General features: G+C 41.3%; 39 protein-coding genes (2 of these 39 running past the window's edge). 21 read left to right on the plus strand and 18 right to left on the minus strand.

Going from position 1 to position 57,671, the window contains the following annotated elements:
* Both H6G14_RS03870 and H6G14_RS03875 read left to right on the plus strand, forming a co-directional pair.
* Positions 1–36 carry the 3' portion of a hypothetical protein gene (locus H6G14_RS03870; RefSeq protein WP_190565822.1) on the plus strand. It extends 567 nt beyond the left edge of the window, so 36 of the gene's 603 nt are visible here — the last part of the coding sequence; the start codon falls outside the window, past its left edge; its stop codon occupies positions 34–36.
* Positions 37–311: 275 nt separating this feature from the next.
* On the plus strand, positions 312–1,076 hold the full coding sequence (locus H6G14_RS03875; protein WP_190565823.1) for an armadillo-type fold-containing protein: 765 nt from the start codon (positions 312–314) through the stop codon (positions 1,074–1,076).
* A 146-nt stretch (positions 1,077–1,222) separates the two neighbouring features.
* Here H6G14_RS03875 and ftsE read toward each other — a convergent pair whose 3' ends face one another.
* Entirely contained in the window at positions 1,223–1,969 is a 747-nt protein-coding gene (ftsE, locus tag H6G14_RS03880) for a cell division ATP-binding protein FtsE (RefSeq protein ID WP_190565824.1), read from the minus strand.
* 208 nt (positions 1,970–2,177) lie between these two features.
* A complete protein-coding gene (locus tag H6G14_RS03885; protein WP_190565825.1) occupies positions 2,178–2,930 on the minus strand; it encodes a WecB/TagA/CpsF family glycosyltransferase in 753 nt (250 codons plus the stop codon).
* An 815-nt stretch (positions 2,931–3,745) separates the two neighbouring features.
* Between H6G14_RS03885 and H6G14_RS03890 the strand changes: the two genes are divergently transcribed.
* From H6G14_RS03890 to H6G14_RS03905, 4 genes are all read left to right on the plus strand, one after another.
* The gene (locus H6G14_RS03890; RefSeq protein WP_190565826.1) at positions 3,746–4,465 is read left to right on the plus strand and encodes a response regulator transcription factor; all 720 of its coding nucleotides are present in this window, start codon (positions 3,746–3,748) and stop codon (positions 4,463–4,465) included.
* Positions 4,466–4,634: 169 nt separating this feature from the next.
* Complete coding sequence (locus tag H6G14_RS03895) at positions 4,635–6,308, plus strand: SpoIIE family protein phosphatase (protein WP_190565827.1); 1,674 nt, start codon at positions 4,635–4,637, stop codon at positions 6,306–6,308.
* Between the two features lie 3 nt (positions 6,309–6,311).
* Positions 6,312–6,740, plus strand: coding sequence for an ATP-binding protein (locus tag H6G14_RS03900; protein WP_190565828.1), 429 nt, complete (start codon positions 6,312–6,314; stop codon positions 6,738–6,740).
* 299 nt (positions 6,741–7,039) lie between these two features.
* Positions 7,040–8,209, plus strand: a complete 1,170-nt coding sequence (locus tag H6G14_RS03905) for a homocysteine biosynthesis protein (protein ID WP_190565829.1) — start codon at positions 7,040–7,042, stop codon at positions 8,207–8,209.
* 129 nt (positions 8,210–8,338) lie between these two features.
* Here H6G14_RS03905 and H6G14_RS03910 read toward each other — a convergent pair whose 3' ends face one another.
* Positions 8,339–9,334: a hypothetical protein gene (locus H6G14_RS03910; RefSeq protein ID WP_190565830.1), complete on the minus strand. Its 996-nt coding sequence runs from the start codon at positions 9,332–9,334 to the stop codon at positions 8,339–8,341.
* Between the two features lie 378 nt (positions 9,335–9,712).
* Between H6G14_RS03910 and H6G14_RS03915 the strand changes: the two genes are divergently transcribed.
* Complete coding sequence (locus H6G14_RS03915) at positions 9,713–10,606, plus strand: tetratricopeptide repeat protein (protein WP_190565831.1); 894 nt, start codon at positions 9,713–9,715, stop codon at positions 10,604–10,606.
* A gap of 64 nt (positions 10,607–10,670) precedes the next feature.
* Here the strand turns inward: H6G14_RS03915 and H6G14_RS03920 are convergent, their stop codons facing one another.
* On the minus strand, positions 10,671–11,300 hold the full coding sequence (locus tag H6G14_RS03920; protein ID WP_010995867.1) for a TMEM165/GDT1 family protein: 630 nt from the start codon (positions 11,298–11,300) through the stop codon (positions 10,671–10,673).
* A gap of 282 nt (positions 11,301–11,582) precedes the next feature.
* Between H6G14_RS03920 and H6G14_RS03925 the strand changes: the two genes are divergently transcribed.
* The 7 genes from H6G14_RS03925 to H6G14_RS03955 all read left to right on the plus strand — a co-directional run bounded on the left by H6G14_RS03925 (position 11,583) and on the right by H6G14_RS03955 (position 27,960).
* Positions 11,583–12,491: a ribonuclease D gene (locus tag H6G14_RS03925; RefSeq protein ID WP_190565832.1), complete on the plus strand. Its 909-nt coding sequence runs from the start codon at positions 11,583–11,585 to the stop codon at positions 12,489–12,491.
* Positions 12,492–13,016: 525 nt separating this feature from the next.
* On the plus strand, positions 13,017–18,320 hold the full coding sequence (locus H6G14_RS03930; protein ID WP_190565833.1) for an SdrD B-like domain-containing protein: 5,304 nt from the start codon (positions 13,017–13,019) through the stop codon (positions 18,318–18,320).
* 360 nt (positions 18,321–18,680) lie between these two features.
* Positions 18,681–23,030, plus strand: a complete 4,350-nt coding sequence (locus H6G14_RS03935; RefSeq protein WP_190565834.1) for a non-ribosomal peptide synthetase — start codon at positions 18,681–18,683, stop codon at positions 23,028–23,030.
* Positions 23,031–23,200: 170 nt separating this feature from the next.
* Positions 23,201–24,658 (plus strand): D-alanyl-D-alanine carboxypeptidase/D-alanyl-D-alanine endopeptidase, encoded by a 1,458-nt coding sequence (gene dacB / locus H6G14_RS03940; protein ID WP_190565835.1) that lies wholly within the window; start codon positions 23,201–23,203, stop codon positions 24,656–24,658.
* A gap of 357 nt (positions 24,659–25,015) precedes the next feature.
* Complete coding sequence (locus H6G14_RS03945; protein WP_190565836.1) at positions 25,016–25,246, plus strand: hypothetical protein; 231 nt, start codon at positions 25,016–25,018, stop codon at positions 25,244–25,246.
* A gap of 712 nt (positions 25,247–25,958) precedes the next feature.
* The gene (locus H6G14_RS03950) at positions 25,959–27,242 is read left to right on the plus strand and encodes a glycosyltransferase family 4 protein (RefSeq protein WP_190565837.1); all 1,284 of its coding nucleotides are present in this window, start codon (positions 25,959–25,961) and stop codon (positions 27,240–27,242) included.
* Between the two features lie 31 nt (positions 27,243–27,273).
* The gene (locus tag H6G14_RS03955) at positions 27,274–27,960 is read left to right on the plus strand and encodes a polysaccharide deacetylase family protein (protein ID WP_190565921.1); all 687 of its coding nucleotides are present in this window, start codon (positions 27,274–27,276) and stop codon (positions 27,958–27,960) included.
* A 93-nt stretch (positions 27,961–28,053) separates the two neighbouring features.
* Here the strand turns inward: H6G14_RS03955 and H6G14_RS03960 are convergent, their stop codons facing one another.
* The 3 genes from H6G14_RS03960 to H6G14_RS03970 form a co-directional block, all read right to left on the minus strand.
* On the minus strand, positions 28,054–28,401 hold the full coding sequence (locus H6G14_RS03960; protein ID WP_190565838.1) for a helix-turn-helix domain-containing protein: 348 nt from the start codon (positions 28,399–28,401) through the stop codon (positions 28,054–28,056).
* A gap of 530 nt (positions 28,402–28,931) precedes the next feature.
* The gene (locus H6G14_RS03965) at positions 28,932–29,381 is read right to left on the minus strand and encodes a hypothetical protein (protein WP_190565839.1); all 450 of its coding nucleotides are present in this window, start codon (positions 29,379–29,381) and stop codon (positions 28,932–28,934) included.
* 748 nt (positions 29,382–30,129) lie between these two features.
* Positions 30,130–31,533, minus strand: coding sequence for a proton extrusion protein PcxA (locus H6G14_RS03970; RefSeq protein ID WP_190565840.1), 1,404 nt, complete (start codon positions 31,531–31,533; stop codon positions 30,130–30,132).
* Between the two features lie 87 nt (positions 31,534–31,620).
* On the opposite strand from H6G14_RS03970, the gene H6G14_RS03975 reads away from it, so the two are divergent.
* From H6G14_RS03975 to H6G14_RS03990, 3 genes are all read left to right on the plus strand, one after another.
* Entirely contained in the window at positions 31,621–33,864 is a 2,244-nt protein-coding gene (locus H6G14_RS03975) for a recombinase family protein (RefSeq protein ID WP_190565841.1), read from the plus strand.
* 86 nt (positions 33,865–33,950) lie between these two features.
* Positions 33,951–34,619: a peptide-methionine (S)-S-oxide reductase MsrA gene (gene msrA, locus H6G14_RS03980; RefSeq protein WP_190565842.1), complete on the plus strand. Its 669-nt coding sequence runs from the start codon at positions 33,951–33,953 to the stop codon at positions 34,617–34,619.
* A 753-nt stretch (positions 34,620–35,372) separates the two neighbouring features.
* Positions 35,373–36,215, plus strand: a complete 843-nt coding sequence (locus H6G14_RS03990; protein WP_190565844.1) for a tetratricopeptide repeat protein — start codon at positions 35,373–35,375, stop codon at positions 36,213–36,215.
* Between the two features lie 209 nt (positions 36,216–36,424).
* On the opposite strand, the gene H6G14_RS03995 is transcribed toward H6G14_RS03990, so the two are convergent.
* Positions 36,425–38,101 (minus strand): VC_2705 family sodium/solute symporter, encoded by a 1,677-nt coding sequence (locus H6G14_RS03995; protein ID WP_190565845.1) that lies wholly within the window; start codon positions 38,099–38,101, stop codon positions 36,425–36,427.
* A 9-nt stretch (positions 38,102–38,110) separates the two neighbouring features.
* Positions 38,111–38,365 carry a DUF4212 domain-containing protein gene (locus tag H6G14_RS04000; RefSeq protein WP_011318021.1) on the minus strand — a complete coding sequence of 85 codons (255 nt, stop codon included), beginning with the start codon at positions 38,363–38,365 and terminating at the stop codon, positions 38,111–38,113.
* 480 nt (positions 38,366–38,845) lie between these two features.
* Here H6G14_RS04000 and H6G14_RS04005 point away from each other — a divergent pair, with 480 nt between their 5' ends.
* The gene (locus H6G14_RS04005; RefSeq protein WP_190565846.1) at positions 38,846–39,964 is read left to right on the plus strand and encodes a sensor histidine kinase; all 1,119 of its coding nucleotides are present in this window, start codon (positions 38,846–38,848) and stop codon (positions 39,962–39,964) included.
* 78 nt (positions 39,965–40,042) lie between these two features.
* Here the strand turns inward: H6G14_RS04005 and H6G14_RS04010 are convergent, their stop codons facing one another.
* The 4 genes from H6G14_RS04010 to H6G14_RS04025 form a co-directional block, all read right to left on the minus strand.
* Positions 40,043–41,044, minus strand: a complete 1,002-nt coding sequence (locus tag H6G14_RS04010; protein ID WP_190565847.1) for an aspartate carbamoyltransferase catalytic subunit — start codon at positions 41,042–41,044, stop codon at positions 40,043–40,045.
* Between the two features lie 101 nt (positions 41,045–41,145).
* On the minus strand, positions 41,146–42,498 hold the full coding sequence (gene mgtE, locus H6G14_RS04015; RefSeq protein ID WP_190565848.1) for a magnesium transporter: 1,353 nt from the start codon (positions 42,496–42,498) through the stop codon (positions 41,146–41,148).
* Between the two features lie 624 nt (positions 42,499–43,122).
* Entirely contained in the window at positions 43,123–44,301 is a 1,179-nt protein-coding gene (locus H6G14_RS04020; protein WP_190565849.1) for a phosphoserine transaminase, read from the minus strand.
* Between the two features lie 180 nt (positions 44,302–44,481).
* The gene (locus H6G14_RS04025; protein ID WP_190565850.1) at positions 44,482–45,384 is read right to left on the minus strand and encodes a metallophosphoesterase family protein; all 903 of its coding nucleotides are present in this window, start codon (positions 45,382–45,384) and stop codon (positions 44,482–44,484) included.
* A 132-nt stretch (positions 45,385–45,516) separates the two neighbouring features.
* Between H6G14_RS04025 and H6G14_RS04030 the strand changes: the two genes are divergently transcribed.
* Positions 45,517–46,425: a hypothetical protein gene (locus H6G14_RS04030; protein WP_190565851.1), complete on the plus strand. Its 909-nt coding sequence runs from the start codon at positions 45,517–45,519 to the stop codon at positions 46,423–46,425.
* Between the two features lie 100 nt (positions 46,426–46,525).
* Here H6G14_RS04030 and H6G14_RS04035 read toward each other — a convergent pair whose 3' ends face one another.
* Positions 46,526–48,556 carry a GAF domain-containing sensor histidine kinase gene (locus tag H6G14_RS04035; protein ID WP_011318014.1) on the minus strand — a complete coding sequence of 677 codons (2,031 nt, stop codon included), beginning with the start codon at positions 48,554–48,556 and terminating at the stop codon, positions 46,526–46,528.
* Between the two features lie 85 nt (positions 48,557–48,641).
* Here H6G14_RS04035 and cobN point away from each other — a divergent pair, with 85 nt between their 5' ends.
* Positions 48,642–52,538 carry a cobaltochelatase subunit CobN gene (gene cobN / locus H6G14_RS04040; protein WP_190565852.1) on the plus strand — a complete coding sequence of 1,299 codons (3,897 nt, stop codon included), beginning with the start codon at positions 48,642–48,644 and terminating at the stop codon, positions 52,536–52,538.
* 18 nt (positions 52,539–52,556) lie between these two features.
* On the plus strand, positions 52,557–53,795 hold the full coding sequence (locus H6G14_RS04045; protein WP_190565853.1) for a peptidoglycan-binding domain-containing protein: 1,239 nt from the start codon (positions 52,557–52,559) through the stop codon (positions 53,793–53,795).
* Between the two features lie 129 nt (positions 53,796–53,924).
* Here H6G14_RS04045 and H6G14_RS04050 read toward each other — a convergent pair whose 3' ends face one another.
* From H6G14_RS04050 to lipA, 4 genes are all read right to left on the minus strand, one after another.
* Positions 53,925–54,380: a Fur family transcriptional regulator gene (locus H6G14_RS04050; protein WP_190565854.1), complete on the minus strand. Its 456-nt coding sequence runs from the start codon at positions 54,378–54,380 to the stop codon at positions 53,925–53,927.
* A gap of 542 nt (positions 54,381–54,922) precedes the next feature.
* Complete coding sequence (sigC, locus tag H6G14_RS04055; RefSeq protein ID WP_190565855.1) at positions 54,923–56,173, minus strand: RNA polymerase sigma factor SigC; 1,251 nt, start codon at positions 56,171–56,173, stop codon at positions 54,923–54,925.
* 522 nt (positions 56,174–56,695) lie between these two features.
* The gene (locus H6G14_RS04060) at positions 56,696–57,619 is read right to left on the minus strand and encodes an NAD(P)H-dependent glycerol-3-phosphate dehydrogenase (protein ID WP_190565856.1); all 924 of its coding nucleotides are present in this window, start codon (positions 57,617–57,619) and stop codon (positions 56,696–56,698) included.
* A gap of 47 nt (positions 57,620–57,666) precedes the next feature.
* On the minus strand, positions 57,667–57,671 hold the 3' portion of the coding sequence (gene lipA, locus H6G14_RS04065; RefSeq protein WP_190565857.1) for a lipoyl synthase. Its footprint extends 886 nt past the window's final position; only the last 5 of its 891 coding nucleotides appear in the window; its start codon lies beyond the right edge, outside the window; the stop codon is at positions 57,667–57,669.

Genomic DNA, 57,671 nt, shown 5'->3' on the forward strand with positions numbered 1-57,671 from the left:
CAATTCACCTTGAGCGAATTTCGTTTCTCCGTTTAAAAACAACCAAGAGCAATTTTAGTAGCAAAATCGCTTGATCCACTTCAACCCAGGTATTCTTATAGAGTATTATTGATTGTCGATTTACAGTATTTGGTATTGGGAAAGCACGAATGCTTAGTATGGCAAGACTGTGAGCTGATAAAACGTTAGAAGTCCTGAGTGACTAGTGAAAATTCAGCCTCACTACTAGTAAACAGCCTAAGTCATCCTGTCCTTATACCAAGCACAACTTATACATTAGACAATCTTGTAATGTTAGGTAGGTAAACACTGTGGTAAAGGCTTTGTCTTCTTGGCAGCAATTAATCAACCAGATGCCCAACTGGCCGCTTCCAGAGCTTAAGACTAAAGCCACCAAGCGGCGGACTTTTCAGCATCTCTCAGAGCCAAGCGGTCTTCTAGGCTTGCTGATAATTATTGTGGCGATGCTGCTATGGAACTGGAAACTACTATTGGCTCTGCTGGTTGGTATTGGCGTAATGTTATTAGTCTACTCAATGCAAAAATGGGACTGGCAATTACGTTGGGTAGAAATTCAAAGGTTTTTTAGTGGCCCAAATCGGCGATTAGTCATAGCTGTAGGTGGTGGTGGGCTAAGTACTATCAGTACTTATATGGCCGCGTCAATTTTGGCTGACTCTCCTAGTCCTTGGATAGCTACTGGGGCGATCGCTCAAGGATTAGGGACATTGTTAACTATAATTTTACTTATATGGCAGCTTGTCAAATCTTATGCAGGTAAAGAAGAACAAAACTTTGAGCAGCTGTTCCTCAATCTTACAGAAACAGACTCCCTAAAGCGGTTGGTTACTTTACGCCGATTAACTAAAATCATCACCACTCAACAAATTGATTCGGAACTGCAACGAGAGATTAGCCAATGCTTGCAACTGCTACTGGCTCGTGAAGAAGAGCCAATAGTTAGAGAGGCGGCTTTGGATAGCTGGCAAGCCCTAGAGCAATCACAACCATTACAATCTAGTCCTTTGCCAACTCTGATACCTTTATCCAAAATTAAAGCAAGAGTTTCTCATTAGACGTTGTCAGCTATTCTGTTTTTAAGTTGCACAATCCATCATGATAGCTGTTAACTGTCAACGGTCAACAGTTAACAGCCCTTATTAATAGTTATGCAATCGAGACGCGCATTAGCTTATACAACTTCTCTTCTATTGACAACTGACTATTTACGATACAATTTACCATCCCGAACCTGAACTATAGGCCGATTACACCGACGTACCAATTGCTCATCGTGAGTAGTAACAATCACAGTTGCCCCAAAAGCATTTAACTTTTGTAGAATCTGCATCACTTGCCAAGAGTTATCAGGGTCGAGATTGCCTGTAGGTTCATCAGCTAATATTAAGGGCGGTGTTCCCACTATCGCCCGTGCAATACTTACCCGTTGTTGTTCTCCTCCAGAAAGTTGATCAGGAAAACAGTCAGCCTTAGAAAGCAAACCCACTAATTTGAGTGTAGGTTCTAAACGCCTGTGAATTTCCTTGCGGGTGTAACCTTGAGCTTGCAAGACAAAAGTGACATTTTCTGCCACTGTTCGCTGGGGAATTAGTTTGTAGTCCTGAAAAACAATGCCAATACGTCGGCGTAATAATGATAAGCGATCGCCCCGTAGATTTGTAACACTATAGTCATTAACAATCACCTCTCCTTGGGTGGGTAACTCCTCGCCATACAAAAGTTTTAGCAGAGTTGACTTCCCTGAACCACTAGGCCCTGTAATAAATAAAAATTCTTTCTTTTTGATTTCTAAATTAATATCCAGCAAAGCATGGCAACCATTACCATAGGTTTTGGTCACCCCGTTTAACTGCACCATATTATCGGTACTAGCACTTTCCTCTTGGGTTGGACTTGCTTTTTCATAAATAGCCTGTTCGGCAGTGACTGGATTCGTTAATAGGGGCATTACTCAATTTTCCTTAGGCAATAGGCAACTAACTGTTCAGTGTAATTTTCATTCTTTCCCGCCTAGCTCGGCAGATTTACCCTTTTCTGAACAGTATTAACTTAAAAATAAGGATTCCCAAATCATGCCTGGGAATCCCAAAACCGAAACTCAAAATTTTTGTAATCTTCAAAATGGCGTAAATACTATCATTTAGGTTAGATAAGTACTAAATCGCACCCTTCATAGTCAAACGGTAAACAAAAGCTTTCACGGCAAACTGAGGCAGAGCCAACATTCGCCGCCAACGCCAAGGCTCTTTATATAAACGATATAGCCATTCCAAATTATTATTAGCCAACCAAGCGGGGGCGCGATCTTTGCTTCCCGACCAAATATCAAAACTACCACCAACACCAATCCAAATGGCTTGAGGACACAAATGACGATTTTGGGCAATCCATAATTCTTGTCGTGGAACACCCAAACCAACCAAAATTACCTGTGGTTGTAATTGGGCAAGAGTTTGTTGTAGTTGTTGTTCTTCTTGTGCAGAATGGTAGCCGGAGTGAGTACCTACTATATTCAAGCTAGGTATTTTTTGCTGCCAATCATTCGCCGCTTGTGCCGTTACTCCTGGCGCTCCTCCATAGAAGAATACAGTTTTATCTGCTTGCTCTTGACCGATTGCTTTTAACAGAGTTTCCGCCAGTTCAATTCCCGGACAGCGCTGGACTTTTTGCCAACAAAGCCACCGCAAATACATCACCACTCCTGCACCATCAGGAATTACTAATTCAGCATTCTGAATTATGTTGTTCAATGATGTATTTTGCTGCGCCTGCATTGTCATTTCCGCATTGAGTGTCACTACATGAGCGCCTTTCCCGTATCGCAGGCATTCCAGTAACCAACTCGGATAGTCACTCATTACATGAACTGGAATTCCCAGTACTGAAAACACTTTAGATGATGGAAACATAGCCCTTTAGCCTCACACCAGATTCTCTCGACGATAGTTTATCAAATTTTTTAATAGGTTGCCTCTAGGCTGACAGGGGGGTAAATTTATCCAAATAAGCCTTCTAAGACAACCCCAGATGCAAAATAAAACCCTAATTTTGCTTATTTTGGATAATAAAAACAGCTTATACTGCTTAAGTAAGCTTTTATCAGTGATTTTTGACAAATCGCTAAAAAAATTAACTTGGTTCTTTATGATTGATGAAAAAACTACATAAGATAGTTAACAAACAGAACAGGCTAGTTTCCGTGAAGATATCTGAAAGACGAAAATTTTTTGCTGTAATCAACAATTCCAGAGCTAGCTGAGGTGTATTTATACTCTTGATAGGATTTACGCATGAAAACGAAAGGTCAAGGGTTTGGAGAAGGGTATAGGGGTATGAATCAATTCAAAAGACCTTTCGGGAAGCTAAAGCTACAAAATTCAAAATAAATGCTTGAAACCCTTACACCCTTACACCCTTACACCCGGTCTCAAAAGAAAATCTGGGTGCGTAAGTCCTGCTTGAGCCTGACACCTGCCAAAATAGAAAGCAGAATTAAATGCGTCGATTTAGACAGAGTGCTTATATTTGAGATATAGCTATCCGATTTGATGATTTAAGTGTAAGGTTTTCATGAGAGCGTGTATTAGTCATACACCCATGCACAAGACTACATGACGAGAAATTCTATATTTATTGTTGGGTAACTGCTGAAAACTGTATCTATGAAAAATTTCCGATAAATACGATTTTGAAGTTAAGCTAGCGTGACGGGTAGAAATTGACTATGAATAAAATTCGGATTGCGCTGATTGAGGATCATGATCTCACCCGTGTGGGTATTCGGACAGCACTGCTACAAAAAGAAGAAATTGAAGTTGTAGGAGAAGCTGCCAATGCAACAGAAGGACTAAATATGTTAAAAAAGGTACAACCAGATATTGCGATCGTTGATATCGGTTTGCCAGATAAAGACGGAATTGAGCTAACAAAGGAATTAAAATCAATCAGTAACGGCGCAGACTTACCAACAAAAGTATTGATTTTAACCTTGCGTGATAACAAAGAAGCAGTTTTGGCAGCTTTCGCAGCTGGGGCTGATTCTTACTGTATGAAAGATATTAGGTTTGATAATCTACTGGAAGCAGTCAGGGTAACTTATAATGGCAACGCTTGGATTGATCCAGCGATCGCCAGAATTGTACTACAACAAGCACAACAACAGTCTCCAAAACCAGTAACCACCATAACAGAAGCGAAAAATTCTTTCACAAACTCAGAAACCGAAGATAACTCAGAGACTATCGACTCCTATACCCTGACGGAAAGAGAATTAGAAGTATTACAGCTAATTGTCGAAGGCTGTAGTAACGCGGTCATCGCTGAACGCCTTTACATCACAGTCGGCACTGTAAAAACCCACGTTCGCAATATTCTCAATAAACTCTGCGCTGATGACCGCACCCAAGCTGCTGTCCGCGCCTTACGCTCTGGATTAGTGGGTTAAATTTACTAGCGATTTAAAGATTTACCAATAACTCTAAGAGTAAAGTTATACTTGTCTGGAAAGTAAGCTTCTAATCAAAGATTACTTCTGAAAACGCCTTTTAACGACTCAGTGAGATAACAGTTGCCATATCTCGCTAATTTTTAGTATCCGAAAAAGCAAGTCAAATATGACGGAAACTAAGGTAGAAAAACTGAAGCTCATGGTAGTAGACGATGAGCCAGATAACTTAGATTTACTCTACCGTACTTTTAGGCGAGACTTTCACGTATATAAAGCTAATCATGCCCGGAAAGCTTTGGAAATTCTGGCTCAAGAAGGCGAAATGGCTGTAATTATTTCAGATCAAAGAATGCCTGAAATGAACGGTACCGAATTGCTCAGCCTGACAGTAGAAAAATTTCCCGACACCATTCGGATTTTACTTACTGGTTTTACAGATGTGGAAGATTTGGTAGAAGCCATTAACTCTGGTCAAGTTTTCAAATACATCACCAAACCGTGGAACCCTGAACGGCTAAAGAATTTAGTTGAGCAAGCTACTGATACATATCGGTTGGTCAAAAAGCGCACTCATGAATTGCGTCGGTCTTTGCGGCGAGAATCTTTATTTAACGCCGTCACCACAGCAATTCGAGAGTCATTGGATTATGAGAGTATGCTGCAAAAAATCGCAGCTACCATTGGGCAAACCTTTGAAGCTACTTGTTGTTTACTCAAACCAGTAGAAAACAATCGCCTCACTGCAAATCAGTTTTATTATCAAAATCCAGCATACAACTTACCCGATAGCGCCTTTGATCCCACTACTTTAATTGCCCAAGTACTCGAAACCGGTGATTATCAAATTGCCCAAGATATATACAATGATAATCCCTGTAACTATTTGGTTGTCCCCCTATCTTACCAACAGCACTTGTTAGCTGTCTTGGCTCTTTACCAATGGGGACGAGAGCATCCTTGGCAAGACGAAGACATTCAATTAATTACGGGTGTGGCTGAACAAGCAGCTTTAGCTGTTTCCCAAGCAAAACTCTACCAACGCCTGCAAGAAAAACAACAGCAAATTAGTGCTGAGTTAGAAGTGGCGCGGCAAATTCAAAATAATTTACTACGCCAAACCCTACCAGAAATAAAAAGCGCAAAATTACAAGCTTGCTGCTATCCTGCCAGAGAAGTAGGAGGCGATTTTTTTGAAATCTTTGTCCACCCCACCAAAGGTGATGTGTGGTTAGCCGTTGGCGATGTTTCCGGTAAAGGCGTACCTGCTGCTTTATTTATGGCTAGTGCAATTTCTGTATTAAGACGGGAATTAGCCCAAGAAATCCCAGCCGAACCCAATGTAGTTATACACAATCTCAATCATGCCTTGTGTGATGACTTAATTAGTAACAATTGCTTTATTACTTTTGTGCTAGCTCGTTATACACCTACCACTAGAGAGTTAGTCTATGCAAATGCTGGACACATTTATCCCCTGGTTTGGTCAAATCAAATCGCCCCAGAAAAACCTAACTATCTTACAGTGAGAGGCATACCATTAGGCATTTTACCGAAATGGCAGGCTAAGTCGGGTAGTTTAATTCTGGCACCCGGAGATACATTGCTGTTAGCCAGCGATGGTATCACGGAAGCGATGGTATCAAATACTTTGTTAGAAGCAGTAAAACCCGTGGGTGGCGTTCAGCCAGCAACTCATTCTATGCTGAATCAAGATGGTCTGTGGCAACTCCTACAACAAGAGCCTCAACCACTATCCCTCAACCATTTACTCTCACGTATTCAGGCAGATAATCACGTTCAAGAAGACGATCAAACTATACTCTCTCTGGAGGTTTTGTAAGTTATGAAAAGTGAGCTTCATGTACCAAGCGACTTGAACTATTTAAACATAGTGGAACACTGGTTATTGGGATGCTTGAAAATCCAGTTCGGAGAATCTGTTGATTGGTCAAGACAGTCTAGTCGCTTACGTTTGGCTTTAGTAGAAGCCTACTCTAACGTTGTACGCCATGCCCACAAAGAGCAACCAAATTTGCCTGTCTTACTACGCTTGGAATTTAAAGAACGAGATATTGCTTTGGAAATTTGGGACTACGGCACAGGTTTTGATATGTCTACCTACTTCCCACCCAATCCTGATGATAGGCAAGAAGGCGGCTACGGTTGGCTAATTATGAATCGCTTAATGGATAAAGTAGAATATCAGTTGCAAGTTGATGGGGCTAATTGTCTCAAGTTAGAAGCTACTATACCGGAATTAGCTAATAATTAATGCTGGTTTGGTAATTTAAAAATCTGATTTGTAAATTAACTTATTCACTGGGATTTATCAACCCATATTGCAGGCTACACCAACGACAACCAGATAGGAGTTCTATATTTAAATTTGGCTAAATTAAATATTTATGCCGAATTCTATTTCTTAGCATTAATACTAATATTGGTAAATCTATAACTGGCTGGTGTACATTTCTGATTGAGGTGATTGAATTATGTTTGCTAAGCTGATTCAATCAGTAACCTGGCAGGCATACTGCATCATAATTGAAATGTCTATCCGCTACATTTAAAATGCGAACTATTGCGGAAATTAACGAGAAAATCGACCGTAAAACGGCGATAGTCCTGACGGTTGAGGAATTAAAAGCAAGAGTTTTAGAAGTTGGTGTGAGTAAAGTTGCTCAAGAAGTTGACGTAGTTACTACTGGCACTTTTGAACCGATGGAATCAACTGGCGCTATTCTCAATCTCGGACACACTGACCCACCAATCAAAATTCGCCGTTGCTGGTTAGATGGCGTTCCAGCATACAGTGGTTTTGGGGCTGTTGATTTATACCTGGGTGCTAGCTGTGCTGTAGACGTGATGGATGGCGAAGAAGTCCGAGAACGTGGCGGCGGTCATGTGATCGAAGATTTAATTGCAGGTAAACCCATACACGTCAGGGCGCAAGGACAGGTAACTGATTGTTATCCGAGAGCGAGTTTTGAAACAACAATTACCCGCGACACGATAAATCAGTTTTATTTATTCAATCCGCGTAATCTCTATCAAAATTTTATCGTAGGCGTGAATGGAGGCGATCGCCCACTTCATACTTATCTCGGCCCCTTACAACCACGTTTAGGTAATGCTGTTTACTCCAACCCTGGGGCAATTTCTCCCCTATTCAATGACCCAAACTTACAACTCGTTGGTATTGGCACAAGAATTTTCTTAGGTGGTGGCATCGGTTATGTGGCTTGGGAAGGGACTCAACACTTTCCCTTACAAAAGCGTTTAGCTAATCAAACGCCCATTGGCCCGGCTGCAACTTTAGCTTTAATTGGTGATGCCAAACAAATGGATGCTCGTTGGGTGCGGGGTTGTTATTTCAAAAGTTATGGCCCTTCGCTGATGTTGGGCGTAGGTGTCCCACTGCCGGTGTTAAATGAAGAGGTTGTAGAACACTGTGCAGTTCAAGACCAAGATTTAGTCGCGCCAATAGTAGACTTTTCCATTCCTCGGCGCGTTCGTCCCACATTTGGTTTGGTGAGTTACGCCCAACTTAAGTCTGGGCGTATCACCATCGAGGGCAAAACCGTGAGAGCTGCTCCCTTGGCGAGTATGTTTCTAGCTCGACAGGTAGCCTTAGAGTTAAAACAGTGGATTGAGGCAGGTAGTTTCACTCTCACAGAACCAGTAGCCCCGATTCCCAAAGAACGTTCGTTTCTGCCTCAAGACCGTTGGACGGATTTTTAGGGATTGGAGATTGGGGACTGGGGATTGGGGACTGGGGACTGGAGACTGGGGACTGGGTGAAAATTTTGAAGTAAATTCTCCCCCTGCCTCCCCTGCTCCCCTGCCCCCCTACTCCCCTACCCCCTTGCCCTACTCCGTCGGCTTGGGCTTCTTCACCGGCTTGGGAACCGGTGCTTTCGGTTGGGGTTTGGAAACCGCAGAAGTTTCGCCGCCGACTTTCTTGACTGGGCGGGGCGTTTCTCCTGGTCTTCTGGGGGGGAATGGTTTTCTGAAACCACCACGGGGGCCACCACCGCCGCCGCCTTTAAACGGTGGCCTGCGTTTTTTGGGCAAGTCGGCGATCGCTTCTGCCGTTTGTACTACCAGAACGTCACCTTCTCGCTTGGCTTGGAAGTCCCAAAACTTCCCTACAGCTTTGGTGGTTAACACACCACGCAGTTTCAACTTGAAATATTTGGGCTTATCAGTTGGTTTACGTGGAGCCTGTTTAATTTTGACAACTAAGCTTTTAGCATCGAAAGACTGATAAACTACTTCACCACGGACAGAAAAACCGCCATCAGGAATATTGGATGAAGGCGCTGGGGCTTTCGTAGCTGCTTCTGGTTCTTCGGGTATGGTTTCTTGTGAAAGCGCATCTTGCTCATCTTCTTCTGTCGAATGTTTAGCCAGATTTTCTGGTTCCCAAACGCCGACGATTTGGATATGCAGAGTGTCGTTTTCTTGCCTTGTGCGGGGATAAACTACCCACAAATGGTCTTGTTCTAGGTCTAGATGATTTTTGACTAGGCTCATAATCCGACCCAGGAGGACGGCGTTGAGTTCTACGCCATCTGTAGTCAGTAAGATACCTTGCGTAAATTGTTCATCGCTGGCACGGTAACGACCCCGGACTAAACCAATGGCTCTGTATTGCATTGGTTCACTGGGAGGTGGAATTGGTTGCTGGCGATCGGCTAAGTTCTCATCTGTGGCATTCTCACTAGTGTTGAGTGACGAATTTTCAGGCTTAGAGGACTGGGGTGCTGCTATATGAATATTAGCGGCCGCCTCTATTTTAGTTTGAGGCTGATCTGAGGCAAAAGAGTTGGAAGATTCAGGCGAAGGCATCAGGTCGGAAGTCATAAAAACTCCTTGCGGCGGAGACACATCCCAATTATGGGATTTTACTAAAGCATCGAGAAAGAGCGCTTGTGTGGCTGATGAAAGTATATTGGCTTTTCACAAAATCACACGAAAACGCTCTATATAATTTTAAAGACGCTAGACTCGTCATTCTACTCTAAATCTGTAATTTAGCGCCTTTACACTAGTTTCGGAAGCATATCACAGCTTCTATTCTGATGGCTCCTCCTAAAGTCATCACTTACTTTAGCAGTGCTAACTTGTGGTTTGTTATAAAATTCACAGGTATTTGACGGTATTCCGCAAACTTTGGAAATTTTTAACTTTCTAATTTGTGTCGATAATAATGTGATTATAGATATGGAGGGCATTTAAATCGTGTCTCAACCGCGCAATCGGTGGATAGTTCAACTCATCTTGGCGCTGGCAGTTCTAGCTTTTGTGGGTGTTTCAGTTGTTCCCATTATTGGAGCGCTGAATGATAATACGTCACCCTCAAACCAGAATAGTGCTAGTAACCAAGGCAGCTCACTCGCTTCTAATCAACAATCCAAATTGGCAGACGAAGTACGTGGATATGAACTGGTTTTACAACGGGAACCAGAAAATCAAACTGCATTGAAGGGTTTATTACAAGCGCGGCTGCAACTTTTAGCTTTAAAACAAGGTAATGTCCAGAGCGTGATAGAGCCTCTGGAAAAGCTAGCCAAGCTTAATCCTAATCAATCAGAGTATGGAGTGCTATTAGCTCAAGCCAAACAACAAATTGGTGACAAGGAAGGGGCGGCTACAGCTTATCGCTCAATTTTGGATACCAAACCCGGTGATTTAAAGGCTTTGCAAGGGATGGTAGTTCTCTTGTTAGATCAGCAACGTCCAGAAGCGGCTGTCGGTTTGTTGCAAGATACTCTTACTAATGCTGCCCAAGCCAATACCATCCAGCCGGGGAGTGTGGATGTAGTGGCTGTACAGGTGCTACTGGGTAATGTTCATGCGGCTCAGAAACGTTATCCTCAAGCGATTTCGGCATTTGACCAAGCAATTGAGAAAGATACAAAGGATTTTCGTCCAGTTTTGGCAAAGGCCATGCTGTTGAAGCAACAAGGAAAAGCAACCGAGGCTAAACCTTTGTTTGATAGTGCTTTAGCTTTAGCGCCGGCTCAATACAAAGATGAAATTAATAAAGCCGCAACTGCATCTCCTGCATCTCCTGCACCTGCTGCACCTGCTGCACCTCCCGTTCCCACTCCTGAAAGTACTCCGAAGCCATAAAACTCTAACCCCCAATTTCAGGGGGTTATTGATGAGTAGGATAAGAATTTTGAATGTTGAATTGTTACACTCCTTCAATAGCGGCGACAATACCAAAAATCAAAAATAAGCATCCGCCAGCAAAGGTGAGTTGACGTTCAGAAATTTTCCCGGCAATCATTTTGCCTCCAATGACAGCGATCGCCGCACAAATGGCATGACCTAAAATGGCTCCTATGGTGACACCTATGATGTTATTTCCGGCGGCTAAGGCTATGGTGGCAATTTGGGTGCGATCGCCCCACTCGGCCATAAAGGTCAAGACAAAGGCTTCTAATATAATTGATAAGGGCGTTTTTTGTTTTGGTAGTTGCAAATCTGCTTTTTCTACGGCTGCTTTGGCCTCCTCCATCTCTTCCATCACTTCAGCTTTATCCGCCGCCGCCGACATCTTACTAGCGTCATATAACAGTTTCAGACCAAAGGCAATAAATAAGGTTATTTCAGCGTAATAAATATACACTGGTGGCAATAGAGATGCAGCTTTGCCAAATAACACCGAGAGTATTGTCATTGCGGCTAAAGCGCCCACTACTCCTGTAAAAACCCATCGTCGGGAATGGTGCATTGCCAAGATCATGGCGATGAAAAAAGTTTTATCGCCTAGTTCTGAAACTGTAATTAGTAATAAACCTGCGGTAAAAGCTGTTAGCACTCTCTCAAGCTCCTGAAAAACGTTTACCGATGTGAAGCTTGATGAATGCCAAAAGACCCCACCAAGCACACATCTTGAATGTGAACTTAGTGAAGGTCTCGCTTCCAAATATTTTCTAGTTGTCATCTGAACCAGGCTCATCGCCAGTATGTTGATCCAGATGTACTGGCTTTTGCCAGCAGCTACTCCCCTTCTTATCAGAATAAGATTGTATAGCGATCCAATGTGAATTGTAAATATATATTTTAGCTGTTGAGTGCAAATATCAGGACATATCCACCAATGCCATACTTAACTGATGCCAGGGAAATTCGTGCCATAGTCGCTGGATATACTCAAGCTACTACCTTATGGATAGATACCGAGGTCGCTGACTATAAAAGTCGTAGCCCTCGATTATCGCTGATTCAGGTATTAGATGATCCTAACGATATGAGTGGCGATCGCGTTTATCTTTTGGATGTACTTGATCAGCCTGATTTAGTAGCTGATTTTGTTGAGAAAATTATGGTAAATTCAAATATTGAAAAAGTGTTTCATAATGCCAATTTTGATGTTAAACTTCTGGGCAATAAGCAAGCTAAAAATATTACTTGCACTTTAGAAATTGCTAAAAAAATACCTTATCATCTCTTACCAGTACAAAATTATCAACTGCAAAATTTAGCTACATTATTATGTAATTTTAACAATATTGATAAACAGGAACAGAGTAGCGATTGGGGAAGGCGACCTCTCAGCGAAGAACAAATAGAATATGCTTATTTAGATTGTATTTATCTCGCTCAAATCCATCGGCGTTTATTAAACTTGCAAATAGAAAGTAACCCTGATCCAACGACAGTAGACATAACAGTTGTCAACTCACGTTTTGCCCAAATCGAAGAACAATGGAAACTTTTAAATTCTGAATATGAGCATCTACAAGAGCAATTAAAAAAAGCTATGCAGTCTCAAAATATATCGGAAACATCTACTTACAAGCTCACAAGCTATCAACGTAAAGTTGTGAAGGTACAGTTTTCCGAATTATCCAATTTAGTACAAAATCAAGGTATTAGTTTAAATTTCCCAGTTACATTAACTGAGAAACTACAAAAAGATTTAGGGGAAAATCTCGAACAACTATCTGTAGATATTGATGAAAACACTTATTTACGGCTAACCCAGAAAAATCAGCATGATTCGTAGTTATTAATAGCCTAAAAATTAGAGTATTTTTGAGCAGTATAGCCTTGCTTACACTAGTAAGATGCAAACAACAATAATTTAGGACTTACCCATGAAAACGAAAAATCAAAAGTTTAGACAAGGGTGTAGGAGTATAAATTTTTAAGAGCCTTACACCCAGTCTCAACAGACAACCTGGATGGGTAAGACCTGTTCATATCATATTTAGTCTGAACCTGATCCAAACTTGGTTATATTTATCAATTCTTAATTTAATTTTTTGAGTATTTTAACTGATTGACAAAACTTACTGTGCTTTTAATTCTCACGAACGCTACCGAAATACACTATTTTTTGAGAAATTACAAAATTTTTTGGTGTAAATGACATTCCTTATTTATGTTGTTTTGATTAAAAAATTCTTTAAAGGGACAAAATTTTAGAAATTACTGAGATGATCTCCTAAAGATATTTGTTCCCTATATAGATTTTTATTTTGGCTTGACTCGCTTAGGTTCGCTGAATCCAATTTTGCGGAGCCTTTTGATGTCTTTAACTGATGACCTATTGCAAGCTTTAAAGTTAACATTACCGGACAATAACGTAAACATCGTAGTTGTTTATCCTGGTTCTGGTGGTGATAGTCCAAGCTACGTGGATCTGACAATTTCCAACGGTAATTTCCTCAATGGACTGTATGACAGTTATTGCATTGATGTGAATCAAGGTATAAATCCAGGGCAAACTTACCAAGCTCAACTGTATTCTAGCTATAATGACCCTTTGCCAACAGGGATAATTGATAAACCTGAAAACCTAGATGAAGTTAACTGGTTAATTAACCAGAAATTCTTAGGTCAGCAAGCTCCAGATAGTCTCGGTGCTTATACCTCTGGTGATATGCAGGTAGCCATATGGACTCTGCTTGAGGACGCAATTCCTTCCAGTGCATTAAATACAGTAGGCGCATACGATCTAAGTCGAGTTAGTGAGCTGGTTGAAGCAGCGCGTCAAAATGGTGCAGGCTTTGTACCAGGCCTTAGCCAAGATGGCACACCTCAAGATATCGCAATTATTGTTGTTCCTGTTGACCAAACAGGAAGTAACATCGCACAAAGTACGATTAATATCCTCAAGACAGCCGCTTTGGGTGATTTTGTTTGGGAAGACCTAAATGCTAATGGCGTTCAGGATACCAATGAAGCGGGTGTAGAAGGTGTTACTGTTACCCTCACTGGTGGCGGCAAAGATGGTGTAATTGGTACAGCAGATGACACTACTGTCACCACAACCACCGATGCCAATGGTTCTTATCTATTTCCACTTCTTTTGCCTGGTGTAGAGTACAAAGTTACCTTTAGCAATCTACCAACAGGTTTTGTCTTTACACAGTCCAATCAAGGTAATGATACAACCGATTCTGATGCTGACCCACTCACCGGTCAGGCACAAATCATCGAGCTGAATCCAAATGAGTTCAATCGCACTATTGATGCCGGTATCTATAGAACAGCCGGTTTAGGAGACTTCGTATTCAACGATGTCAACAACAACGGTATTCAGGATACAGGAGAAGTTGGTGTTAGTGGAGTTGTAGTCGAACTCATAAAAAATGGGAGTGTCATCGCCACAACCACAACAAATAGCAGTGGTGGCTACCAATTCAGTGGCTTAATCCCAGGAGATTACCAAGTCAAATTCACAGCCCCCGCAGGTTATGTATTCTCCACAGCCAACCAAGGCAACAGTGACGCAGTAGATAGTGATGCCGACCCCAGCACAGGTGTAACCCAAACAGTCACCCTAACATCAGGAGAATTCAACGGCACATTGGATGCAGGCTTAGTAGCCCTAGCCAGCTTAGGGAATTTCGTCTTTGAAGACAAAAATGCCAACGGCATTCAAGATTCAGGGGAAACAGGTATTGGCAATGCCACAGTTAACCTCTTAGATGCAGCCGAGAATTTCATCGCCACAACCACTACCAACAGTAGCGGACTATACTCATTCACAAACCTGCAACCAGGAGACTACAAAGTCCAATTTGTACAACCCAGTGGCTTCAACGGTATCAGTCCCAAGAATATAGGTAGCAATGATGCCATTGATAGTGATGGATTAATCTCCGATATAGTCAACTTGTCACCAGGAGAAAATGACACCACAGTTGATGCTGGGTTCTACAAAACCGCTTCATTAGGAGACTTCGTATTCAACGATGCCAACAACAACGGTATTCAGGATACAGGAGAAGTTGGTGTTAGTGGAGTTGTAGTCGAACTCATAAAAAATGGGAGTGTCATCGCCACAACCACAACAAATAGCAGTGGTGGCTATCAATTCAGTGGCTTAATCCCAGGAGATTACCAAGTTAAATTCACAGCCCCCACAGGCTACATCTTCTCCACCGCCAACCAAGGCAGCAACGACGAATTAGACAGTGATGCCAACCCCAGCACAGGTGTAACCCAAACAGTCACCCTAACATCAGGAGAATTCAACGGCACATTGGATGCAGGCTTAGTAGCCCTAGCCAGCTTAGGGAATTTCGTCTTTGAAGACAAAAATGCCAACGGCATTCAAGATTCAGGGGAAACAGGTATTGGCAATGCCACAGTTAACCTCTTAGATGCAGCCGAGAATTTCATCGCCACAACCACTACCAACAGTAGCGGACTATACTCATTCACAAACCTGCAACCAGGAGACTACAAAGTCCAATTTGTACAACCCAATGGCTTCAACGGTATCAGTCCCAAGAATATAGGTAGCAATGATGCCATTGATAGTGATGGATTAATCTCCGATATAGTCAACTTGTCGCCAGGAGAAAATGACACCACAGTTGATGCTGGGTTCTACAAAACCGCTTCATTAGGAGACTTCGTATTCAACGATGCCAACAACAACGGTATTCAGGATACAGGAGAAGTTGGCGTAGCAGGCGTAACCGTTACCCTTACTGGTGGCGGCGCAGACGGCATTATCAATGGTGTTGGTGATACTACCGTTACCACCACTACTAATGCCAGTGGCAATTACAATTTTTCTGGACTCACACCAGGTCAACAATATCAAGTTGGATTCTCTGGTTTACCAGCAGGATTTCAGTTTACTCAAGCTAATGTGGGCGCTAATGATGCTGTAGATTCTGATGCTATTCCCAGCACTGGCAAAACTCAGATTGTTACCCTTGTCTCTGGTGAAAATAATCTCACGTTGGATGCAGGCATATATCAAAATGCTGGTGACTTATCAATCACGAAAACAGATGGTTTAACAAATGTCACTCCAGGACAGCAGATAACCTATACCATAGTGGCGCGAAATAATGGTCTGATTACTGCTACCAACGCCCTGGTGAGCGATATCATCCCTAGCAACTTAACCAACGTCACTTGGACAAGCGTAGCCAGTGGAGGTGCAACAGACAACCAAGCCAGTGGTACAGGGAACATCAATGATCACGTCACCCTGACAGGGGGTAGCAGCATTACCTACACAGTCACAGGGACGGTAGTTAGTAATGCAGCATCCACAGGTAGTTCCACCAGATTTGACTTTGATGGCAGTAGCCCGTTAGATGGAACAGATGGCAATACTCGGACATTCACAAAAGACGGAATTACCATAACAGCTAGAGCCTTTAGCCGTGTCGATGGCACAAATGGTGCTTGGAATGCGGCTTATCTGGGTAGCTATGGTGGTGGATTGGGTGTCACCGACAGTAGCGAAGGAAATGGCGGTAACAACACTCATGTGGTTGATAACGTTGGCGGAAGGGATAACTACGTCTTATTCCAGTTCTCCGAAGCAGTGGTGTTGGATCAGGCTTATCTGCAATATGTCATCAACGATAGTGATATCTCCGTCTGGATTGGCAACTTTAGCAGTCCCCTGACGACTTTAAGTGACTCAACTCTCAACAGTTTTGGGTTCCGTGAAGTTAACGAGACTACTAGCAGTAGCGATCGCTGGGCTGATGTGAATGCAGGCAAGTATGTGGGTAACACCATTGTCATTGCGGCTTTAGATACAGATACCAGTCCTGAAGATAATTTCAAGATTCGCCATCTGGATGTTCTCAAAGCCATTCCCGCTTCTTTGGTCAATACTGCTACGATTACTGCTCCCACTGGCTTCACTGATACTAACCCCAGCAATAACAGTGCTACTGATACCAACACTATCGTTGATCCATCTGGTGATTTATCAATCACGAAAACAGATGGTTTAACAAATGTCACTCCAGGACAGCAGATAACCTATACCATAGTGGCGCGAAATAATGGTCTGATTACTGCTACCAACGCCCTGGTGAGCGATATCATCCCCAGCAACTTAACCAACGTCACTTGGACAAGCGTAGCCAGTGGAGGTGCAACAGACAACCAAGTCAGTGGTACAGGGAACATCAATGATCACGTCACCCTGACAGGGGGTAGCAGCATTACCTACACAGTCACAGGGACGGTAGTTAGTAATGCAGCATCCACAGGTAGTTCCACCAGATTTGACTTTGATGGCAGTAGCCCGTTAGATGGAACAGATGGCAATACTCGGACATTCACAAAAGACGGAATTACCATAACAGCTAGAGCCTTTAGCCGTGTCGATGGCACAAATGGTGCTTGGAATGCGGCTTATCTGGGTAGCTATGGTGGTGGATTGGGTGTCACCGACAGTAGCGAAGGAAATGGCGGTAACAACACTCATGTGGTTGATAACGTTGGCGGAAGGGATAACTACGTCTTATTCCAGTTCTCCGAAGCAGTGGTGTTGGATCAGGCTTATCTGCAATATGTCATCAACGATAGTGATATCTCCGTCTGGATTGGCAACTTTAGCAGTCCCCTGACGACTTTAAGTGACTCAACTCTCAACAGTTTTGGGTTCCGTGAAGTTAACGAGACTACTAGCAGTAGCGATCGCTGGGCTGATGTGAATGCAGGCAAGTATGTGGGTAACACCATTGTCATTGCGGCTTTAGATACAGATATCAGTCCTGAAGATAATTTCAAGATTCGCCATCTGGATGTTCTCAAAGCCATTCCCGCTTCTTTGGTCAATACTGCTACGATTACTGCTCCCACTGGCTTCACTGATACTAACCCCAGCAATAACAGTGCTACTGATACCAACACTATCGTTGCTGCACCCGGTGTGCGTACCCCAGACTTCTGGGCAGATACTGAGTGGCAAAAGTTCTGGGATGGTGATCAAGGTAACGAGCCAAAACAAAAAACACTGGCTAGCGACCTTCTGTTCGCTCCTTATACCAACTCTGCCCAACCTGGAAAAGTTCTTGATCCGGTGACTGGACAGTATAGTGCAGGGTTACTCATCGGTGATTTCAACCGCAACGGTATAACTGATACAGGAGAAGACACCCTCTTCTATACTCTCAACCAAGCACGGCAGATTGTTAGTTCCTCGGCACATCCCAACACAGATAAGCGTTATGATCTCGGTCGCTCTTTAGTGGCTAGTTGGTTAAATTATGTCGCAGGGAACCCCATTGACACCGCTAATGCAACTGATAAGGATGCTCGATACTATATCAAAGAAGGTATCAATTGGTTGCAAGCTTTAACTCCAGATGAAAATGGTGATAAGAAAGGTGATGGAGCCATTCATCAAATGACTGGTAGCACTGTCAGTAGCCCAGGGTTTAATGATACTTGGTGGAATTCTGGTATTTCCAGCGCATCGAGTTTACCAAATGCCTATAAATCCAACACTAATGTTTCCTATGGGCTAGATGCTGGTACCACCATTAATAGTAACCTGGAGCATTACAACAACGGTTTGGGGCTTGCAGATCATGTTTTCTCTGGAGGAAACGCATAACAGCCTAGAAAACATCATTGTGATTAATTATTTTGATGACAGTGTTTTTGTTTTCTTCAGTCTGTAATCGTTCTTGCCACTAATTAACAGAATTTATCTGAGCGCATTTGATAAAAATGTAGCTTAGATCAATTCTCTATGAAGTTGCGCCAAATAAATGATGTAGAGACGTTGTATGCAACGTCTCTACAGTACTACGCCAGGCAAGCTACATCAAGAAAAGGTATTAGATCAATTCTTGACAACATTTTTAAATTCAGAAAGACTTTGATCTGCTAAGTTAATGAATATACGTATTTATATAAGCTTGATAATACTTTTCAAGTAGCACTTAATTTAAAATTAAATCTGTGTCGAAAAATGACTATTTCCACCTCATCAGCTCAAATTATAGAATCTAAATTATTAGAAGAATGGACAAAGACTAAAACAGATTATCATAGAAACTCCACAATCCATGAATTGTTTAGAATACAAGTATTAAAAACACCTGAATCTGTTGCAATTGAGTATAAAAACCAGAAAATCACCTATCAAGAACTTGAAGATCAATCAAATCAACTTGCCTATTACTTACGGCATATTGGAGTAACAAAAGAAACTTTAGTCGCTTTATATTTAGAACGCTCTCCCGATGTAATTATCGCTATTTTAGCTATTCTGAAAGCAGGTGGAGCTTATTTGCCATTAGATGTTTCCGCTCCTTTAGAACGATTGGAAACTATCATAAAGGATGCCGAAGCGTTCATTTTAATTACTCAAACATCTCAGTTAAATCGCCTGGAAAAAATTACAGATAATCTTCAAACTATCTGTATTGATGACCAAAGTAATTTAACAGATTTTTCTGATGATATTTCTCTGTGTAGTGAAGTCAATGCTCGCAATTTAGCCTATGTTATGTACACATCAGGCTCAACAGGTAAACCCAAGGGTGTTTGCGTAGAACATCGTGGTGTTGTACGACTAGTAAAAAATACGAACTATGCGAATTTTAGTTGCAACGAAGTTATTTTACAACTTGCGTCGATTGCCTTTGATGCAGCAACATTTGAGATTTGGGCTGCTTTATTAAACGGCGGAAAATTGGTATTGATGCCAATTAAAACACCTTCTTTGCAAGAAATTGGCATGGCAATTAAACAATACCATGTTACTACCTTATGGTTAACGTCCGGATTATTTAATTTAATGGTAGAGGAGCAAATAGAACATCTAAAATCCTTGCGACAACTTTTAGCAGGTGGTGATGTTTTATCAATGTATCATGTCAAAAAAATCATAGAAGAATTACCAAATTGTCAATTAATCAATGGCTATGGGCCCACAGAAAATACAACCTTTACCTGTTGCCATAAAATTACTGTTGATGACCTAACAAAAGATTCGATTCCTATTGGTCGTCCCATTGCCAATACCCAAGTATATATACTTGACGATGTTTTACAATTAGTTCCTATTGGGATTGCAGGTGAACTCTATATTGGAGGTGATGGGTTAGCACGGGGTTATTTAAATCAACCGGATTTAACCGCAGAAAAATTCATTCAAAATCCTTTTAGCGATGATCCAGACAGTCGTCTTTATAAAACAGGCGATCGCGCTCGTTGGCTAAATGATGGCACAATAGAGTTTTTGGGACGAATTGATTTTCAAGTAAAAATCAGAGGCTTCCGGGTAGAATTGGGTGAAATTGAGGCAATATTAGCACAGCACCCATCAGTGCGATCGGCGGTTGTACTCGCCCAGGAATATCACCCAGGAGACAAGCGATTAGTAGCATACTTTACTAAAAAAGATAATACTGACACGGTAGCCCCTGGTGAATTACGCCATTTTCTCCAACAGAAATTGCCCAATTATATGATTCCATCGGCTTTTATCCGCTTGGAGCAGTTACCCCTCAATGCTAATGGTAAGGTAGACAGAAAAGCCCTACCGACTGTAGAGAAAATCTGCATAGACACAGATAGCAATTTTGTTTCCCCCCGTACCCCAACGGAGGAAAGACTAGCTAGCATTTGGGCAGATGTTTTAGGGGTAAAAGTAGGAATCTATCAGCCATTCTTAGAAGTAGGTGGACACTCTCTTCATTCCACTCAGATTGTTTCCCGTGTGCGAGACTGCTTTGGAGTTGATTTGCCTGTTTCCGCAGTCCTAGAAGCATCCACAATAGCTGAGTTGAGTCGATGGATTGAATCGCCACGTCAGCAACAACAGCCTAAACAGAGTGTTTCACTATTACAACCCATTTCACACAAAAATAACCTACCTCTATCGGTATATCAAGAACGATTGTGGGTGTCAGAACAAAAATCTGGTTTCAAACCAATTTACAACTTACCAATGGCGTTCCAACTGAAAGGAATTCTGCACATTGCGAGTTTGGAACAGGCCATCAACACAATTATTCAACGACACGAGTCCCTGCGAACTACATTTCCCATTGTGGAAGGGCTACCTGTTCAAAATATTGCTGAAGAATTAATTATTACCATTCCCATTCAGCAGGTAGAAAACGATGGGAAAACGGAGATACAACAGTTAGTAGATGCAGAAGCCACACAACAATTTGACTTGACGCAAGAACCACCAATTCGCGCTCGATTACTGCGGTTAACAGAGAAAAATCATATACTGGTGATCACGATACATCACATTGTTGCTGATGGTTGGTCATTAGCAATCTTTAACCAGGAGTTATCAGCTCTCTATGCAGCTTATACTCAACAATCGCCTTGTCCTCTAGCCCCACCATCATTTCAGTACAGTGATTTTAGCCTTTGGCATCGGCAATGGTTTCAACAGCCGGAGATATATACACCTTTAGTAAACTACTGGAGTCATAAACTAGCCGATGCGCCTCCTTTACTGCAATTGCCAAGCGATCGCCCCCGCCCTCCATTACAATCTTTTCAAGGACGTATCCAATCATTTCACCTTAACTTAGAGCTAACGCAGCAACTAAAAAACCTCAGCCAACAATCTGGATCTACGCTGTTCATGACACTGTTAGCAAGTTTTGTCATCTTACTGCATTCCTACAGTAGTCAAAAGGACATGGTAATAGGTTCCGCAGTTGCAAACCGCAACCATACCGAAATGGAACCTGTCATCGGCTGCTTCTCTAACATTATGCCGCTTCGCATCAGCCTGGGAGGGAATCCGTCTTTTCTCAATTTACTCCAGCACGTACGCCAAACTACTCTAGAAGCCTATACCTATCAAGACTTTCCCGTAGAACAATTGCTACCTGCGATAAAATCAACCAGAGACTTAAGTTACTCTCCCTGGTATCAGGTGATATTTAATCTACTGAATGTACCCATGAGCAATCTAGAGTTAACTGGACTGAACATAGAGTCGCTACCAATTGAGAAAAATACTGCCCTATTTGATTTGTCTCTGTTAATGTGGGAAACAACCGCAGGCTTATCAGGAATCTTTGAATACAATACGGATCTGTTCGATGAACGCACAATTGAACAGTTAATCCAAAACTTTCTGACTTTGTTACGGGAACTTTTAGCCAATCCAAATCAGAGTATCTTATCACTACCGATGCTGATGAAGGATGAACAATATTGGCAGCAACATAAAAATCAACTAATTCACCATATCCTACCAAAGATAAACTCACAAGTACAAATCTCTAAAGCGACAGATTTTCTACCCCAAGATGAGCTAGAACAGCAACTAATTACAATTTGGGAAAAAGTTTTAGGTGTTTCATCTATAGGTGTTAATGACAATTTCTTTAATTTGGGAGGACATTCTTTATTAGCATTACGCCTATTTGCCCAAATTGAGAAAACTTTGGGCAAAAAACTGCCCCTAGCAACTCTTTTTCAAGTACCAACAATTAAAGAACTTGCTCAGGTAATTCGACACACAGAAAATTTAGAATCTTCATTTCCTCTAAATTTCTACCAATTTGATCCAGAAGATTATCGCAAACTTATGGCTATTAATGCTGGCCGTCAGGGAGAAAAACCTAGACCTGAGTCCTTAATTGTCAGTCTTAATCACCAAGGTAATAAACGGCCATTTTTCTTCTGTGCTAATGGTTTAGATGAAGTGTTACCACTCTCACAATACCTTGGGCAAGAACAACCAATTTACTTTATGGAATCAGGTTTATGTGTATTCCAACATAAAGCTACAAAAGAAAATATCCAAGCACTTGCGGCTTATCATCTGAATGACATACTCACCTTGCAACCAGAAGGAGATTATATTTTGGGGGGTTTTTCTTTTGGTTGTTTAGTGGTTTACGAAATTGCCAAACAACTTGAACATCTGGGTAAAAAGGTTGCTATCCTCACAATAGTAGATTTTCCTGGTTATGATCCTATTTTCCAGTACTATTTAGCTAACATATTTCCCATTTTTCCCAAGATAAGACGGTTTTTGCAACAGCCTTATAAAATTTTATCTACAACAAATAAAAACAACCCCTCTCCCAAAAATAAGAATTTGCAGCCTCGAATCATACCAGGCTACTCTGGCAAGATTCACCTTTTTTTAGCTAGCGATCGCTGTCTGTCTTACAAGTCATTACGTTTTCTTTTTCCTCTTTTTGGCTGGAATAAGCAAGTAGTAGAGAGGGTTTACCGAATGCCGGGTGATCACGTAAGTTTGATCAAAGAACCTAATGTGAAGGAGCTAGCAGATAGACTCACTCTTTTGTTTAAAGATATAAATCCTTAACTAGGACTTTAGTGGCAACTAAGGTGGCGATCGCAGCAGTAGTTAATGACATAAACTCAATAAAGGCGCAATTATACTGATTTTCCACGGTTTAACAATAATGCTTTCCCGCGCCTACTGGTTCAACTCATAAGCAAGTTATCATCATCAAGTAGTTTTAAACACTCTGTATGGCCGGAAAAATCTCTCTTGGCTTGATGGCATTATTGATTAGTGTTCAAGTTAGTATTACCCAGCAACTAGTTAAAGCCCAAACTCCAACTGCACCCACCACAAAATCTATTTGTCCTGCGGAACTGGGAACAGCCATAGATACAATAGTCAATCGTCCGCTATTCAATCGAGTGCGCTGGGGCATCTTAGTCAAACCTCTGTCATCTGTGCAGACTCTTTACAGCCGAGACGCTCAGAAATATTTTACTCCCGCCTCTAATGCAAAATTACTCACAACAGCTGCTGCATTACAACAACTAGGCGCAGATTTTCGCATTCGTACCTCAATTTATCAAAATGCCAACGGTAACTTCACTATTGTGGGTCGAGGTGACCCTAGCCTCAGCGATACTCAACTGCAAGCATTGGCACAACAACTAAAACAGAAGGGTATCACCCAAATTAGACAGTTAATTGCTGATGATACTTATGTTCAAGGGGATATTGTTAACTCGACTTGGCAATGGGAAGATGTGCAATCAGATTATGGTGCGCCAGTTAATAGCTTTATTCTCAATCAAAATGTTTTTGGCTTAAAACTGACACCCCAAACCGTTGGTAAAACCCCACAACTATCATGGAATGATGCCAATGAAGCCAGACAATGGTTAGTTATAAATAAATCTGTCACAGTGGTAGCAAACCAACCAAGCTATATTGACGTTACCCGTGATTTAACAGGAAAAGTCCTGCGAATTCAAGGACAAGTAGCAGCTAATTCCAGACCGTATTTAGTAGAGTTACCTGTAGTTGATCCTAATTATTATTTTTTGCGACGCTTACGTACTATCTTCACAACAGCAAAAATTAATTTGGGAACAACATTAGTTGCTAGTAGTGCTAATAATCAACAAGAAGTAGCTGCCGTACAGTCGCCATCTCTATCACAATTACTATTTGAAACTAATCAAAATAGTAATAATCTTTATGCCGAGGCATTGTTAAGAGCATTGGCTTTCAAACAACCTAGAGTGCAAAATAAAAGTACTGCTAATATTGGCTTAGATGTAATTAAAGCAACCTTAAATAAATTGGGAGTTGACCCAACAGGTTATGTTTTGCTAGATGCTTCTGGTTTATCACGCCGTAATCTAGTCACTCCTGAAGCTTTAGTACAAACCTTGCAAGGAATAGCCAAAACACCAGCCGCTAATGTATATCGTGCTTCCTTACCTATAGCTGGGAAAAGCGGTACTTTGAGCAACCGTCTTCGTAATACTCCGGCTGAAGGTATCGTACAAGCTAAAACTGGTACATTGAGCGGCGCAATCTCTTTATCTGGATACGTCAATAGCTCTCAATATGAGCCTTTAGCGTTTAGTATTATGGTGAATCAATCTGAGCAGCCTGCAAGTACTTTGCGCCAAGCAATTGATGAAATAGTTGTGTTACTGGCACAACTAAGGCGTTGTTAATTTGACCTTTTTTGAATTAGGACTTACGCATAAAAACGAAAGATCAAGAGTTTGGAGAAGGGTATAAGGATGTAGGGGTATAAATATTTGAAACACTTACACCCGTCCTCAACAGAAAACCTGTGTGCGTAAGTCCTATGAATTTGAGCGTAGTTTGCTAGGGTGCGTCAGTATAAGTAATTTCCGAGTATAGTTTAGATTTAGTCACACTGAGGCATTTTTATCACTATTCTTTCATTTAGATTTACATCTAATCAGTAAATATTTGTAATATTTAAGATTTTCTTTAGATTTTATAATTTAATATTCTTTTTAGATTGTTAATAGCACTTATATGTAGTACAGGGAGTGATTGCGATGAAGGTCTGCCCCGTAAACTCAAAAACACTACGTCAAATTTGGTCTTTGGTTGAACAAACCCAGTCCAGCACTCTTCTTCGACTCAGTGATACAGATTTGGTCAAGCAGTTGTTGAAACAGATCAATAGTCAACAAGCCCTCAGTATTGAAGAAATCAATTCCGTAAACAGTTACCTATCGTCTAGAACAAATTTAATCCGCGATTTGGCTACCGCAAGACTGGCATAGCCAAATTCAGGAATTGCTCCAATCGGTGGTGATAAATAAATAAGTGGCAAACCTAATTTAATCTAATGCGTGTCTAAATTGCATAACTACTAATAAGGGCTGTTAACTGTCAAAGTTGAACAGCCCTCACGATGGATTGTGCAACTTAGAAAGCAGAAAAGGTTATTTACTGAAAATAATGCACAAATAAATAGGTAAATATTTCGCTTATTTCATATTTCTTAGGCTTAAAAGCACTGTAAATTTGTCAAATTCTCAAACTTTTTACACAAAAGTCTATTTGTATAAAGGAAATGCCCACCAATAATGTATATTTAGGAGACTTTAAGATTTAAGTGAAATTTCGTGAAAAATTTAAAGATTTGATAAACCATCAGTAAAAACCCTCAAAAAACTGAGCTATAAAGCTACAATACGAGTTAGGTAATAAAAAGCAACAATTACAACATAAGATAAATTTATACCTACAGCGTTTTCGCGATAAATGATACGTAATATGTATTTTAAAATCAAATAATCAAAAATGATGTTTACAAACATATATTCTTATGATTTTTATCCTAAATAACTAGAAAATCTCAACTTTATTTTTAAATATAAAAGGTAGATATCTATTAAAAATATACAAAATATATATTGTTACTCAAGTTAAGTGTTTCAACTATATCGAAAATAAATTACATTACACATTAGAAAAAATTACTAGTAAACCATGCACATCCTCATCTACTCCTACAATTATTATCCAGAGCCAATCGGTATTGCACCTTTGATGACTGAACTGGCAGAGGGTTTGGTAGAGAGAGGGCATCAGGTGCGAGTGATTACAGGAATGCCTAATTATCCACAACGGGAAATTTACGATGGATACAAAGGCAAGTGGTATGTTACAGAACACAAGAATGGCGTAACTATCCAGCGTAGTTATTTACGAATTAAGTCTAAACCTAAATTAATAGATAGATTATTACTAGAGTTAAGTTTTATATTTACTAGCTTGCCACAAGCTTTTAATGGCGAAAGACCAGACTTAATTTTATTAACTGTACCGCCACTTCTAGTTTCACTGCCAGCAACTCTGCTTGGATTGTTTTATAAGTGTCCCGTCGTGTTAAATGTGCAGGATATTTTACCAGAAGCAGCTGTGCGCGTCGGATTGATGACTAATAAATTAATGATTCGTTTTTGCGAAATTATAGAAAAATTTGCTTATAAAAATGCCACAAAGATTAGCGTTATCGCCGACGGCTTTCGTGAGAATTTAATAAATAAAGGAGTAAGTGCTAAAAAAATTCTTTGTATTCCTAATTGGGTAAATGTTAATTTTGTCCGTCCCTTAGCTAAGAATAATTCTTGGAGAACAGTCCATCAATTAGATGGCAAATTTGTTGTGATGTACTCTGGTAACATCGCGCTAACTCAAGGTTTAGAGACAGTAATAGCCGCAGCTACTTATTTACGTCACATTCCAGATATTAGTTTCGTCATTATTGGGGAATCGACGGCTTTATCTAGATTACAGAAATATTGTCTATCTTGTGGAGCAGATAATGTTTTACTTTTACCCTTGCAACCAAGGGAACAGCTACCGCAAATGTTGGCAACGGCTGATGTTAACTTAATTGTGCAGAAAAGCAACGTGATTGCTTTTAATATGCCTTCTAAGATCCCACTTGCATTAGCTTCTGGTCGTCCAATTATTGGTTCAGTTCCTGCAACGGGTACAGCAGCCAAGGTGATTAAAGAAAGTGGTGGTGGTGTGATTGTGGAACCAGAATCACCGGAAGCGTTAGCAGCAGCAGTATTGGATATATATAATAATTCGACATTAGCGACAAAGTTAGGCAATCAAGGTAGACGATTCGCAGAAGAAAATTTCTCCTTTGAGCAAGCAATTGAGCAATATGAGGAGTTATTTTTTGAGTTATTGGGAAAGACGAGACCGAAAATTACTCGTTTAGCATCATCTCAGCCGAAAAAATCTGTTAAGATTTAACCTCCATAGCTGAGGTGAGGAAATGGTAAAAATTCAGCTAGCTCCAATTTTCCCTATTATTCATCGGATTCTGCAACCAGCTTTTCCTGGCTGTCTTTGGAGTGGCGATCGCCATCGTCGAGCGATCGCGTTGACTTTTGATGATGGCCCCCATCCCCAATACACCCCGCAAGTCTTAGCAGTCTTAGATCACTACAACATCACTGCTAGCTTTTTTTGGTTAGGTGCTTGTGTTAACCGTTCCCCAAGTATTGCTCAAGCAATATGCGATCGTGGTCATTGGATAGGCTTACACGGTTACGATCATCGCTCTTTCCCCATGCTATCGCCTATCGAACTCCAACAAAGTTTAGAGAAAACCCAAGCAGCCATCTATAATGCTTGTAACCTCTCACCAGAAAAAGTGCGCGACGTTAGACCTCCTAATGGGTTGTTCACACCCAAAACCTTAAATCTCTTACAGGAATGGAAATATCGTCCAGTGATGTGGAGTGTTGTCCCAGAAGACTGGGTAAGGCCTGGCGTTACACAAGTAATACAGCGAGTTATTAACCAAGTACAAAACGGTTCACTAATTGTTCTACACGATGGTGCTTGTGGTGGACAAGATGTAGCTGCAACCATTCAAATCCTGATTCCGCAACTCCTACAACAAGGCTACCAATTTATTACAGTTGACGCTCTATGGCAACAATCAATTCCTTTGGTGAATTCTTAATTAGACTTCCCATAAATAATTACAGATAAATAATTACCAATTACTAAGCATTATGCCAGTAATTGGTCGGAGGTGATAATTTAAATTTGACAGCTAGAAACTGACTTCAGGCGCTTTTGGCTGTTGAGAAAACCCAGCATCAGAATTATTAGCAAAAGTAGCCTCTTCAGTTCCTAACAGATGATGAATGTCGCTTAAAGAAGTTGGTTTATTCACAGATGTCTCTGTTGTTTCATCTTTATACTCTATTAGGTCTTCTACTTGACAATTCAAAGCTTTACAAAACCTAATAATTCTTTCAATGTGGTCTGTTCCAGTCCGTCCACTTTCCCAGTTTTGAATAGTGCTTTCAGTCACACCAACAAGACGGGACAGTTCCAACTGAGTTAGTCCTGCTTTTTCCCGCAACAAAGCGATTCTTGGTTTTGGCTTTTGTTTCACAGCTACAGCACTTTAATCTTACCTATAGTGCTAGATCCTAGCACCAAAGAAAACCCGCGCTATCAAATTACAAAAAAAAATTTAGTCTTGTCTCTTCTTGACTGAATAAGATTTCGTTAACATATCTTAAGCTAAATTTTAATTTAACTATGAATCTTAGCTGATATTCAAAAGTTGTAGAAGAAAAATTTCATTAATTATTACCTATTCTTATATAAACATCCGCATCCGATTTGATTATTGTTGGTGTAGCCTGCGCTAGTGGAGAAAAATCTCAGTATCTGTAGGGTAGCGTTGCCCAAAACCACTGACTCTAAGCAGAGGAAGCCTTTTGGCAGTTCCTCATAGCATAAAACCACAAAATTAAACTGCCTTACCAACCCAGTGATTTGTTTACCTATATTTAAAAAACCAATTATAAATCCTGTAGCAATAACTATCAAAAATTACAGAATTTTTGTTTAAATTAGTTTCGATATAAAGATTTTAAAATCATGGTAGTACTATTTTCGGTCTAGATTTGTGATAAATCAACTATGTATAGTCGCTTGTAATTGACTTTCTAAATTGATGCGTAACCACAAGTCAGCAAACGACCATACACATAATGGACAAGCAGCGATAGTAAAATCTTCTGGTTTATTAGTAACGATCGCATTTAATTGGTAATGGTTGACGCAGGCCAATTCTACAGCAGATTCAAAATCTCTGAGAGGCGAAAAACGCGCTTTTTGCAGCAAATTCTGATCAAGAGGACAAATTTGAATTTGCTCTTGTAACCAATCAACTATGATCTCAGGAATCTGGCTATTGTTTAAACAGTAAGTATAAGCAGAAACTTTTTGCAACCCAACATCCGTTAAGTATAATCGAATAGATGGATGTAAATTGTCTAATAACGTTCTGACATCTTTAGCAAGTTCAGTGCGATTCATAACGGCATCTAATATTAAATCGCTATCAAATAAAATTTTGAACATTTTTCACCTCACATAAAAAATCAGTAATTAAATGCCAAAATTCAGTGGAATAGATGATTTGGCGTTACGGTTGCTTAGGTTTTATCCATAAACTAGTTTTGCTGTCAGTCAGGAACACAAAAGCCTACTAGTTTTAGCAAGGTATAAGCTTCAAGTCCTTGTTATGTAAGACTTACGCACACAGGTTGTCTGTTGAGACCGGGTGTAAGGGTTTCAAACATTTATACCCCTACACCCCTACACCCTTCTCCAAACCCTTGGTCTTTCGTTTTCATGCGTAAGTCCTTGTTATGTAAAGATTCTGGACTACAGATTTAAAAGTAATGAGTGCTGCTAACGGTAGCAGAGGTTGTGATGAATCATGAATAAAAATTTTATAATTTTGTAATTTTGACTCTTCCTTGAGGGACAAGACACAAACGTGTAGCATCTAGCCGAGATGTTGAATTTGGAATTGATGAGTCTCCAGTTCCTCTTTCATTCTTGACTGTGACATTTTTTATCAGGACTGCTTTGTTCCAGATTAGTTGGTGTCGTTACTTAGCTGGTAAATGATGTAAGCAAGAACATTGACTAGATACAACCCGCAATAACCCAATTTCGGTAATGATTACAAATTAAACAACAAGAAACACTAAAAATATCGCAAAAGACAGATGTAGCACGAGTTTGTAGTATCCTGCACGGAAATATCAACTAGTGTTTTATGTATAAAATTTTAAGTATTTACACGCACTTTTTTCGCCTCTTATTCATTCATGTTACGGTATGTAGCGACGGCGGAAGGCGATATGCGGTTGAGGTAACGGAAAATCCAGTATTTGAAGATAGTATCTAAAATTACAGGAAAAGTTGCAATAAATAGGAAGATGAAATCTCTGTTGGCTGGTAGTCCCCAGTGGCGGGATAAACCTTCTAAAATTACTTCCCAGCCATGAGGAGAGTGAAATCCGACGAATACATCAGTAAATAAAATAATGATAAATGCTTTGGCACTGTCACTGAGACCATAGACAACATTATCAAAAAATTCTTTGAGTACCATAATCGAAGGCTTGCTCACCAGCAGTAACCAGATAAATGCACCAACAGAAAAGATGTCAGCAAACACATTTTTAATTGCGTTAGAGCTTTCATCTCGAAACTCTGCTGCAATTTCTGCTGCTTTTTCTTTTATTTGAGTTTCTATGGCTTCAGCAGAGAGAGGGGGTGCATTACTAATCAGGTTCTCAAATTTGATTCTTTCTTCAAATCTATGCAGGGTTGATAATGCTTCTTCCTCCATTTCAGAATTCAGAAATATCTGCTCTGTATCAGCATTTTTGAAATGGTTGAAAATGGGACTAACAATGAGAGCTTTTGATAATTGATGAGTTAAAAGAGGTACTATAATTAGTAGTAAAATAAATCTAATTGATATGATACTTCTTTTTTGAGCTTGCCGGAAATTGTTAATAACATCCTGTTCGGCATTAGGGTCTAATTCAATTTGTAAACGGCCAATGGTACTCAAAATAGAGCGGGGCAAAATGCCTGTTGTATCTGCTTTACCTCTCGGCTTTTTATTCTGTCCTGTCCTTTGTTTGATTAATTGTGGTGGTGATGTTGGGGTGTAAATACGTTCGACTAAGTTATTCTTATTAATATCATTAGTTCTTGAAGAATCTGTGAGTAATGGATTTTCAGGTGTTTGTAAACTAGTTGTTCTCATCTGTGAGTCTGAGACTACTGATGGAGCAGCTATTTCGTAATCAGCGATGATATATTTGGAGATGACTTCATCAATGAATTTTAATTTTTCTAAGGTTACTGTAGAACTTGGATACTCTATCCCTGCTTTGCGAGCAGCTTTTTGATGAGATTCATTAGAAAACCAACGACTAAAACGAAATTCAGTCAGCCGCATTCTAGCTGTCTTTAATTCTTGGGCTAAATCAGACTCAAAATAATCCATCACACTATTACTGTAGATGGTTGAGTTAAAGTCTATTTTGTTACCATGAAAGTGTTCATCTTCAATGGCTTTAATATTTAATGCAGCTTTATAAGCTTCTTCTAAAGAACGTTCTGGAGTTCTTAAATACCAGCGATAAGCAGACAGGAGAATAGAATAAATTTTTTCGCTAAAAATAGAATTCCTCATTGTAGGCATTTATTTGTAAATTAATGATTAAGTAATATTTATTTAGTTTAAATTAACCCAAAAAGTATCTTAACAAATCTGTTCAGGAGATAATTTGTGCTTTCTCATTCTATTTGGATTGTTGGTAGTAGCCGTAGTGGCAAGACTACTCGTTTGGTAAGACAATTTTGTGATTGGGTACAACATGACAACCAAGTTCATGAATTATTTTATACTAAAAAATCAAAATTAAAAGCAAGCACATCTTTATCTTTATCTTGGGGTATTCAACAAGCTAAACCGGGAGTGTTAGTTTTATCGGCGAATGATGATAATCGTCGAGATTTAGGTGACAAAATTGTTACTAATACTCAAGGTAAATACCCAATTCGGGTAAAAACACCACTAGGATTTTTCCAGGATGACATTATCTTATTTTGGCCTTTGCTGATTGAATTGTTGAATCTAAAAGCACAATTTCCCGTAAGATTGCGCCCAGAAACTGAGCAAGAACTGGCAACAAAACTCTGGCGATCGCACTTAGATGAAGAAATATTACGACGTGCAGGAGTGAATGAATATCGTTTTGTCAGACGTATTTTGGACTTGATGCAGCTAGCGGCTTACAGTGGTATACCTTGTGAAAACATTGCTCAGGTTTTGCAAACAGGCTTAGAGGATAATAACGTTAATTCAGAGCCAGAATTTTTGGCATCTTTATTATTAGATTGGCGCAATTGGTGTTTAGAACGAGGATTACTGACTTATGGCATTATTACTGAACTCTACAGCCAGCACTTGTTAAACCATGAGCATTACCAGCAACACCTAGCTAAAAGATATCAGGCGGTGCTAGCCGATGATGTAGATGAATATCCGGGTGTAGTGAGGAAATTATTTGAGTTGTTGTTAGATCAAGGGGCGATCGCCGCTTTTAGTTACAATCCTGATGGTGGAGTGCGCTTAGGACTGGGAGCTGATCCCGAATATATGGCAGGATTGGCTAGACGCTGCCAAATCGAAACCTTGATAGGATTGGCAACAACATCATTGGCAGCGAGATTAGCAACGCCAATGATCGAATCCCTCAGCGAACCAATGATGTTATCGTCGGGTTTACCACCGATGGTGCAATCAATCCAAACCACATCCCGCGCCCAACTATTACGACAAACATCCGAAGTAATTGTTAACGCCATTAAGTCAGGGGAAGTACAACCAGAACAGTTGGCAATTATCGCCCCTGGTTTAGATGCGATCGCTCGTTATACACTGACAGAAATCCTCACCAAACAAAATATCCCCGTTGAATCCCTCAACGACCAACGCCCCCTCATTAGTTCACCACCCATCAGAGCCTTGCTCACCATGCTGGCGCTAGTTTATCCAGGTTTGGGGCGCTTAGTAGACCGGGATGCAGTAGCTGAGATGCTAGTGGTCTTAAGTAGAAAACCAGAACCCCCCGAAACCCTAACAACACCCCCTAATCCCCAGTCCCCAATCCCCAGTTCCCAGTCCCCACTCCCCACCAAAATTGACCCAGTACGAGCAGGATTAATCGCTGACTATTGCTTTGTCCCCCATCCCGACCATCCCAACTTACTACCAGTAACAAGCTTTGAACGGTGGGATCGGATTGGTTACGCAGCCACCACAGCCTATAGTGAAATATTACAGTGGTTAGAGGAGCAGCGATCGCAACAAGAACTGCGCTTAATTCCCAGCCCTATATCCCTATTAGATAGAGCAATTCAACGCTTTTTATGGAATGGCAGTAACCTACCCTATGATCAGTTAGCCGCACTACGAGAACTATTAGAGACAGCCCAGCATTATTGGGAAATCGATACTAGGTTACGGCAAAGCAAAGGAGTAGGAGAGACAGGGAAAGAATTGATTACTCAGGACTCCCCAGTCAATACACCCATCGTAGAATTTATTCAACTGCTAAGACGGGGTACAATTACCGCCAATCCTTACCCCTTACGTCCCATTGGCTCAGTGAAAAAAGCTGTCACCATCGCCACTATTTTCCAATATCGTTCTAGTCGAAGATTTCACCAATGGCATTTTTGGCTTGATGCAGGTTCTCCCCTGTGGGCAAAAGGTGGTGCAGCTACTTTGTTCGGTGCGCCATTGTTTTTACAAGACAGGTTAGGACAACCTTGGACAGCAGAAGATGAAAAATTAGCAGAACAAACCCGACTAGAAAGAATTTTGACTGATTTGCTATCTCGTGTATCACAGAAAATTTATCTCTGTCATAGTGATTTAGCCGTCAATGGACAAGAGCAACTAGGCCCTCTGTTACCCTTAGTTCATGCTTCAGTATCGATGGAGTTAGAAACTGCGGAAAGTTGATCTCCCAGAAAAATGACTGGGGATGGCAGAAGGCTTAAAATATTAAGTAAATTAAAGATGTATGTAAAAACACAGACTCAAAATCAATGGCACTATTTGGATTTGGCAAAAAATTAGCGCTGCCCACCCCTGAAAAAGCCTTACCTGGAAGAGCGCAAACCATGCCTGTACCAGCTAATCACTATGTCAATAAGAACCCACTAAAACCCCCTTTTCCTGAAGGTTTCGAGAAAGCAATATTTGGTTTGGGTTGTTTTTGGGGTGCGGAGCGTAAATTTTGGCAGCAGCCGGGAGTTTACACCACAGCCGTTGGTTATGCGGCTGGTTTTACACCAAACCCCACCTATGACGAAGTATGTACAGGCTTGACAGGTCACAACGAAGTTGTATTAGTAGTATTTGACCCCAATTTAATTAGTTACACTCAGCTGCTTAAAGTCTTTTGGGAAAGCCACAACCCTACTCAAGGAATGCGCCAAGGTAATGACGTGGGGACTCAGTATCGTTCAGGTATTTACGTCTATTCAGAGGCGCAAAAACAGCTAGCAGAAGCTTCACGCGACGCTTATCAGCAAGCTCTCAGCAGCGCAGGATATGAAAAGATTACGACAGAAATCCTAGATGCACCAGAGTTCTACTACGCGGAAGCTTATCATCAGCAATACCTAGCGAAAAACCCCAATGGTTATTGTGGTCTTGGTGGGACAAATGTTGCTTGTCCCGTAGGTGTGTTTGAATCTTCCGCCAATGGGTAAGAAAGGTCATCAACTCAAAATACCCTATGGGCGCGCTTAGGGAACAACAAAAAATAAATTATCCAAAATTCATGGTTTAGTAGGGTGCGTCAGTGTTAGAGAACCTAACTATAATGAGAAATTATTCAGACTGACGCACCATACATTTGAGATATATTTTATCTGAAATTCCCTGATCAACATACCAGCGATCGCCTAACATCGCTAATGGGCTTGGAAAAATCAAGGGTGTAGGGGTGTAAATGTTTAAAACCCTTACACCCCTACACCCAGTCTCAACAGATAACTTGAGTGCGTAAGTTCTAATACATAGCACCGTAAATTTTCTACTGCAATAATTTATTTGCTAAATTTCCCGATTGATCCAGTGATTAACTGTTAATTAAACCGTGGGTGAAAGAGATCAGCACGTCAATTGATCATGATAATTTTAGGTTTTTGATTTTTGATGAAAAGACTTTTAGGCCTTACGCATGAAAATGAAAGACCAATGGTTTGGAGAAGGGTATAGAGATGTAGGGGTATAAATGTTTGAAACCCTGACCCCCCTACACCCTTACACCCTTACACCCGGTCTAAACAGAAAATCTGGGTGCGTAAGTCCTAACTTTATTGAATCTAAAATCAACAATCTAAACTCCAAAATTCATTGACTAGGGATATCTGTATACAGTAGGAACCAATATTTAGTTGGATAATTGACTGAGTTTGGTACTAATTTTATCCAGTTATCATGGCGGTTTAGAGCAAGTTATGAAACGGTGGTTATTGGAGCAAGGGCGGGTGAAGTTAAAAAGAGTATTAACTATAGGTGTGCTTACCGCACTGAGCGCAATTACCAGCGTTTCCTGTAGTAATAATAAAGAAGTGTTGGTAACAGAAATAGGAGTAAATCCTCCTAGCCGTCGGACAACCAATAATTCTCAAGCTGGGCAATTTTACGTTCAAGGGCAAAGACAGCACGCTCAAGGTGATTCACAAGGGGCGATCGCTTCCTATGATAGAGCAATTGGCTTAGATCCTGACTATGGCGCTGCCTATAGGGGACGAGGATTAGCTTACTTTGATTTAGGAGACAAACAAAAAGCGATCGCCGACTACAACGAAGCCATTCGCCTTTCCCCCAACGATGCCGAAGCCTTTAACAGCCGGGGAAACGCCCGCGCCTCTCTAGGTGATAACGCCGGAGCGATTACCGACTACAACGAAGCCATTCGCCTTTCCCCCAACTACGCCGAAGCCTACAATAACCGAGGCAATGCTCGTTCTGTCCAGGGAGACAAACAAGGAGCGCTGGAAGACTTTAACCAAGCAATTCGCCTCAACCCCAAATATGCGATCGCCTACAACAACCGAGGTAATGCCCGTGCATCCCAGGGGGACAGCCAAGGAGCCATATCCGACTACAATCAAGCCATTCGCCTCAATTCTAACTTTGGCCCTGCCTATAATAATCGAGGCAATGCCCGTGCAGCCCAAGGTGACAGACAAGGAGCGCTGGAAGACTTACAAAAAGCAGCAGATATCTTCCAGCGCCAAAACAATAACGACTTATACCAGCAAGCGATGAACAATATCAAAGAGTTGGGACAGTAGAAATACTAATTCAAAATTCAAAATTCAAAATTCAAAATTCAAAATAAAAATTATTCAAAACGTAGGGTGCGTCAGTATGAATAATTTCTGAGTATAGCTAGGTTATATCGCACTGACGCACCCTACCAAACTTGCCTAATTGCGAATTGCGTTGGCGTTAGCCTTGCCGTAGGCTATTGCGAATTGCGAATTGGTATTACTCCCCAATCCTAATGCCCAATTGGTTGCACCTCCTCTTCAATAGAAGGAGAGCGTAAATCTTCTACCATCGCCTGAATTTCGGCTGGTGGCGGTGGGGTGAGGCGCGAAATTACTAGTGTCACGACTAAGTTAATCAGCATACCCAAAGTGCCAATTCCTTCAGGAGATACGCCAAAAAACCAAGGCTGCATACCCCCGAACTTCACACCAATGATGTAAACGATTGTAAAAATTAACCCCGACAACATCCCAGCGATCGCCCCTTCGGAATTAGTACGCTTATCGAAAATTCCCAGTACAATAACTGGGAAGAAGCTTGCAGCCGCTAAACCAAAGGCAAAAGCTACTACTTCACTCACAAACCCCGGTGGATTGACACCAAAGTAGCCAGCAAGAACGACAGACAAACCCACCATGACACGCCCAACAAACACTCGTTTTTTTTCCGAAGCGCTGGAATCGAGGATGCGGTAATAAATATCGTGGGCTACGGAACTAGAAATTACGAGTAACAACCCTGATGCTGTAGATAAAGCAGCCGCCAAACCACCAGCCGCAACCAAAGCAATTACCCAAGGTGCTAGTTTTGCTACCTCCGGTGTAGACAGCACGATGATATCCCGGTCAATTGTAATTTCATTGGTGTCTTTTTTGGGGGTTAACTGGAGACGACCATCATTATTTTTGTCTTCAAACTTCAGCAGTCCAGTTTTTTCCCATTTATTCGCCCAGTCTAGTTGTTGTACTTCTGTAATCGTTTGATTGTGCAGGGTAGTAATTAGGTTGTAACGGGCAAACATGGAAAGCGCCGGCGCTGTGGTGTAGAGAATGGCGATAAATAACAGCGCCCAACCGGCTGAAAATCTGGCAGCGCGGACACTGGGAACTGTGTAAAATCTGACGATGATATGAGGTAAGCCAGCAGTACCTACCATCAAGGCGATTGTGGTGAACAGCACATCCAGCATTGTTTTATTGACAAAAGGCTGAGTATATTCCTGAAATCCTAAATCTACTTGGATTTGATTCAGCTTCGTAGCAACATCACTAAAGGTAAATGCTAACTGAGGAATGGGATTGCCTGTGAGTTTCCAGGCAATGGCGATCGCTGGAATCAAGTAAGCTACAATCAACACTCCATATTGGGCTACTTGCGTCCAGGTGATACCTTTCATACCACCCAACACCGCAAAAAAGCCGACAATCACCATCCCGATGATTACACCTGTGTTGATGTCAACTTGCAAAAAGCGGCTGAAAACAATACCCACACCGCGCATTTGCCCAGCAACATAGGTGAGGGAAACAAAAATTGCGGCTACCACTGCCACTAGACGCGCCACATTAGAATAATAGCGATCGCCTACAAAATCTGGCACAGTATACTTACCAAATTTACGCAGATATGGAGCTAATAATAATGCCAGCAGCACGTAGCCACCAGTCCAACCCATCAGGTAAATAGAACCGTCGTAACCCAAAAAAGAAATCAGTCCCGCCATTGAGATAAACGAGGCTGCTGACATCCAATCGGCGGCGGTGGCTGCACCATTAGCAATGGAAGGAATACCTTGACCTGCCACATAAAAATCTTTACTACTCTTGACTCGTGATTGCCAACCAATATAAATGTAGGCAACAAACGAGAGTCCAACTATGAGAATCGTCCAAATTTCAACTGACACAGTTTTTCCTTACTTTTTAATATTATGTTTGCGGTCTAGCTTGTCCATTTGGAAAGCGTAAACAAAAATCAACACCACAAAAGTCAGGATTGATCCTTGCTGTGCCATCCAGAAGCCAAAAGGCACGCCAAAAAAACGTAGTCCATTTAATGGTTGAACTAACAGAATGCTGAATACTATGGAAACCAGCATCCAAATAATTAAAAGATTTCTAATTAAAGCCGTATTAGCACGCCAATAAGAGTGCCGTTGGTGTTCATTCATCTTGGTCTAGCGTCAGTGCATCAAAATAATACCAGTAACCCTTGATTACACCAGATAATCTTATATGATTATTTATAATTTTTATTAAACTTAATCTAAAAAAACTAGCAACTAAAGGTTAGAATTCAGTCACAGCATTAAAATATAACAAATTTCAAAAATGGTTTTTCTTTCAATACAAGGCATTTTTTGAACATCTTCAACTTTGTTTCTGCTGCATATAGTAATCCGATTTGATTATTTAACAAATGTAAATTCTGTAGGGTGGGTAATACCTAGCATATCCGGTTTTTAGTGATCAATAATTCAACAATCAAATAGTATTCCTATAGTTATAGCCCTAGCGAGAGAAATTAGGACATCAAGCTAAGATAAAACCCTGATGATAAAAGCTTTCAAGTCTGTCAACTGTCAACAGTCAACGGTCAACAGCTATATTTCTGCTAAACTGCACTATCATGCTGAACTTTACTGATCATTATGAATGCAAATATTACAGAAAACCTATTTGCGGCGTTAAACATTGTTGTATTAGAAAGAATTAACGCTGGCTTATTTAAAATTATTAGCAATTTACCTAGTTGGTTTAGAGGATTTTGTCAGCAAAAATACAGCTTAGGAATGGAGATATCAATTCTGCAAGAAGAATTTTATTTTTTAGAAAATTTTCTGTTCGATGCCGAAGAATTTTGGAATATTCGTAATTGTAAAAGCTTAACTTCAGGTATCTGGATACAAATAAACCCACAAGGCGAAGAATATCAATTTGAAGCCTGTGCAACTTTTGTCGAAGATAGAAAAATATTATTAATTGAAGTTTTAGAGGAAAGCTATAAACATAAACAAAATATTATACAAGAAGCTCGGCAACGGCAACTAAATTATCAACAACTGATAAAGAATAATCAGAAGCAAGAAATACTGATTCATTGTTTAATTCATGATATTGCGGGTCAATTAAATGCGATGAATGGGTGCTTATCTTTATTAGAGTTTGAAAATTTAACTCCTCAAGGAAGAAATTATTTGGAAATTTGTCAACAGCAATCTTTCAACCAAGAAAATCTCATGAGAAAAATTTTAGATACATTTTCTGCGGAAATGATAGCATTAGAAAACTTTGTTATTGATCGTGAAGAAGCTCCAAACATATTAAGTTGTATAAATGATGTCGTTGAAACCTTAAAACCTAGTTTTACATTAAACAATATAAACTTAATATTAGGTGATACTATTGATCCTCTAGCCGACTGGAAAGTACAGGGAGATAAATCTCGTTTAGATAGAGTAATTTTTAATATATTAGAAAATGCTGTCCGCTACAGTCCACCTGATTCTACAGTAATTATCCGCTTACAATCAAAAGAAAATTATGTATACGTTTTTGTAGATGATGAAGGCAGTGGAGTACCACTAGAAACAGTTAATACCTTATTTCAAAAATTTTCTCAAGGGAAAGATAAAAGTAGTGGGAAATCTGGTTTAGGCCTTTATTTTTGCAGAATTACAGTTGAGCGTTGGGGCGGTAGTATTGGTTATACTCCTCGTAGTGAAGGTGGTTCTTGCTTTTGGTTTTGTCTACCAAAATTTCTATCTTAACCTTGACCTTATCGGGTTATAGTTTGTCTCGTTGGTAATGGGTAATTAGTGTTATTTCCCATTACCCATTACTGATGATCAAGTCTTACCACTACCTATTAAATACAACAATGCCATGCGTACCGCCACACCACTGGTCACCTGGGACTGAATCAAACTAAATTCTGGATCATCCATTAAATCAGAACTAATTTCTACACCACGGTTAACAGGGCCTGGATGTAAAACTTTGACATTCGGCTGACATAGTTGCAGCTTAGTGCGGGTAATGCCAAACAATTGATGATATTCTCGCAAACTGGGTAATAAATGAGCTGTCATGCGCTCTTTTTGTAGGCGTAAGGTCATGACAAAATCAGCCTCTTGCAAAGCTGGTTCTAATTGCCAATGGATAAATAATTGCCCTGGAGGTGCTGTTTCTTCTCCAAAGATATACTCAGCAAATAACTTGGGTAATAAAGTAGGTGGTGCGGCTAGATGCACTTGCGCGCCACTAGCAATTAAACTCCAAATATTTGATCGCGCTACACGGGAATGTAAAATATCACCCACGATCGCTATCTTTTTCCCTTGCAAAAGCTCTAATCGAGGATTAGCCGGGTCAATTAAACTACAAATAGTAAATAAATCCAGTAGTCCTTGGGAAGGATGTTCATGTTGACCATCGCCAGCATTGAGAACACTAACACGTACACCTAAACGATCCATTTCTTGAGCGATCGCATTTGGTACACCTGCTTCTTTATGGCGGATTACCATAATATCAGTACCCATTGCCAGATATGTCTTGGCTGTATCGAGAATTGTCTCTCCCTTTGTCATGGAAGAAGTAGACGCAGCAAAGTTTAGCGTATCTGCACTGAGGCGTTTAGCAGCAAGTTCAAAACTACTCCGAGTGCGCGTAGATGGTTCAAAAAACAAATTTGCCACCACCTGTCCCTGCAAAGCTGGTACTTTCTTTGTCCGCCGAGATAATACCTCTTGAAAACTGGCAGCAGTTTTTAAAACAATATCGTATTCAGCAGCAGTAAAGTCAGCTAAGGAAAGGACGTGGTGACGATTCCAAGTCGAAGTAGGCATAACTGGTCATTAGTCAGTAGTCATTAGTCATTAGTCCATAGTCAACAGTCCATAGTCAACTGACAACTGTCAACTGTCAACTAACAACCGTCAACTGACTATTAAGTCGGTAAGTGAAACACGTTTAAGGCTGTCGAAATCAGAGTTAAGAAGGTTAGAAAGCCGATGGTGTCAAGCATTGTGGTGACTAATGGGCCACTGACTAAGGCAGGATCTAATTTTAGGCGTTTCAAACCCATTGGCAACAAAGTACCAAGTGTTACAGCCACTATTGTATTAGTTGCCATCACTGTACCGGCAATCACCGCTACCCATCGTTCTTGGGGTTTAGCCCAAATTAAGGAAAGGGCAAACATAGTCATGGCTAATACTACAGCCGTCCCCAAACCTGCGAGAATTTCTTTCCGCAGAATTTTCATTGTATCTTTGGGCGTGACTTCGCCTATACCTAAACCACGAATGGTAACTGTTAATGCTTGGATGCCGACTGTTCCCCCTGTATTGGAAAATATGGGCATAATCACGGCTAATACTGGTACAGCAGCAATGATTGATTGAAAAGGGGCGATCGCACTAGCTGCACCAATATACAAAGCCATAATTCCTAACAACCAAGGTAAGCGGTTGCGGATAGTGAGTAGAGGCGAAGACAAAGCAGCTTCATCACCACTGACCCCAGCTAACTTTTGAATATCTTCCGTTGCTTCTTCTTCTAAAATATCGACTACATCATCAATGGTAATAATACCGACTAATCGCTCTTCCCGATCAACTACGGGGATGGCAATTAAGTCATAGCGCTTCATAATTTGAGCGACTTCTTCCTGGGGTGTATCGGTTCTGACCTTAACAACGCGATCGCTTGCAATATCACGAATCAAAACATCGGGAAAGGTAAATAACAATTGTCGTAAGGAAACAACCCGTACTAGTTTGCGGTTGTCGTCTGTAACATAGGCGTAGTAGATTGTTTCCTTGTCTTCATCCTGACGGCGAATTTTACTCAGGGCTTCTCCCACCGTCAAACCTTGACGCAAACGCACATATTCAGTAGTCATCACCCGCCCGGCTGTACCTTCGGGATAACCAAGAATAGTAGCGGTTGCTTGTCTTTGTTCGGGACTGAGTTCTCGCAATAACCGCTTAATAACACCAGCCGGTAGTTCATCAAATAATTCTGCCCGTTCATCGGGACTCATTTCCTCCACAAGTTGCACCACCTGTGCATCATGTAAGGAGTTAATTAGTTCTTCCTGAACTTCTGTTGGCAAATATTCAAATACATCAATTGCCTGATTTTTGTTGAGGAGACGAAAGGCGATCGCTCGCTGCTTTTCTGGCAATTGAGTAATATACTCGCCTACATCTACAGGTTGCAGCCGATTTAAATCCCACTTGAGCTGGTTTAAATCAGCAACATCCATGAGCGCAATGCGAACATCCTGTGTGAGCATGATTTTACCTCCTATTGTCTCCCCCTCGCTGGGAGACTAGCTCGCCAAACTCAGGGGAGGATTATACTGCCATCTTGTGGACTTTTGTCCATAAAATCTAAAAAATTGAACTCGATGTTAATACAATTGCTTACTAAGCATTCATCCTAACTCGGAATCAGGTTTTCTGATATAAATCCAAAGAAATTGTGTAAACACTGTATGAGTGCTGCACAATATTCAGCTATATATGACCTTGATTTTTGTTAGGTTAATGTAAATTTAACTACTGTGACAATTTGTGTCAAGCAGTTCCCAAGACTTACTTTACAACTTCACAGAGTCAACCCTTGTGGGGAATACAAATTTAAAATTATGGTTCTTTAACTGACGGAGACTAATATATTTTTTTACGGCTCTCGTAGAAAATACAGAGGGATAGTTAAATTCTTCTATTGAAGCTCAAAAACTAAGAAATATAATAATTATTAATAAATTCTATAATTGGACTATTTTTTATTGATTTTATGAGTAAATCCTTTTCTGTTTCCGGTATTTTGTAATTAATTTCTAAATTGTTGATAATACGCAATTCGTAATTAATACTCTTAATTACGAATTACCAATTAGCAATTATGAATTACTTCAAGTTACTGGCGCAAACTCACTTTTTACAGTCGCGTATGCCCAATCTAACCAAGGAAGTAGGGCTTCAATATCAGCAGTTTCTACCGTAGCGCCTCCCCAAATTCGCAAGCCTGGAGGTGCAGCACGATAGGGTGCAATATCATAAGCTACTTGCTGTTTTTCCAAAAGTTTGGCTAGTTTCTTAGTAAATTTACCTTGGTCTTCTGCACTCAAGTTAGCAAAGGCAGCATCAACGATTTTTAAGCAAATTGAAGTACAAGAGCGAGTTTCTGGTTTCTCAGCCAAGAAATCTGCCCAATTGCTTTGTTTCACCCATTGAGCGATCGCCGCTAAGTTGGCTTCACTACGACTAATTAAACCAGGTAAACCGCCGACACTTTCCGCCCAAATCAACGCATCTAGGGCATCTTCCACACACAACATCGATGGTGTATTGATGGTATCTCCCTTAAAAATGCCTTCAATTAATTTGCCTTTTTGGGACAGGCGGAAAATTTTTGGTATAGGCCAAGCTGGTTCATAAGTTTGGAGCCTTTCCACAGCACGGGGTGAGAGGACAATCACACCGTGCTGGGCTTCTCCACCCAATACTTTTTGCCAGGAGTAAGTCAATACATCTATTTTTTCCCAAGGAATATCCATCGCAAATACGGCAGATGTAGCATCACAAATGGTTAAACCTTGGCGATCGTCTTTGATCCAATCACCATTCGGCACTCTCACGCCGGAAGTCGTGCCATTCCACAAAAACACCACATCATGGCTGAAATCAACCTCATTTAAGTTAGGCAACCCGCCATAGGGTGCTTTCAACAGACGCACATCGGGTAACTTCAACTCATCGACAACATCTTTGACCCATTCCTGACCAAAACTTTCCCATGCCAAGATGTCTAGAGGTCTTTGTCCCAGTAGCGACCATAAGGCCATTTCCACTGCACCCGTGTCAGAAGCCGGAACGATACCTAAGCGATAATCAGCCGGTAAGCCGAGAATTTGTTTGGAACGTTCAATCACTTCAGATAACTTGGCTTTGCCATCTTCAGACCTGTGAGAACGACCCAAGCAGGCGTTTTCCAGATTCGACACAGACCAACCAGGGTGCTTGGCGCAAGGGCCAGAGGAGAAATGAGTAACTTGAGGTTTATTTGTTGGAAGGGTAAGATGCTCTGACATTGTTGCAGGAGAAAGCTGTATGTAAGTGGTAATGTAGATACTACATTAGTCAGTGGTTAGTTGTCAGTTGTCAGTTGTCAACAGTCAATAGTCAATAGTCAATAGTCAATAGTCAACAGTCAATAGTCAACAGTCAACAGTCAACAGTCAACAGCGATTGTCTCTTACACCCCTAAACCCCTACACCCCTACCCTTCTAATAATTCCCCTGTCAAAAACCCGATTATTAGTAGCGATCGCACTTAGTTCTATCCTATCTGGATAAACTTCATAGGTAGCAAAACTTAAATCACTGGTTGAGTACTCTGTCCATTTTGAACGTCCTACAGGACGATTACCCGCGCCAGCACCACAAATTAAATAGGTTGTCCCGTCGATAGCACGAGTGCGTTCGTAACTGTGTTCGTGTCCATTGATATAAAGCTGGACTCCGTATTTCTGAAATAGTGGTGTGAAGGTTTTAATAAAAGCTTGATTACTGCCGTAGACACCCGATGAATAAATGGGATGATGTCCAAATACTATTTTCCACGGAGCATTACTACTGCTTAATTCTTTTTCTAACCAAGTTAGCTGGTTTTGCCAATCGGCATTATTGTTAGTATCTAAAGCGAAAAATTGTACGCGATCGCGGCGAAATGTATAATACCGTCGTCCGTTCATATTAAAACCAGGATAGCGGACTTGCGGATCACCATTATCAGTGCGAATATCGTGATTCCCTAAACAAGCCTGAAATTTCACTCCTTGTTTGAGTAAATCTTGATAGGGACGCTCAAAAACTGCGTTAACTTTTTCAATTTCACCGTTATTGTAAATATTATCGCCAGCTAAAACGACTAAATTATAGGGATTTTGCTTGTGGTAAAGCGTCATTGCCTTAGCCACAGCATACTGTCCTCTTGCCCCAGTTCCCGTGTCAGCCACCGATACAAAACGTAAAAGTAAATCTTTTTTGGGTGGTGAGGCGATCGCCAAATCACTACTTTGGTAATATTTATGGGCGAATTTCCAGGCTAATAATCCAGTTCCAAAAGCGCTGAGACTACTTAAAAATAAAAATTGACGACGTTTGAGATTCATAAATCACCAAATTAATCAATAGTCAAATTAGCCGAAGCTATTACCCATGAAATGATACATTAGGGCAAAAGAGAAACAAGCAAAAAGATGCAGCTCGTTTGTCTTTGATTTGTTGGTTTTGGTAAAAGTTCCATGTCACAAGACAATCCTCCCGAACAACCTAATCAACCGGAACCGACAGTTACGCCGGCCAATCAACCCCGCCAGAGGAGAGTTCCGCAGCCTGTTTGGAAAGCGGTAATTATCGGATTTCTGCGAGGTACAATAGGGGTCTTAGAAACCACTGTAGAGAAACTAGAAACAGCACCGCCGCCAGGTACGGAAGCAACTCCCAGTTTTTTACAACAGCTAGAGTCTAGATGGAGTAGGTTTTTACTGAAAACCCGTGCTTTTATCCCATCCAATTTATCAACCAAATTATCAGATACGGCACTGACAGGGATTATTGCTAGTATCGCCGTATTTTTAGTGTGGACAACTACCAGTATTTTCTCTAACAAACCTACAGAAGTAGCCACGCTTCCCCCTGTTGAGGAAGTTCCCACACCAACACCCACAATTTCCACTCCACCGGAGCCAAGCGTACCAGAACCATCACCAACAGCAGAAATTACACCGGAACCAGAAGCACAAATTCCGCCGCCAGAACCAGAAGTAGAAATTACATCGGAACCAGAAGCTACTCCAGAACCAGAAGCCACGCCTACACCAACACCACCAATACAATTAACCCCAGAACAAACCTTGATTGCAGCCATTGAAAATCAAGTGGCAGAAATTAGCAATCAAATCGCTTCTGGCATCATAAAATCAATTCAAGCCAATTTCCGCACCAGCAATTTGACTGTAAAAATCAATGACGACTGGTACACACTCCAAGAATCTGAGCAGAACCAAATAGCATCCCAAATCCTACAGCGTTCTCAAGAATTAGATTTTTCTCACTTAGAAATGGTTGATTCTCAAGATAAGTTAATAGCCCGTAACCCAGTTATCGGCAACGAAATGATTATTTTTCAACGACGGGTTATTGGTCAGTAGAGACATTGTATCAGCTATTCTGCTTTTAAGTTGACAGTCAACAGTTAACAGCCCTTATTAGTAATTATGCTATTTAGGCTCGCATTAGCTTACAACGTCTCTACTCCCTAATTTCTTGATATGGTATCCACACGGTGAAAATTGAGCCAATACCTACGGTGGACTCAACCTCAATGCGTCCTCGGTGCAGTTCTACTAATTGCTTAGTTAAAGCTAAACCTAAGCCTGTACCTTCGTAGCGGCGGCGATAGGGTGTATCAAGTTGCTGGAATTTTTCAAATAATAATGGTAATTGTTCTTCAGGAATACCAATACCTGTATCTTCTACTTGAAATATAGAGGTATCTTCTTCTACCCAAACCCGTAAGGTGACATTGCCACCTTCTGGTGTGAATTTAATGGCATTTGTTAATAGATTCCAGAGGATTTGTTCTATTCGTGCAGCGTCGGCGGTGAAGCGATCGCGTCTAGGATCTATTTGTAAATCTAGTTTGAGATTGACTTTTTCAGATAGAGCTTTTTCTACCAGAGATTCTATAGTATTTTCTGCTACCTTGATTAAAGAAAATTCGGCAATATTTAAAACAGTTTTCCCCGCCTCAATTTGCGATAAATCAAGGATGTCGTTGATCATGTCTAGCAAATGTTCGCCACTATCGTGGATTGTTTGTAAATAATCTCTTTGTCGTTGACTCAACTCACCCAAAGGCCAACGTAATAAAGTAGAAGACATCCCAATGACGTAAGTTAAAGGTGTGAGCAATTCATGACTAATGGTGGCGAGAAATTCACTCCTTAGGCGACTAGCAGCTTCCGCCGCCAAGAGGGCATCCCGCAAAGCCATCGTCCGCTCAATAACTCGCTGTTCTAGGGTGTGTTTTTCTTGAGTGAGCCTGTGGGCTGCATCTTGCAGAGATCGCATTAATTCTGATTGATGAATGGCGATCGCTAATTGTTCGGCAATGGAAATCAGTAAATTCTTATCACTATCATTCCACTGGCGGGGACTATGGCACTGATGGGCAATTAATAAACCCCAAAGTTTATCTTCAAAAATAATCGGTGCTGCTAATTTTGCTCTAACTTGGTTTTCCCTTAAAAAATTGACCAGACATTCTTCTAAGGCGTAAGCTTGTTCAATATCATCGATTACTAAGGTAAATCCTTGACGATATTTCTCCCAACATTGAGAATGACGACTGAAGCAGGTTTTTTCTTGATAATCTAATACTGATGGGATGATATCTGTGGCACGAGCTTCATAAACTATACAACCACCGTAATTTTGCCAGTCTTCAAGGCGGGGTGGCCTTGTGTTTTGCGTATTGACTCTGGAACCCTCGAATTTATATATTACTAACCTGTCTAATTCTAGAAACTCCCGTACTTGTGCGATCGCTGTTGCCATAATTACTGGCAAGTCTAGGCTTTTGCGAATCTGGGTGGTAACTTGATTTAACAGTCGTTCTTGGGAAATCTGTTTTTTCAGAGCATCTTCGACTGCTTGACAAGCATAAACTTCTTCAGAATTATTTACACTGGCAGAAGCTGTTACTTCCTCATTGTTCTTAGGCAAAAGATGTTCTAATAACAACAAAGTAAATTGGCTTTGGCGCGTAGCGTCATTAGGCTTTAAAATTTGCCGATAGCGTTCAAGATGCTGGTGAGTAGGGGAATCATCCCCAAACAAGTCTCTCAATTTTGCCAGGAAGGAAGCGATCGCCTCTGAATTAAATGTCAACCTAGTATTAAGCTCTGTTAGTGTTAACGGGGATTGAGCAGCCTGTGGAATACTGGAAGCTGAGTATATTTCTTGCTTTTGTGTTTCTCTATCTCCAGCGATGCCTTGATTCAATGGGGAAGGCATAGCCAGAATCCAATTTTCCGACTCTGGTAATTCTTGTTGCTCCCAGTTTCCCAGCAAAAGCGCACTAAATCCCTCAGAAACCACCAAAGTAAACCTCTGACTGTGCCACTCCATTGGCACGAAAACCCGTGATAACAAGGATTCAGTGAGTAACAAAGTACTAGTTTCTACTGATTGAGCCATCTGCTGCAACAATTCTCCGAGTTGATTGAATACAACTAAAGGCAAATTTCGAGAAAAGCTCAAATCAGGAGAACTCAGCATTTTCGATAGTCTAGTAAGAGGGGCTGGGCTGACAATATTGATTGATTATGTTCTAACCAACAGTTTAAAGCGGTAATAAAGGATTATGCATCGTATAAGTACCACATCGGTAGGATGGAATCAGTCAGAGGGTGTGATTTTTCTGGAACAAACCCCAGCTCCCTTTGTGTTGATTACGGCTGCTGATACCGATATTCAAACCCTCGCAGCCGCAGTCCCCAAATTACCTGCAACATTTCCTGCAATCAGAGTAGCCAATTTGTTGCTATTGCAACAACAAATAAGTATAGATACTTATGCCGAACAAGTTTTAGAACTTGCTGAGGTAATTATTTTGCGCCTACTAGGGGGACGTTCCTATTGGGCGTATGGTTTAGAAGTTGTCCAAGAGATCGTGGAACGCACTGGTATAACCTTAATTGTAATGCCTGGTGACGATGCCATCGATCCTGAATTGATCTCCCAGTCTACCGCGCCTGTAGGTACCGTTAACCAAATCTGGCAGTATTTTTATGAAGGTGGCGTAGAAAATATTGTTAACGCTCTGCAATTTATCTCTGACGTATCTTTAGCAACGGCTTACAATCCTCCTGCACCACAAAGGGTTCCTCGTGTTGGGTTGTATGACTGGGGGCTGGGAGAAGAAGCAGGGGAGCAGGGAGAAGGGAGCAGAGGAGGAAACTTACTCAACGATTTTCACCCTTTCCCCTTGCCCCCTCAACCAATCCCTAATCCCCAATCCCTAATGCCCAAAGTAGGCATTCTTTTCTACCGCGCCCACTATTTGGCGGGCAATATTCAGGTAATTGATGCGTTGTGTGCGGCTTTGTGGCAGAGAAATTTACAGCCTGTGCCGGTGTTTATTTCTTCTTTGCGTGATCCTGATGTGCAAGAAGAGTTGATTGATTTTTTTCAGCCTAAAGATTCCCAACAAATTTCACTTTTACTTAACACTACAAGCTTTTCATTAGCACGTTTAGAAGCTGAAGCACCCCAAACCGAACTTTGGGAAAAATTAGATGTCCCTGTTTTACAAGTTATTCTCAGTGGCGGATTTTTTGGACAATGGGAAGCACAGTTAAACGGACTTTCTCCCCGTGATATAGCGATGAATGTCGCCTTACCGGAAGTAGACGGCAGAATTATCAGCCGAGCCGTGTCATTTAAGGCAATACAAACTCGCAATCCTGATCTAGAAACAGATGTGGTAGTTTATGAACCCATAAGCGATCGCATCGACTTTGTAGCCCAACTCGCAGCAAATTGGGTACACCTCCGTTCCCAACCGCCCCAACAGCGCCGCATAGCTCTAATTTTGGCAAACTACCCCAACCGCGACGGCCGCCTAGCTAATGGTGTGGGGCTAGACACGCCAGAAAGTTGTGTAGAAATCCTCAAAGCTTTACAGCAATCTGGGTATTTGGTGTCAAATCTACCAGCTAATGGCGACGAATTAATTCAACTGCTCACGGCTGGCGTAACAAATGACCCGGAAGGCAGAGAATTACGTCCAGTGCAGCAAAGCTTATCTAGTGAGGAATATCAAGAGTATTTTGCTTCTTTACCAGCAGCAGTGCAGCAGGGTGTTAATGAGCGTTGGGGGCTGGGAGAACCAGCTAATCATTTTACCTCGTCGTCCTTTCCCATTCCTGGTATCCAGTTCGGCAATGTCTTCGTAGGCATTCAACCATCACGAGGTTATGATATTGACCCCAGCTTGAATTATCATGCGCCAGATTTAGAACCGACCCATGCTTATTTAGCTTTTTATTATTGGGTGAGAGAATCTTTTGGTGCTGATGCTGTTGTTCATGTCGGGAAACATGGAAACTTAGAATGGCTCCCTGGTAAAAGCTTGGCTTTATCTAGTAATTGCTATCCAGAAGCAGCTTTCGGCCCTATGCCTCACCTATACCCATTTATTGTTAATGACCCTGGTGAAGGTTCCCAAGCCAAGCGTCGCGCTCAGGCGGTGATTCTAGACCATCTTACGCCCCCAATGACCCGTGCGGAATTATACGGTGCTTTGCAGAAGTTGGAAAATTTAATCGATGAGTATTACGAGGCAGAAAGTTTAGATCCTTCACGTTTAGGAGCAATCCGCGATCGCATTCGTGATTTGGTTATCCAAGAAAATCTTTACAAAGATTTAGGCATTGAAAGGGAAGAAGATATCGTCAATTTTGAATCGTTAATTTTGAACTCCTTAGACGGGTATCTCTGCGAATTGAAAGAAGCTCAAATCAGAGACGGCTTGCACATTTTTGGGCAATGTCCCCAAGGACGACAACTGAGGGATTTAATAGTAGCGATCGCTCGCATCCCCAACCGCCATTCCCCAGGTATTACTAGGGCTTTAGCTGATGCTTGGGGTTTAAACCTCGACCCCCTCACAGACAACTTCAGCACCTTATTATCAAGCCAAGACCAAAAACTGTTAGCCGAAAAAACCCCAAATCCCTGCCGCACAGTCGGCGATGCCGTCACAACCCTAGAAGAACACGCCGCCCTACTAGTAGAAAACCTCATCGATTCTCCCCCTGCCCCCTGCCCCCTGCCCTCTTCCTCATCTCCCCCTACCCCACTCAGCACCGTCCTCCACTGGATCAGTGCCAAACTCCTCCCATCCCTCCAACAAACCTACGCAGAAATTACCAACCTCCTACATGGGCTAGATGGTGGATACATCCCCAGTGCAGCTTCTGGCGCACCCACAAGGGGCAGACCAGAAGTTTTGCCTACAGGGAGAAATTTTTATGCTGTTGATATACGCGCCATCCCCACAGAAACTGCTTGGGATATTGGTAGAAAAGCAGCAGAAAACTTGATTGAATGCTACACCCAGGAGCATGGCGAGTACCCCAAAACACTAGGCTTATCTGTATGGGGAACTGCAACGATGCGGACTGGTGGCGATGATATAGCCGAAGCCTTGGCTTTATTAGGTGTACAACCAGTATGGGACGGTGCAGCCAGACGCGTTGTCGATTTAGATATACTCCCCTTAAGCGTCTTAGGTAGACCTCGTGTCGATGTCACCCTACGCATTTCCGGCTTCTTCCGTGACGCTTTCCCCAACTTAATGGATTTATTCGAGCAAGCTGTCAACGCCGTCGCCGCCCTAGATGAACCCCCAGAACAAAACCCCCTAGCCGCCCAAATCCGCCAAGACACTGATTTTTGGATACAACAAGGCTTAACTCCAGAAACAGCCTTTGAGCGATCGCGCTATCGCATTTTTGGCTCCAAACCAGGCGCTTACGGAGCCGGACTCCAAGGCCTAATCGAATCACAAAACTGGCAAGACGACCAAGACCTAGCCAACGCCTATATCAACTGGAGCTGCTACGCCTATTCTTCAGGCAAAAGTCAAGAAGCAGGCACAGAAATTAACCCCCAATCCCCAATCCCCTCCCCCGAAGCCTTCACCCAACGTTTAGGACAGATGCAAATTGTCCTACACAATCAAGACAACCGCGAACACGACTTGCTTGATTCGGACGACTATTATCAATTTCAAGGTGGTTTAACGGCTGCCATACGTTCCCTACAAGGAAAAAATCCCGAAACTTATTTTGGTGATAATTCCATTCCATCCCAACCCCGTGTCCGCCAACTGCGAGAAGAAATTGCCAGAGTGTATCGTTCTCGTGTGGTTAATCCCAAGTGGATTGAGGGTATGATGCGTCACGGTTATAAAGGTGCATTTGAAATGGCTGCCACCGTAGATTTTCTCTTTGCCTATGATGCCACTACCAGATGTGTAGAAGACTATATGTATCAAGGTGTTATGCAGGCCTACTTGCTTGATCCAGTAGTTTGCACGTATATTGAGAATAAAAATCCCCATGCACTGCGTGATATCGCTGAAAGACTCTTAGAAGCAAACCAACGCGGTTTATGGGAAAATGTAAATATAGAAACACTTGAAAATTTACGTAATTTAGTACATCAAGCCGAAGCAACCATCGAAGCAAAATAAGTGGTGTAGGAAACAAATATGGACAATATAGCGTATTTGCACCTAGCTTTCGCCTACGAAGATAGTGAACCAAGTGAGTTGGTGTCTTTAAGCTACTTATTTAACAAAGCAGCTGCACCAGACTGGAAACGCCTATCAAGTAGAGCTTGGAAGCATATGCTACCCCTAGCACTGACATTATCTGTTCTCAGCAGTGTTAGTAGCGCCTGGGCATTGGAAAGAGGAGATCAAGGGCCTTCCGTCAGAAATCTCCAACAAAAACTACAGCAAGCAGGCTTTTATCAAGCTCCTGTAACTCAGGTATATGATTTTTCCACAGAAGAAGCGGTTCGACGCTTTCAAGCGGCGGCTGGCTTACCAGTTGATGGTGTTGTAGGAGCCAGTACTCTGGAAAAATTAGACCAGTGGCGTTCCTCTCCGGTAGCTAACCAAGCGCAACAATATAGTACTCCCAGTACACCAACGAGAAAAAACAGCACAACTGCTACTCAAGTTAGAACTACTCCCGCTACACGCACGCAAGCTACAAGAAACACTACAACTGCTACCGCACGCAAACAATCTACAAGAAACACCACAACTGCTAATGTGAATGCAGCCACCAACAAGCGCCGTGATCCTAACTACCTTGTCAAAGGAGATGAAGGCGAGGCTGTGAGATCGCTGCAACAACGTTTGCGAGTCGCGGGTTTTTATTACGGTAATGCTACAGGTGTTTTTGGCCCCATTACCGAGGAAGCAGTCAAAAGATTTCAAGCCGCTTATAAACTAGATGTTGACGGTATTGTTGGGCCAGCCACAATTAGAAGATTACCGCCAATAGGTATTGGTGGAGAAAATCCCCCTAAGCGAGCAACCCCAGCTGCCAAAGATAAACTTACTGTAGGCGATCGCGGCGAAGCTGTGCGAGTTCTACAAGAACAGTTAATTCAAGCAGGATATTTACAGGGACAACCGAATGGTTATTTTGGCCCCTACACAGCAGAAGCAGTAAAAAGATTCCAAGCTGCTAATTATCTCAGTGCTAGCGGTGTTGCTGGCCCCACAACCAGATCAAAATTACATAGCTCACTTAATCAAGCTAAAGCTGCCAAGAGTGATTTTAATGTCTTAGAAATCCAAAGACGACTACAAGAAAGGGGTTTCTATAAAGGACAACTCAATGGAGTGATGGCAGATGATACGAAAAAAGCCATAAAGCAAGCTCAGGAATTCTACGGTATCAGTCTCACTGATGTGAGAAGCGGACGCTTTTAGCATCCGCTTCCGTGTTTTCACTATAATTCCTTAACAGTTTGCTTACCTCCGATAACGACTAATCAGGAATTTCTCAAAACTTCATTTTTGAATGATTGAGTAACTTCCCCTTGTTATCTTACCCAGGTGCTAAAGTGGCATGAGCGAACGTTGGCACTTGGGACAGACTGCATGAATTGTCATTTGGCAATCGAGTAGATGAAAACCTTCTTTTTGGGCAGTTTTTGCCCCAATTTTTAAGATTGAATCGTTTTTGAATTCAATAGTAGAGTTACATTTGACACAAATTAGGTGATGGTGATGATGGGGATAAGGCTGGTTAATTTCGTAGTGCTTGTGTCCTTCGCCTAATTCCAGTTCACGTAAAATCCCCATCCGAGCCATCAACTTCAACGTCCGGTAAATCGTTGAAAGACTAATTCCCTCACCATCAGCTTCTAGACGATGATATAAATCTTCTGCACTCAGGTGTTCGCCTTGAGGCAATTCTTGAAAGATATGTAAGATAGTTTCCCGTTGAGGGGTCAAACGCCAGCCTCTTTCGTTTAATTCTGCCTTGAGCGAACTATTTGTGTAGACAGTCATACTAATTTTTCTCAACAAAGCTTGTTAATTGAGAATATAACAAATATTTGGAGTGATTTGCAACAAACATCGCTTATTGAGAATAATTATTAAACTTTCAATCAAGACTAGTGAAAATTACCCACAAAAACCTAGTAATAATGCTTATTGTTAACAATTTAAAAGCAAAAATTACCAGTTCCAGAATATAGAATTTTAATCGTGAATCTCAAGCTACACAGGCATCTTAGTTATTGACTTTATATAATATCAATGTTTACTATTTTATGTTTTCAAGCAATGCTTTGCAAAAATACATTTTAATTAAATGCAAAACTTTCCTATAAGTAACAAGTAGTTGTTAAATTGCTAGGCGAGAATAAATCACATTATGTTAATTAATGTATAAACTCCAATCACAAGGTGATGAGTTTTCCTCCGTGACTAGGGTCACAATCTGCCGTTATGCTTAATTGGTTGTGATGAAATAAATAGTCCAGAGTCAATAATCTATAGTATGGATTTTGTTTACTATTGATTATTGACTATTGACTATTAACTATCTAACTCAGAGATTCCAAATAGTCACGGATAAGATTGCGGCGCTTCGGTTGGCGGAGCTTTTGCAAGGCCTTAGATTCGATTTGGCGTACTCGCTCTCGTGATAAATCCAGAGCGCGGCCAATTTCTGCCAATGAGTAAGGATGACCATCAGCTAAACCAAAACGCATCAAGATGACATCACGTTCACGGCTGGTTAAATCAGCTAATAAATGTTGCAAGTCTCTTTGTAAAGATTCTCGCATTAACATTTCTTCAGGAGTTACACCATCAGTCTCTAATAATTCTCCCAATTCAGTGTCTTTATCTTTACCTACTTTGGTTTCCAAAGAAACGGAACGAGGTACTCTTAATAAAACTTCCCGCACTTGGGTGGGTGTCATATCTAACTCAATTGCTAGGTCTTCTAAAGTAGGAGTGCGACCTTTTTCTTGAGCGATTTTGCGTTGAGCCTTTTTGATTTTGTTTAATTTTTCTGTAATATGGACAGGGAGGCGAATTGTACGACTAGAAGTAGCGATCGCTCTTGTAATCCCTTGGCGAATCCACCAGTAGGCATAGGTACTAAAACGATATCCCTTGGTTGGATCAAATTTCTCTACAGCTCGTTCCAAGCCGAGAGTACCTTCTTGAACTAAATCTAATAATTCTAAACCACGATTTTGATATTTTTTGGCAACAGACACAACTAAGCGCAGATTAGCCTTAATCATGTGTTCTTTTGACTGAAGACCTTGAGATTGCATTTTCTCCAATTCTTCCACCGTCATCTTGGCAATTTCTGCCCAGCGACGTTTACCTTCCGACAAAATTGGCTTAAGATCAGATAAGTTGATACCAGCAGTAGCAGCCCATCTTTCCAAGGATGGACGGTGGCCAAGCTCTGATGCTAGACGCTCTTGAACTTCGATTAAATGTAGATAAGGAGCAACAACTTCATCTCCCTGCTTGGCAGCATTAGCTAGCACTACCCGCAACTTTAAGTAACGCTGGACTTTTTGAGCTTCAGAAACTTCTTCGTCCCGTCCTAACAAACGGACTCGACCGATTTCCTGAAGGTATAGACGTACTAAGTCTGTACTACGACGGTTAGCGCTAGCACCAAAAGTAGCGGGATCAGCAGCAGCTATCTCTAATTCTTGGATCTCATCCACCGACAAATCACTGTCATCAATGGCGATATCAGGGTCTAAAGCCTGGCGGGATTTTTGGGTATTGTAGGCGGCATCTGCGTAAAAAGATGTTGCTGGCATAAGATCGTCTCTATGGCTCCAGGTAACAATAGATTGCGGTCAGCTATTTAACTGTTGCTATTGTTCCCGTGATTCTAGATGAACTAACACGGTTAAGGTTTTCACTAAAATTTTTTTTACAAAAAAACCTTAGTGGTTGTTTTCAGACATCACAGCCTAACTATAAATTGGCTGTTGAGGGTCTGATTGAACCAATAGCTATTCAAATTTACGATTAGATTTTAATTTCCGAATTACTTAGTCAGCGTTTTCACCTTGTCGGCTATTAACTGTGACTTGGGTATGTTGTATAAACATATTTCAGTAAAAACCATGTTTATTATCGGCATAGTCACATCTACATGGATACATAAGTAATTTCCTGACGATTTTATAATTTTTTTCTAGGATTTTTTAGGACTCAGTATGGTATGGGGTAATGGGGGTGATGAGTAGTGATGAGTTAAATTGGGGACTGGTTGACAGTTGTCGGTTGTCAGTTGTCAGTTGACTATTAACCAATTACCAATTACCCATTACCAATTAGTTATATTCCGGCTTAATGTCTCGGAGCATGAGTTCATCAAGAGCTTGCTGTGGTGTAACTTCGCCTTGTAGTAGTCGGTAGACTTGCTCAGTAATAGGGATAACTATATTTTGTTGCCTAGCTAGTTGGACTAATACCTGACAAGTGTTTACTCCTTCGGCGGTTCCTGGTAATTTTGCTAGAATTTGTGCCAGTGTTTCACCACCAGCCAATTGATAACCAACTTGGTAATTGCGACTTAAGGGACTGTTACAGGTAGCTAACAAATCCCCTAGACCAGATAAGCCATAAAATGTTTCCGTCTTTGCACCCCAACAATTGCCAATACGAACCATTTCGGTGAGTCCGCGCGTGACTAAAGCGGCTTTAGCATTAGTTCCTAAATGTAGACCGTCACATACACCAGAGGCGATCGCAATTACATTCTTGAGCGTACCCCCCAATTCCACACCTATGGGATCAGGATTTGTATAGACGCGGAAACGAGATGAAGAAAATGCCAGCTGCACTGTAGTGGCGGCGGTAGCTACACGACTAGCTACTACCGTGGCTGCTGGTAGGGATTGATCGATTTCTTTAGATAAATTTGGCCCAGATAGAACAACTACTGGGTTATCGGGAAAAAATGATTGCCAAATTTGCGACGGCGTATAAATAGTCTCTAATTCTAAACCTTTGGTAGCCGTGACAAAAATTGTTGCTGGTGAAAGAGTGAGAGATTGAATTTGTGAAGCAACTTCTCTCACTCCTTTCATGGAAATCGCAGAGAGAACTATGTCAGCGTCTTCTAAAACTGCTGCTAGTGTTTCAGCCCCTCGCCGTGACCATACACGTACTCTATGACCATTGGCTATTGCTAAATTTGCCAGGGATGCACCCCAAGCACCTGCACCCAAGATTGATATCGTAGTTTCTCGCACAGTTTCACAATTCAAAAGATAGGGAGTGGGGAGTGGGAAGTAAAGTTTTACT

This window comes from Nostoc parmelioides FACHB-3921 (assembly GCF_014696625.1).
In the GTDB taxonomy this organism is placed as follows: Bacteria; Cyanobacteriota; Cyanobacteriia; order Cyanobacteriales; family Nostocaceae; genus Trichormus; species Trichormus parmelioides.

Bases quoted from the DNA above. Each gene is read 5' to 3' on its own strand.
- ftsE (WP_190565824.1), bottom strand. From the start codon at position 1,969: ATGCCCCTATTAACGAATCCAGTCACTGCCGAACAGGCTATTTATGAA.
- H6G14_RS03885 (WP_190565825.1), bottom strand. From the start codon at position 2,930: ATGTTTCCATCATCTAAAGTGTTTTCAGTACTGGGAATTCCAGTTCAT.
- H6G14_RS03890 (WP_190565826.1), top strand. From the start codon at position 3,746: ATGAATAAAATTCGGATTGCGCTGATTGAGGATCATGATCTCACCCGT.
- H6G14_RS03895 (WP_190565827.1), top strand. From the start codon at position 4,635: ATGACGGAAACTAAGGTAGAAAAACTGAAGCTCATGGTAGTAGACGAT.
- H6G14_RS03900 (WP_190565828.1), top strand. From the start codon at position 6,312: ATGAAAAGTGAGCTTCATGTACCAAGCGACTTGAACTATTTAAACATA.
- H6G14_RS03905 (WP_190565829.1), top strand. From the start codon at position 7,040: ATGCGAACTATTGCGGAAATTAACGAGAAAATCGACCGTAAAACGGCG.
- H6G14_RS03910 (WP_190565830.1), bottom strand. From the start codon at position 9,334: ATGACTTCCGACCTGATGCCTTCGCCTGAATCTTCCAACTCTTTTGCC.
- H6G14_RS03925 (WP_190565832.1), top strand. From the start codon at position 11,583: ATGCCATACTTAACTGATGCCAGGGAAATTCGTGCCATAGTCGCTGGA.
- H6G14_RS03930 (WP_190565833.1), top strand. From the start codon at position 13,017: ATGTCTTTAACTGATGACCTATTGCAAGCTTTAAAGTTAACATTACCG.
- H6G14_RS03935 (WP_190565834.1), top strand. From the start codon at position 18,681: ATGACTATTTCCACCTCATCAGCTCAAATTATAGAATCTAAATTATTA.
- dacB (WP_190565835.1), top strand. From the start codon at position 23,201: ATGGCCGGAAAAATCTCTCTTGGCTTGATGGCATTATTGATTAGTGTT.
- H6G14_RS03945 (WP_190565836.1), top strand. From the start codon at position 25,016: ATGAAGGTCTGCCCCGTAAACTCAAAAACACTACGTCAAATTTGGTCT.
- H6G14_RS03950 (WP_190565837.1), top strand. From the start codon at position 25,959: ATGCACATCCTCATCTACTCCTACAATTATTATCCAGAGCCAATCGGT.
- H6G14_RS03965 (WP_190565839.1), bottom strand. From the start codon at position 29,381: ATGTTCAAAATTTTATTTGATAGCGATTTAATATTAGATGCCGTTATG.
- H6G14_RS03970 (WP_190565840.1), bottom strand. From the start codon at position 31,533: ATGCCTACAATGAGGAATTCTATTTTTAGCGAAAAAATTTATTCTATT.
- msrA (WP_190565842.1), top strand. From the start codon at position 33,951: ATGGCACTATTTGGATTTGGCAAAAAATTAGCGCTGCCCACCCCTGAA.
- H6G14_RS03990 (WP_190565844.1), top strand. From the start codon at position 35,373: ATGAAACGGTGGTTATTGGAGCAAGGGCGGGTGAAGTTAAAAAGAGTA.
- H6G14_RS04000 (WP_011318021.1), bottom strand. From the start codon at position 38,365: ATGAATGAACACCAACGGCACTCTTATTGGCGTGCTAATACGGCTTTA.
- H6G14_RS04005 (WP_190565846.1), top strand. From the start codon at position 38,846: ATGAATGCAAATATTACAGAAAACCTATTTGCGGCGTTAAACATTGTT.
- H6G14_RS04010 (WP_190565847.1), bottom strand. From the start codon at position 41,044: ATGCCTACTTCGACTTGGAATCGTCACCACGTCCTTTCCTTAGCTGAC.
- mgtE (WP_190565848.1), bottom strand. From the start codon at position 42,498: ATGCTCACACAGGATGTTCGCATTGCGCTCATGGATGTTGCTGATTTA.
- H6G14_RS04020 (WP_190565849.1), bottom strand. From the start codon at position 44,301: ATGTCAGAGCATCTTACCCTTCCAACAAATAAACCTCAAGTTACTCAT.
- H6G14_RS04025 (WP_190565850.1), bottom strand. From the start codon at position 45,384: ATGAATCTCAAACGTCGTCAATTTTTATTTTTAAGTAGTCTCAGCGCT.
- H6G14_RS04030 (WP_190565851.1), top strand. From the start codon at position 45,517: ATGTCACAAGACAATCCTCCCGAACAACCTAATCAACCGGAACCGACA.
- H6G14_RS04035 (WP_011318014.1), bottom strand. From the start codon at position 48,556: ATGCTGAGTTCTCCTGATTTGAGCTTTTCTCGAAATTTGCCTTTAGTT.
- cobN (WP_190565852.1), top strand. From the start codon at position 48,642: ATGCATCGTATAAGTACCACATCGGTAGGATGGAATCAGTCAGAGGGT.
- H6G14_RS04045 (WP_190565853.1), top strand. From the start codon at position 52,557: ATGGACAATATAGCGTATTTGCACCTAGCTTTCGCCTACGAAGATAGT.
- H6G14_RS04050 (WP_190565854.1), bottom strand. From the start codon at position 54,380: ATGACTGTCTACACAAATAGTTCGCTCAAGGCAGAATTAAACGAAAGA.
- sigC (WP_190565855.1), bottom strand. From the start codon at position 56,173: ATGCCAGCAACATCTTTTTACGCAGATGCCGCCTACAATACCCAAAAA.